This is a genomic window from Photobacterium sp. Alg240-V54 (genome assembly GCF_900537155.1).
Taxonomy (GTDB): domain Bacteria; phylum Pseudomonadota; class Gammaproteobacteria; order Enterobacterales; family Vibrionaceae; genus Photobacterium.
Genome location: NZ_UNRL01000001.1, coordinates 1,211,099 through 1,268,769 on the forward strand (window position 1 = coordinate 1,211,099; position 57,671 = coordinate 1,268,769).

Annotated in this window: 42 protein-coding genes and 5 tRNA genes (2 of these 47 running past the window's edge); 21 read left to right on the plus strand and 26 right to left on the minus strand. The window is 38.5% G+C overall.

The genetic code is table 11. The features are described 5' to 3' along the window. The 3 genes from G6R09_RS05195 to G6R09_RS05205 all read left to right on the plus strand — a co-directional run. Nucleotides 1-145, plus strand: the final stretch of a protein-coding gene (locus tag G6R09_RS05195) for a solute carrier family 23 protein (protein WP_163920929.1). The gene continues 1,190 nt to the left of window position 1, outside the view; only the last 145 of its 1,335 coding nucleotides appear in the window; its start codon lies beyond the left edge, outside the window; the stop codon is at nucleotides 143-145. Continuing rightward, entirely contained in the window at nucleotides 142-1,509 is a 1,368-nt protein-coding gene (locus G6R09_RS05200; protein ID WP_163920932.1) for an amidohydrolase family protein, read from the plus strand. The genes G6R09_RS05195 and G6R09_RS05200 overlap by 4 nt, the downstream gene beginning before the upstream one ends. Nucleotides 1,510-1,792: 283 nt before the next feature. After that, complete coding sequence (locus G6R09_RS05205; RefSeq protein ID WP_240345699.1) at nucleotides 1,793-4,285, plus strand: GH92 family glycosyl hydrolase; 2,493 nt, start codon at nucleotides 1,793-1,795, stop codon at nucleotides 4,283-4,285. A 106-nt stretch (nucleotides 4,286-4,391) separates the two neighbouring features. Here G6R09_RS05205 and G6R09_RS05210 read toward each other — a convergent pair whose 3' ends face one another. From G6R09_RS05210 to G6R09_RS05240, 7 genes are all read right to left on the minus strand, one after another. After that, nucleotides 4,392-5,021, minus strand: a complete 630-nt coding sequence (locus G6R09_RS05210) for a hypothetical protein (protein ID WP_065168681.1) — start codon at nucleotides 5,019-5,021, stop codon at nucleotides 4,392-4,394. A gap of 595 nt (nucleotides 5,022-5,616) precedes the next feature. Next, nucleotides 5,617-6,354 carry a DUF3726 domain-containing protein gene (locus G6R09_RS05215; protein ID WP_107204584.1) on the minus strand — a complete coding sequence of 246 codons (738 nt, stop codon included), beginning with the start codon at nucleotides 6,352-6,354 and terminating at the stop codon, nucleotides 5,617-5,619. Next, the gene (locus tag G6R09_RS05220; protein WP_163920935.1) at nucleotides 6,351-8,048 is read right to left on the minus strand and encodes a hypothetical protein; all 1,698 of its coding nucleotides are present in this window, start codon (nucleotides 8,046-8,048) and stop codon (nucleotides 6,351-6,353) included. Before G6R09_RS05220 ends, G6R09_RS05215 begins: the two co-directional genes overlap by 4 nt. A 78-nt stretch (nucleotides 8,049-8,126) precedes the next feature. Beyond that, nucleotides 8,127-9,683, minus strand: a complete 1,557-nt coding sequence (locus G6R09_RS05225) for a BCCT family transporter (protein WP_065168683.1) — start codon at nucleotides 9,681-9,683, stop codon at nucleotides 8,127-8,129. A gap of 98 nt (nucleotides 9,684-9,781) precedes the next feature. Continuing rightward, on the minus strand, nucleotides 9,782-10,774 hold the full coding sequence (locus tag G6R09_RS05230) for a membrane dipeptidase (RefSeq protein WP_163920939.1): 993 nt from the start codon (nucleotides 10,772-10,774) through the stop codon (nucleotides 9,782-9,784). An 11-nt stretch (nucleotides 10,775-10,785) separates the two neighbouring features. Further along, nucleotides 10,786-12,255, minus strand: a complete 1,470-nt coding sequence (locus G6R09_RS05235; protein ID WP_163920941.1) for an aldehyde dehydrogenase family protein — start codon at nucleotides 12,253-12,255, stop codon at nucleotides 10,786-10,788. 53 nt (nucleotides 12,256-12,308) lie between these two features. After that, nucleotides 12,309-12,701 (minus strand): RidA family protein, encoded by a 393-nt coding sequence (locus tag G6R09_RS05240; protein ID WP_163920944.1) that lies wholly within the window; start codon nucleotides 12,699-12,701, stop codon nucleotides 12,309-12,311. A 162-nt stretch (nucleotides 12,702-12,863) separates the two neighbouring features. Between G6R09_RS05240 and G6R09_RS05245 the strand changes: the two genes are divergently transcribed. Then, a complete protein-coding gene (locus G6R09_RS05245) occupies nucleotides 12,864-13,787 on the plus strand; it encodes a LysR family transcriptional regulator (RefSeq protein WP_163920946.1) in 924 nt (307 codons plus the stop codon). Between the two features lie 219 nt (nucleotides 13,788-14,006). Continuing rightward, on the plus strand, nucleotides 14,007-16,472 hold the full coding sequence (locus G6R09_RS05250; protein WP_373423692.1) for a GH92 family glycosyl hydrolase: 2,466 nt from the start codon (nucleotides 14,007-14,009) through the stop codon (nucleotides 16,470-16,472). A gap of 63 nt (nucleotides 16,473-16,535) precedes the next feature. Here the strand turns inward: G6R09_RS05250 and G6R09_RS05255 are convergent, their stop codons facing one another. Beyond that, nucleotides 16,536-17,366 carry a hypothetical protein gene (locus G6R09_RS05255; protein WP_065168688.1) on the minus strand — a complete coding sequence of 277 codons (831 nt, stop codon included), beginning with the start codon at nucleotides 17,364-17,366 and terminating at the stop codon, nucleotides 16,536-16,538. A gap of 253 nt (nucleotides 17,367-17,619) precedes the next feature. Between G6R09_RS05255 and G6R09_RS05260 the strand changes: the two genes are divergently transcribed. After that, nucleotides 17,620-17,892: a hypothetical protein gene (locus G6R09_RS05260; RefSeq protein WP_065168689.1), complete on the plus strand. Its 273-nt coding sequence runs from the start codon at nucleotides 17,620-17,622 to the stop codon at nucleotides 17,890-17,892. Nucleotides 17,893-17,977: 85 nt separating this feature from the next. Here the strand turns inward: G6R09_RS05260 and G6R09_RS05265 are convergent, their stop codons facing one another. From G6R09_RS05265 to G6R09_RS05310, 10 genes are all read right to left on the minus strand, one after another. Continuing rightward, nucleotides 17,978-18,904: a N(4)-(beta-N-acetylglucosaminyl)-L-asparaginase gene (locus G6R09_RS05265; protein ID WP_163920950.1), complete on the minus strand. Its 927-nt coding sequence runs from the start codon at nucleotides 18,902-18,904 to the stop codon at nucleotides 17,978-17,980. Nucleotides 18,905-18,918: 14 nt separating this feature from the next. Then, nucleotides 18,919-20,313, minus strand: coding sequence for a leucyl aminopeptidase family protein (locus G6R09_RS05270; protein WP_163920951.1), 1,395 nt, complete (start codon nucleotides 20,311-20,313; stop codon nucleotides 18,919-18,921). Continuing rightward, nucleotides 20,313-21,335 (minus strand): ABC transporter permease, encoded by a 1,023-nt coding sequence (locus G6R09_RS05275; protein WP_060996889.1) that lies wholly within the window; start codon nucleotides 21,333-21,335, stop codon nucleotides 20,313-20,315. The genes G6R09_RS05270 and G6R09_RS05275 overlap by 1 nt, the downstream gene beginning before the upstream one ends. 1 nt (nucleotide 21,336) lies before the next feature. Further along, on the minus strand, nucleotides 21,337-22,323 hold the full coding sequence (locus G6R09_RS05280) for an ABC transporter permease (RefSeq protein WP_060996890.1): 987 nt from the start codon (nucleotides 22,321-22,323) through the stop codon (nucleotides 21,337-21,339). A gap of 140 nt (nucleotides 22,324-22,463) precedes the next feature. After that, on the minus strand, nucleotides 22,464-24,128 hold the full coding sequence (locus G6R09_RS05285) for an ABC transporter substrate-binding protein (protein ID WP_163920953.1): 1,665 nt from the start codon (nucleotides 24,126-24,128) through the stop codon (nucleotides 22,464-22,466). Nucleotides 24,129-24,412: 284 nt separating this feature from the next. Then, nucleotides 24,413-26,875, minus strand: a complete 2,463-nt coding sequence (locus G6R09_RS05290; RefSeq protein ID WP_163920955.1) for a glycoside hydrolase family 2 protein — start codon at nucleotides 26,873-26,875, stop codon at nucleotides 24,413-24,415. Between the two features lie 253 nt (nucleotides 26,876-27,128). Next, complete coding sequence (locus tag G6R09_RS05295; protein ID WP_163920957.1) at nucleotides 27,129-27,971, minus strand: helix-turn-helix transcriptional regulator; 843 nt, start codon at nucleotides 27,969-27,971, stop codon at nucleotides 27,129-27,131. A 281-nt stretch (nucleotides 27,972-28,252) separates the two neighbouring features. Next, nucleotides 28,253-28,567, minus strand: coding sequence for a PTS fructose-like transporter subunit IIB (locus G6R09_RS05300; RefSeq protein WP_065168695.1), 315 nt, complete (start codon nucleotides 28,565-28,567; stop codon nucleotides 28,253-28,255). Nucleotides 28,568-28,636: 69 nt separating this feature from the next. Continuing rightward, nucleotides 28,637-29,695: a PTS fructose transporter subunit EIIC gene (locus G6R09_RS05305; protein WP_065168696.1), complete on the minus strand. Its 1,059-nt coding sequence runs from the start codon at nucleotides 29,693-29,695 to the stop codon at nucleotides 28,637-28,639. Between the two features lie 325 nt (nucleotides 29,696-30,020). After that, nucleotides 30,021-30,800, minus strand: a complete 780-nt coding sequence (locus G6R09_RS05310; protein WP_065168697.1) for a helix-turn-helix transcriptional regulator — start codon at nucleotides 30,798-30,800, stop codon at nucleotides 30,021-30,023. A gap of 299 nt (nucleotides 30,801-31,099) precedes the next feature. Here G6R09_RS05310 and G6R09_RS05315 point away from each other — a divergent pair, with 299 nt between their 5' ends. The 3 genes from G6R09_RS05315 to G6R09_RS05325 all read left to right on the plus strand — a co-directional run bounded on the left by G6R09_RS05315 (nucleotide 31,100) and on the right by G6R09_RS05325 (nucleotide 34,796). Next, on the plus strand, nucleotides 31,100-32,989 hold the full coding sequence (locus G6R09_RS05315) for an acyltransferase family protein (protein WP_163920959.1): 1,890 nt from the start codon (nucleotides 31,100-31,102) through the stop codon (nucleotides 32,987-32,989). Nucleotides 32,990-33,098: 109 nt separating this feature from the next. Continuing rightward, complete coding sequence (locus G6R09_RS05320) at nucleotides 33,099-33,659, plus strand: 3'-5' exonuclease (RefSeq protein ID WP_065176669.1); 561 nt, start codon at nucleotides 33,099-33,101, stop codon at nucleotides 33,657-33,659. 246 nt (nucleotides 33,660-33,905) lie between these two features. Continuing rightward, on the plus strand, nucleotides 33,906-34,796 hold the full coding sequence (locus tag G6R09_RS05325) for a DMT family transporter (protein WP_065176670.1): 891 nt from the start codon (nucleotides 33,906-33,908) through the stop codon (nucleotides 34,794-34,796). Between the two features lie 80 nt (nucleotides 34,797-34,876). On the opposite strand, the gene G6R09_RS05330 is transcribed toward G6R09_RS05325, so the two are convergent. After that, entirely contained in the window at nucleotides 34,877-36,202 is a 1,326-nt protein-coding gene (locus tag G6R09_RS05330) for an amino acid permease (RefSeq protein WP_065176683.1), read from the minus strand. A 534-nt stretch (nucleotides 36,203-36,736) separates the two neighbouring features. Further along, nucleotides 36,737-38,038, minus strand: a complete 1,302-nt coding sequence (locus G6R09_RS05335) for a serine dehydratase subunit alpha family protein (protein ID WP_163920962.1) — start codon at nucleotides 38,036-38,038, stop codon at nucleotides 36,737-36,739. 495 nt (nucleotides 38,039-38,533) lie between these two features. Between G6R09_RS05335 and G6R09_RS05340 the strand changes: the two genes are divergently transcribed. Further along, nucleotides 38,534-39,892: an NCS2 family permease gene (locus G6R09_RS05340; RefSeq protein WP_065168702.1), complete on the plus strand. Its 1,359-nt coding sequence runs from the start codon at nucleotides 38,534-38,536 to the stop codon at nucleotides 39,890-39,892. Between the two features lie 135 nt (nucleotides 39,893-40,027). Continuing rightward, on the plus strand, nucleotides 40,028-41,113 hold the full coding sequence (locus G6R09_RS05345; RefSeq protein WP_163920965.1) for a linear amide C-N hydrolase: 1,086 nt from the start codon (nucleotides 40,028-40,030) through the stop codon (nucleotides 41,111-41,113). An 88-nt stretch (nucleotides 41,114-41,201) separates the two neighbouring features. On the opposite strand, the gene G6R09_RS05350 is transcribed toward G6R09_RS05345, so the two are convergent. Continuing rightward, a complete protein-coding gene (locus G6R09_RS05350; RefSeq protein ID WP_162270726.1) occupies nucleotides 41,202-42,365 on the minus strand; it encodes an MFS transporter in 1,164 nt (387 codons plus the stop codon). 628 nt (nucleotides 42,366-42,993) lie between these two features. On the opposite strand from G6R09_RS05350, the gene G6R09_RS05355 reads away from it, so the two are divergent. Beyond that, nucleotides 42,994-43,173: a hypothetical protein gene (locus G6R09_RS05355; RefSeq protein ID WP_065168801.1), complete on the plus strand. Its 180-nt coding sequence runs from the start codon at nucleotides 42,994-42,996 to the stop codon at nucleotides 43,171-43,173. A gap of 128 nt (nucleotides 43,174-43,301) precedes the next feature. Here the strand turns inward: G6R09_RS05355 and G6R09_RS05360 are convergent, their stop codons facing one another. Further along, nucleotides 43,302-43,547 (minus strand): Rho-binding antiterminator, encoded by a 246-nt coding sequence (locus G6R09_RS05360; RefSeq protein WP_163920968.1) that lies wholly within the window; start codon nucleotides 43,545-43,547, stop codon nucleotides 43,302-43,304. Between the two features lie 219 nt (nucleotides 43,548-43,766). Beyond that, on the minus strand, nucleotides 43,767-44,624 hold the full coding sequence (bla, locus tag G6R09_RS05365; RefSeq protein ID WP_065168705.1) for a class A beta-lactamase: 858 nt from the start codon (nucleotides 44,622-44,624) through the stop codon (nucleotides 43,767-43,769). Nucleotides 44,625-44,828: 204 nt separating this feature from the next. Between bla and G6R09_RS05370 the strand changes: the two genes are divergently transcribed. The 5 genes from G6R09_RS05370 (at nucleotide 44,829) to G6R09_RS05390 (ending at nucleotide 45,312) form a co-directional block, all read left to right on the plus strand. Continuing rightward, a tRNA-Ser gene (locus G6R09_RS05370) sits at nucleotides 44,829-44,919 on the plus strand. A 47-nt stretch (nucleotides 44,920-44,966) separates the two neighbouring features. Beyond that, a tRNA-Thr gene (locus G6R09_RS05375) sits at nucleotides 44,967-45,042 on the plus strand. Nucleotides 45,043-45,051: 9 nt separating this feature from the next. Continuing rightward, nucleotides 45,052-45,136, plus strand: a tRNA-Tyr gene (locus G6R09_RS05380). A gap of 19 nt (nucleotides 45,137-45,155) precedes the next feature. Beyond that, nucleotides 45,156-45,230: transfer RNA gene (locus tag G6R09_RS05385), tRNA-Gly, on the plus strand. A gap of 6 nt (nucleotides 45,231-45,236) precedes the next feature. Beyond that, nucleotides 45,237-45,312 (plus strand) — tRNA-Asn (locus tag G6R09_RS05390). A gap of 136 nt (nucleotides 45,313-45,448) precedes the next feature. Here G6R09_RS05390 and G6R09_RS05395 read toward each other — a convergent pair. Genes G6R09_RS05395 through G6R09_RS05405 form a run of 3 tightly spaced genes read right to left on the minus strand, consistent with a single transcriptional unit; the run spans nucleotide 45,449 to nucleotide 50,701 of the window. After that, nucleotides 45,449-46,372, minus strand: a complete 924-nt coding sequence (locus tag G6R09_RS05395) for a phosphoadenosine phosphosulfate reductase family protein (RefSeq protein ID WP_065168706.1) — start codon at nucleotides 46,370-46,372, stop codon at nucleotides 45,449-45,451. A gap of 16 nt (nucleotides 46,373-46,388) precedes the next feature. Further along, complete coding sequence (locus tag G6R09_RS05400) at nucleotides 46,389-49,733, minus strand: hypothetical protein (RefSeq protein WP_163920970.1); 3,345 nt, start codon at nucleotides 49,731-49,733, stop codon at nucleotides 46,389-46,391. Between the two features lie 2 nt (nucleotides 49,734-49,735). Then, complete coding sequence (locus G6R09_RS05405; protein WP_082955764.1) at nucleotides 49,736-50,701, minus strand: DUF4007 family protein; 966 nt, start codon at nucleotides 50,699-50,701, stop codon at nucleotides 49,736-49,738. Between the two features lie 195 nt (nucleotides 50,702-50,896). Here G6R09_RS05405 and G6R09_RS05410 point away from each other — a divergent pair, with 195 nt between their 5' ends. The 4 genes in view from G6R09_RS05410 to G6R09_RS05425 are tightly spaced (at most 3 nt apart) and all read left to right on the plus strand, a layout consistent with a single transcriptional unit that may run on beyond the window. Beyond that, nucleotides 50,897-53,245 carry a DUF262 domain-containing protein gene (locus G6R09_RS05410; protein WP_107272711.1) on the plus strand — a complete coding sequence of 783 codons (2,349 nt, stop codon included), beginning with the start codon at nucleotides 50,897-50,899 and terminating at the stop codon, nucleotides 53,243-53,245. Nucleotides 53,246-53,248: 3 nt separating this feature from the next. Further along, nucleotides 53,249-55,423: a DEAD/DEAH box helicase family protein gene (locus G6R09_RS05415; protein ID WP_065168708.1), complete on the plus strand. Its 2,175-nt coding sequence runs from the start codon at nucleotides 53,249-53,251 to the stop codon at nucleotides 55,421-55,423. Beyond that, nucleotides 55,424-55,648, plus strand: coding sequence for a CxC ATPase DNA modification system associated small protein (locus G6R09_RS05420; RefSeq protein WP_065168709.1), 225 nt, complete (start codon nucleotides 55,424-55,426; stop codon nucleotides 55,646-55,648). Next, nucleotides 55,635-57,671, plus strand: the 5' portion of a protein-coding gene (locus G6R09_RS05425; protein ID WP_163920973.1) for an AAA family ATPase. It continues 24 nt past the right edge of the window; the window shows 2,037 of its 2,061 coding nt (coding positions 1-2,037); it begins with the start codon at nucleotides 55,635-55,637; the stop codon falls past the right edge of the window. Before G6R09_RS05420 ends, G6R09_RS05425 begins: the two co-directional genes overlap by 14 nt.

Here is a 57,671-nt window from a genome sequence, read left to right on the forward strand (position 1 = left end):
CGGTTATTTAGTTAACTCAGGCATTGCGATTGGTGCCTTAGCTGCGGTGATCTTGAATTTCATTTTACCTAATGAAGATCAACCTGTTGCAGCTGAAACTGTTACCCAAATAGATAGTCAAACAAATACAGAGAATAACGCATGATTGATATAACAATGATTAAATTTGCTGTCCTTGCTGATTGCTTTCACTGCCCAGTAAAAGGTGAGTTTGAATTCAATATTGATTGGTTATTATTGATTGATCATCAAGGGGATATTGCAGCAACTTACCCGCCACAGCATCCTGAATATGCTGACTTATTAGCGATTTTTAAGCGTAATAATTGTCTGCAAGTGATCCCTAAAGGCGAATATCTATTACCAGGCTTGGTGGATTTACATTGCCATGCACCGCAATGGCCACAGGCAGGAAAAGGGCTTGATTTACCTTTGTATGATTGGCTCCAAAATTACACTTTTCCACTTGAAAACCGTTATTCAGATAATGATTTTGCAGCAAATGTCTATCAAGATGTCACTAAAACATTATTAGCTAATGGTACTACTAGTGCGGTGTATTTCGCCTCTATTCACCGCCAATCAACGGAGTTACTTGCACAAACATGTTTGAATGTCGGTCAACGTGCTTTTGTTGGTAAAGTGAATATGGACAATAGTGACCAATGTCCGGCTTATTACTGTGAACCAAGTGTGACAGCGGCAATTGATGACACTGAATTGTTTGTCAATAATGTGTTTGAGCTGGCAGGAAATCAATCACGATTAGTACATCCGGTGATCACGCCGCGTTTTGTGCCAAGTTGCACCAGTGAGTTATTACAGCAATTAGGCGGTTTAGTGCAGCGCTATGATCTTCATATGCAAACCCATTGTTCTGAAAGTGATTGGGCACGTGACTACAGCATTCAACATTACGGTGTTAGTGACGTGACGATTTATGCTGATATGGGACTACTGAATAATAAATCGATTCTTGCTCACTCTATTTTTCTTAATCAAGCAGATATTGAAAAAATTAACCAGTTTAAAGCGGGTATTGGTCACTGCCCATTATCAAATATGTACTTTGCTAACGCTGCGATGCCAGCACGTGAATTATTGGATCACGGCGTACAAATCGGTTTAGGTAGTGATATTGCGGGAGCGCCATCACCGTCTATTTTCCGCGCCTGTTTTGATGCCGTCAGTCATTCCCGTGTTCGTGAAGAAGGGGTGGATATTTACTTACCTGCGTCTAAGCGTGGTACTGCTAATGCACGTATTAGTTTTGTAGAAGCGTTTTGGATGGCAACGGTCGGCGGTGGGCAAGTGTTTAATGCTAAAGTAGGCTTATTTGAACAAGGGTATCATTTTGATGCGATAGTAATTAAAGCTAATTCTGCTATCGGAAATTTACGTATTTGGCCTCAATTTGATAGTGCAAAAGATATTTTAGAGAAAATCATTACGCTTGCTCAACCTGAAAACGTGGCCAAAGTATGGGTACAAGGTAAGGCTGTTATTTAATCATCGCTGTCTATAGTGTGATATTGAAAAAACCGTTACGGTAATAAAAGTAACGGTTTTTTTTATAATAAGTATAATTAAAACTGTGATATTGAGTCCAAAATAACGGTTTAAAGAATATGCGGTATATCACAGCGTATAATTGCTGTTACAAAAAGCCAGTGAATGCGTAATTAATCCTATATCTCCTACAATTAACTTTATTGATAATCCTGCCACAAACTTTTCACTGTAGTTCTAAATATAACAATCTACAGTCAACGTGATGAGCTAGGGAATGGATATGTCGACAATGAAAATATTGCCTTTGGCACTAATGGTCGCAGCAGCACTGACAGGGTGTAATGACGAAACCATCTATAACAATACCACGGTTGTGCCCGATAAAACGGCACCTGAGATAGTGCTAACGGGCAATACTAAATTTGTCGATCCATTTATTGGTACTGGCTTTAATGGTCATACCTTTCCTGGTGCAGTGGTGCCTGAAGGCATGATTCAGTTGTCGCCGGATACTGAGCTAATCGGCTGGCATTCTTCATCAGGTTATCATTACGATAAAGATACTTTATTTGGTTTTTCGCATACCCATTTAAGTGGTACTGGTATGGGCGGCTTAGGTGATATTCTATTTTTACCGTTTACCGAAGATAATCAACACTACATTGAAGATAGCGATGATTATAGTAAAGCGATTGCGGTTAAAATGGATAAAACCTCCGAGCAGGCAGAAGTGGGCTATTACAGCGTTGAAATTGCCGGTAATAATATTAAAGCAGAATTAACCGCATCTGAGCGGGTTGGTTTTCATCGCTATACTTATCCTCAAGACGCTGATCAGAAATTAAAAATTGATTTAAATTCGATTTTAAACAGTGACTGGGGTTCGACCTCATTACGTAATCAATTAACGGTCAGTGAAGATGGTTATACCATCACAGGTGAAAGAGACGCGGCGCATTTTTCTGGTTGGGCGAAAAATCAGAAAATATTCTTCCATGCGACCTTTGATAAAAAAATCAAAAATGTGGTTATCCTCGCTAACGGTAAACCAGTAGCAGGCTTAACCGCCGAGCATGTTTCAGAATTACTGCGTGATGATGCGGGTAAGCCAGTTAAGCGCATTAAAGCTGACGTTACTGCCTATGTTGAGTTTGAAGGCGGTGATACTCAGGTTGTTAATGCTGCCGTCGCAATCTCTGCGGTAAGTGCTGATGGCGCTAAAGCTAATCATGATGCTGAAGGGCAGCAATCGTTTGATGAAGCACGGATGGCTGCGGTGAAGAAATGGCAACGAGCATTAAATTTTGATGTTAAAGGCGGCACACCAGAGCAAAAAGAAATCTTTTATACTGCGCTTTACCATACAAAAATAGCGCCGCAAGTACACCAAGACGTCACTGGTGAATTTAGAGGTATGGGGAAAGGTTCGATTCGTAATGGTGAAGGCAACTACTCGATTGCCTATGGTCAAGCGACACCTGAACAGCCTAATTTTTCAGTGTATTCACTGTGGGATACCTTTCGCGCGTTACATCCATTAAAAACCATCACCGAGCCAGAGCGTGCAGTACAGTATGCTAAGAATATGGTTCAAAAATGGCAGGAGAGCGGCTTATTACCGAAGTGGGAACACTTAGGGGATGAGACCGGCACCATGATTGGTTATCCAGCGGTGGCGGTGATTGCCGATGCGATCACCAAATTCCCCAATGAATTTACCTTACAAGAAAAACAACAAGCACTGCAAGCCGCGGTTGAATCGTCGACTTATGACAACCATGCAACATTAGCTCAAGAGTGGGATCTCGATGTTTTAAAACGTGTGTTACCCGATGCGGTGAAGTTTTCTCAACAGCACGGTTTTGTGCCTGTTGCTAATGAAAATGCTGAACATATTAAAGAATCAGTGTCTTATGGCTTAGAAAATGCGTTTTATGATTGGGCGATTGCGCAAATAGCTGCAGCGGCAGGTAATACAGAGCTAGAGCAACAATATCTAGTGCGCTCACAAGCATTTAAGCGTTACTTTGATAACAATTCAATTGAGTATGCAGAGCATGGGGTGTCTGGATTTATGCGGCCGTTAACCATTGACGGTGATTTTATTACTCCGTTTGATCCGTATAAAACCGCGCATGAGTCAGGTCCTTATGCTGAAGGTAATGCGTGGCAGTGGACATGGTTTGTGCCACACGATATCAAGGGACTGCAAGATCAAATGGGCGGGCAAGCAGCGTTTGCTAAAAACTTGGATGCTACCTTTACCGCGGGCAGTAAAGGTACTGAAACTGCTGATATGTCAGGCATGATTGGTCAGGTTGCGTTTGGTAATGAGCCTTCACACCATATTCCATACCTTTATAATTGGACTGCTGAACCTTGGAAAACCCAAGAAGTGGTCGATCATATTTTAGATGAAATGTACTTTGCAGCGCCTGCTGGCATTATTGGTAATGAAGATGTTGGTTCAATGTCGGCCTGGTATGTAATGTCGGCGATGGGTTTTTATCAAGTCAATGCCGCTGAGCCTGTTTATACCGTTGGTCGTCCACTATTTGATGAAGTGCGATTACCCGTAAAAGATGGTTTCTTTACTGTGAAAGCATTAAATAACGGCGATGATAATATGTACATAAAATCGGTTTCAATTAATGGTAAACCGTTAGATAACGGATTGTTCTTTAATCACGCTGAATTTAAAGTCGGTGGTGAACTAAAATTTGTGATGACAGCTGATAAATCACAAGCCATGCAAGTACCGATGATTAACTAGTTAACACATTAAATAAGTTAAGTAACAAGGGGGCTATCAGCCACCTTGTTGTTTTAATTATTATTTTTTTACTATTTAAACCATAACAGGCGTCGTATTATTTCTTTTAATAGTGGTCATCATGGTCATGCTTAAGGTAACAGATAACGTAATTTATGGTGGCATAAAACATTAAGCAATAACCCAATAATTCAGAGCTTTCTTCAGCAATATTTTTTACGATACGATGATAATCATTACCTAAAATCATCTGCCACATTTCACCCATGCCAAATAATCGAGAGTAGATTAACGCTATACCTAAGCCTAAACATAAAATAGGGAAGTAACTATTACTCATAAATTCGGCTAAAGCTGACAGGGTTTTTTTAGGTTGTTGACCCGCATATATTAATGCCATGATAGCAATAGCCGCAGCTGGATATAACCAAAAGCCATGAAAAACGAATTGATCAAAAAACAGATCTAACTCCCTTATCAGCATACAGGTAAAAAATCCCGCAATGAGAAAAGCACAGCGCTGGTAAATTATTTTCGTTAATCCTAAATAGAAAAATATCATTGTACAAATAAACAATAATAATTCTTGTGTATATTCGGTTAATGAATGCTCTGGAACGTTATCTTTTAAATAAAGAACATCATAATCAATAACAGCAATAGGTATAGTTAGTATTAGTGCTAGAATAATAAAATTAATAAGTTTTGAAATAATTATATTAATATCTGAACGCATATTTTTACCATTGTTATCAATAGGAAGTTATTTTTTGATTGTTTATTGTGACTTAGCATAAAGAAAAATACCCCCTCATTGCAATCTTGATTTTTTAGTATTTAATATGTATTTGCAGCGTGAATGGATGTTTATCTTTATATTTACACTAAATTATATGCCGAAAATTAATATGATACATGTTGGCTACTGTGGCTTGGTTTTTAGCTTAATATGATGATAAAATTAGTTTTTATTGGAAGTTGTATTGTATGGCTATAAAAAAACAATAAAGAGATTATTACCTGTCGGTAACGATGATTTTATAATAAGATTATAATTGATAATCTGGGGCTATTTATTTTTTGAGTTAAAATTAACTCGCAAAGTCTGTTTTTTTATAAAAATAGAAAATATGCGTTTTATTTTACTGTTAACAACAATGAATATTATATGTTTATTGTTGTTTTATTTATGCAAACAGTGTTCTATTGTATTTTAAAATAGTGCGTTTTAATTTATTTTTAGAGATTTAAAATCAACGGGTAATAATTATTTAATCTCGTGTGAGTTAAGCCGTTATTTTTTATAACGGCTTTTTTGTAGTTAATGTTTATTAGCTTTCACTTAATGGTGAGATTTCATTTGATTCTACTAATATTGCACTGGCCGCATGTTTAATGATTTGCCAGTGTTCAACGGCTATCGACATACCATGTTTCCAAGCATGTTGTTTTGCAGCTTGTAAATCGAAGGATGAAAGATGTTGGTAATCTTCTTTTATAAAAGGAAATGTTAATGTTTTTTTACTGATCTCTATCGATAGTGACTGTAAATCCAGTATGGACGATAACTCACTTGGCGTGGCTTTATGATTGGCAATATAGAGTTCAGGTAATAATTCACCCGCATTTAATATATAGATGACTTGTTTATAATCACTGCTATTAAGCCACTGTGCTTTAACGGAGAGCCCTTTACCTGCGAGTTTAATTAATTCACTAAAGGCGAGCCAGCGATGATGGCATTGAGTGATATTGAGCACGATAGACGATCGATTGGCTAAGTTATCTAAAGTGAAATCAAGTAAATTAGGTAAGTGGCATAAGATACTACAGCCTAATAAATTTGCTGTGAGTTGCTGGTCGATAACAGGTTCGACATAAACCGCTTCATCTTGTTCAAGGGCTAAAAAATGCAGCGCATTAACAAAGTGAGAAACACCGTTTAATCCCACCATTTCTAAATCAACCACCATATTCGCGATCATATCAGATTCACCACATTGACGGTGTAACCCTTCAAAGGCTTTAGTGCATTGGGTGATTAATTCATTATGAGAAACATTAATCATGGGAACTCCTTGATATCTGTAGCTGTGGTTGGCAAGAGTGGAAATAACCATTCATCAGGGTGTAACTCATCAGAAAGTGGCGCACCTTGAAAAAAGGTTACACGTAACCAGCGGTCAGAGCGTGGATCAAATTTTGTGGCGCCAAATATGGCTAATTTACATCGAAGCAAATGTATTGGCTGTGTGTGCTTATCAAGAATATTTATTTGAATATCCCCCATAGCACAGTGCCCAAGCGTCCATGTTCGACGTGCAATCGCGCGGTATTGTGGTTGCTTTAATAAAAAAGTCGCGAGGCTTTCTTGTGGTGATACACGTTGTAATTCTTGGTATAAAAAGAAAACTTGTCGAGCAATATCAAGTGCTAATTCTTTTTCTTCTCCTGCTTCTTGGCCTCTTACTCCTATACGAGGTTCTTCTTTATCTTTTGAGCGATACCAAAACCAGAAATTATTAAGTGGTTGGTAAAAATCAATATCTAACGCCCATTGATAGCGTTGTTGTAATAGTAAGATGAGATCGCCAACGCAGATACCAGTGCTTAACGATAAGGTTTCATCAGCATTGAAATTATTTTCCAGCATATCTATTTGTTCTGGGTATAGCTCAAGGATGCATGAGGTCAAAATTTCTTGTGTTTCTTGGCTCATGGTATGGTATTTAGCTAACAGATGTTGCCAATTGCCATCATCGGTCGTGGTAAATATGAGTTGATCCAAAATAGCTTGTAGTTCGGTGATTGCGACAGCATTTAATTGACGTTGCTCAACATCAATTGTTGTTGTCTGTTGTAAATGATCAATGGCACGTTGTATAAATGGGGCTAATTGTAAGCGGCTAGTGGGTGTTATTGGGTTTGCCATCGCAATTGCAATCGCGGTTTCACGAGTGGCCATCCATTGATCAATAATACGCGGGTGGCGAATTAAATAAGGTGCCATGCCGAGCCCTGTGGCGTTACCAATACCAAGATAACGTTGTAATGGACGTGCTAATGTTGCCGCGTTGCCATTTGCTTGTTGCTGGGCGAGAAAGTGGACCCAGTCGAGGCTAAATTGGCGCAGAATATATACCGCACACATCTGAGCACTAAAAGAGAGACTTAAATCAGGGTTATCTTCTAAGAGTTCAAAGTCAGCAATACCAAATTTACCATTACCATAAACGGCAGTGGTACGTAGAATGTAGCCCACATCAGCAAGTAATTGAGTATCTGGCTGTTGTCCTTGCGCTAATTTTTCTATGAGGTGATTGAAGATTCTGACACTTTTGTTGGCGCGCGCAAGCACTAATACCTGACTTGATAAGCGCCCTGCTTCTTGAAGGGGAACATTATTATGAAGCTGATCAAACAACACATCGTCGACATCACCGACAACCAAGGCAAATGTCACATCCCACTTTTCAGCGATAACACGATCATTGCGATCTTCATCATTAATCGCATTTGAAAATACCACTAAATGATAATGCTGGTTGGGGGTATCTAAGCGATATTGGGCAATGCCATATCCTTGCGAAGAAATATTCCACACTGTTGGCGTGATTTTCCATTGCTGATTGGCCATACGACGAATAAGGATCCGTACAAAGCTAAGGCGATTTTGGTGCATTGCGCCGAGCTTTTTAGGTTGCATGACAACAGCAGGGTTGCGTAGGGACATGTTGGTTGCGTTGCAACTGTGTGTTTTCATGTTGTTCACCCTTTTATTGTTATTTAGGCTTATTGTTATTTAGCTTTGATGACCTGTTATGTAATGAATCCTTTAAGATTAGAGTCCTTGTTGTTTTGCCATTTGTGCTGCAAGCCGAGGTGCGTCCCACAGTGAAGGCAGTAAAATCAGTGATACGGGGACGGCAGTAATCACGATAAATGACTGTAGAGCCGATATTCCGCCAGCACCTAAAGAGATCAAAATGATTGCTGTAAGTCCCATCATTATTCCCCAAAACGTTCTTATAAACGCGTTAGGCTCTGTATCGCCACTGATCACAACACTGATGGTATAAGTCATGGAATCGCCAGTCGTTACAATAAAGACGGTAGTTAAAATTAAAAATAGAATTGAAATAAGGGTTGGAAATGGCAGATGCTGGGTTATCGCCAGTAGTGCCCCTGGTAAATTGAACCCTGCAAACGCCTCGCTCACTAGGCCTGGAGTTGTCATTTCAAAAGCAATACCTGTACCACCGACGATAGTGAACCAAAAACAGGTGATCAGTGGCGCGCAGATATTTAGCATCAAGATTAATTGGCGTATGGTTCTGCCGCGGGAGACTCGCGAGATAAAAATCGCCATCATTGGACCATAACCAAGAAACCAGCCCCAGAAAAAAACAGTCCACCAACTAAGCCAAGCTTCATCACCACGGTAGGTTGCCATAGGAATAAAGTTATCGATCATGGTGCCAACACCTTGCAGGTAACCATTAATAATGAACCCTGTTGGCCCAACAATTAAAATATATGTCATTAGCCCTAATGCGAGGATCACATTCCAGCGGCTGAGAAGTTGAATACCCCGATTTAAGCCACTTAACGCTGAAATGGTATAAATAACGATAGCTAATAGCACAATAATGAGCTGAGTCGTAAAGCCGTTAGGAATATCAAATAAGCTATTTAAAGCAAAACTTATTTGTAATCCTAAAAAGCCTATTGGACCAATAGTGCCGGCAGCGACAGCAACAATACAACAAGCATCAATTAATGAGCCAGTCGCGCCAGTGAGTGCTCGCTTACCTAACAATGGGTAGAGCAATGTTCGTGGTTGTAAGGGCAAGCCTTTATCGTAATGAAGGTGCATTAATACAATCGAGGTTAAACTGCCTGTTATTGCCCAAGCGAGAAATCCCCAATGCATAAATGATTGTGCTAGAGCATTAACGGCTCTTTGCCATGTATTATCAGGATCGCCATAAAGGGGCGGAACAGTAATATAATGTGCAATCGGTTCTGCCGCAGCCCAAAACACCCCACCTCCTGCGAGTAAAGTGCACAGCAAAATAGCGACCCAACGAAAGCTATCAATTTCAGGTTTAGCGAGATTACCTAATACGACCCCACCCGTTTTGCCTATGGCAAGAGCAATCCCAATTAAAAATGTTAGTAATAGTAATACCTGCCAGTAAGGGCCAAAGAATGTAATAGCCCAAGCAAAGCCGCTGTTAACGATGGTTGTTAGCAATGTTTTATCATAGAGAGCCGTGACGATAAAAAGGCCAATGAAGCCACCACTCAACCACATCACAGGGTTTAATAACTCCAGTTTTTCGATGGCTGTGCGTGGTATAGGATCGGGGGTTATCGTATTGGGTTTTTCTGACATGCTCTATCTCCCGTATTGCTAAGGTAGTAAATCGCTCTTTCCTCAGACCAGAAACAACGCCTAATCGATTAGATTTGTTTTTTGTCGTTATTTCGTTGCTAAGACGCAGTTGGAACTAAGCCTTGTTGCAAGAAATCGAACCAATTCCCCCCCAATATTTGTGCGGTTTCGGTATCATTAAAACCATGTTTAATTAGCCCTTGATAAATATTTTCCATTCCATGTTGGTCATTAAACCAAGCAAGGCTTTCCGGCCAACCCGCATTATTAGAATTGCCTTCTCCATAATCCATGGTTTTTGACCAGCGGCCATTACGCATCCACTCTAAGACTGATTGTGGTTGGTTTAAGCATAGATCACTACCAATGCCAAGGTGTTCGACTCCAACCATTTCTGCCGTAGTTGCGATCATGCGACAAAAATCATCTAGACGACATTGGCTACCGTTAGGTAAATGAAAGGGGTACAAACTAAAGCCAATTAAGCCATTACGTTGAGCAAGTGATCGAATAACTTGATTGGATTTGTTACGTCGTGCTGAATGAGCAAATGAGGGATTAGCATGACTGATACAAATTGGTCGTGATGACACATCAATCGCTTCTAAGGTTGAGCGTTCTGCGCTGTGTGACATGTCGATGATCATACCAACGCGATTCATCTCTGCGATAGCTTGTTTACCAAATCGAGTAATACCATTATCTTCTTGTTCATAACACCCGGTCGCAAGCAAACTTTGATTATTGTAAGTAAGCTGCATAATCAACAGCCCTTGTTGGCGCATGACTGAAATTAAATCAATCTCATCATCAATCGGGGAACAGTTCTGTGCCCCTAAAAAAATCCCAACTTTATGCGTTGCTTTGGCCGTTTTAATATCGTCAGCACTGTGTACTGGCATAATAAGATCAGCATGTTGCTCAAATAATCGATTCCATTCGCCAAATCGGGTTAGGGTTTGTCGTGCATCTTCGTGATAAACCATGGTTGCGTGTACCGCCGTGATGCCACTGGCTTGTAAGCGCTTAAAGTAGGGGCGATCCCAATGGCAATATTGCAACCCATCAATAATAATATGATCGTTATACATACAACCGCTCCTTAGTATGGACGTTGATAAGCCGTTTTAACTATGGTGTAGAACTCTTTCGCATATTGACCTTGTTCGCGAGGACCAAAACTGGATTGTTTGCGGCCGCCAAAAGGAACGTGGTAATCCGTGCCCGCAGTAGGAAGGTTAACCATCACACAGCCTGTTTGTGCTTGCTGTTTAAATAAAGCACTAGTACGTAAACGTTGAGTAACAATGCCGCCAGTTAAGCCAAAACGGGTATCATTAACGGTGGCGATGGCGTGCTCAATATCGGTGACGCGAATAACACAAGCTAATGGCGCAAAGACTTCTTCTTGGTTAATGCTCCAATGGTTTTCGGTATTTAAGAACAATGTTGGTGCCATATAAAAACCGTCATGAGCGCGGGTTAGTTGTTCGCCACCACAGCCTAATTCAGCGCCTTGCTGTTGGGCTTTTTCAATCCAATTCATATTAGATTTTAATTGGTTACCATCAACAACGGGCCCCATAAAAACGCCATCTTCAAGTGCATGGCCGATTTTTAGTGTATGAATACGGTCGATCAGGGCTTCGACATAAGCATCATGAATGTTGTCCATTACCACTAAGCGCGAAGAGGCGGTACATTTTTGTCCTGCGCCTGAAAACGATCCCATAATGGTCGCTTCGACAGCGATATCAATGTCTGCATCATCGGCAATCACTAATGCATTTTTGCTGCCCATCTCAAGCTGACAGCGTACAAAGTTAGGTGCAGTTGCTGTGGCGACTTTACGACCGGTATCGACTGAACCTGTAAAACTTACCGCATTAATTTGATCTGAATGGATAAGAGCGTCACCAACATCACTGCCGCTACCTAAAATAAGATTAAAGGTGCCTGGTGGTAGGCCTTGGCGATCAATAATTTCAGTAAGGGCGACGGCACTGGCGGGGGTGAGATTGGCTGGTTTCCAAATAACACTATTACCAAATGCCAATGCTGGCGCTATTTTCCATGCCGCAGTGGCTGTTGGGAAATTCCACGGTGAGATAATGGCGACAACCCCAACCGCTTCACGGCTAACTTCAACAGAAACACCTGGACGGGTTGAAGTAGCAAGATCGCCCATTTGGCGTAGTACTTCAGCAGCAAAGTACTGAAAAAATTGCCCTGCGCGATAGATTTCACCACGTCCTTCAGCAAACGGTTTGCCTTCCTCACGCGAGAGTAATGTCCCTAATTCATCACAGCGTGCAATCAGTTCATCACCGATGGCTTGGAGGATACGTTGTTTGTGTTCTAACGGGGTTTTTTCCCATGTTGGTTGAGCTGTTCTAGCAGCATCAATAGCATGTTGTAGTTGTTGCGAGCTAGCTTGAGAAAAATGACCAAGACTGTCAGAGGTATCGGAAGGATTAATATTGTTGATCGTCGTGGTGCCATTGTGCCACTGACCATCAATATACAGTGCATTTTCAGCTTGTGAGCGGAGACTATGTTTAGAGTATGACATCGACATATCCTTGTTCGGTTCAGTAAAGGGATAACTATGCAAAATGGAGAGTGCTATTGACTGACCGCAGCATAAACAACAAATTCAACCAGCATTTCTTCACGAGCGAGGCCTGCGACAACAATCGCGGCACGGTTTGGATAAGGTGCTGAGAAATAATCAGCATAAATAGCATTGACCGTATTGAGATAACGGCGATCTGTAACATAAATAATGACTTGCAGTACTGCATCAGTATCGATGTTGGCACATTCAAGGGTATGGATTAAATTAGTGAAGACCTGATGAGTTTGGGCTTCAATACCTCCGCCGACGACAGTGCCACTGCTATCGATTGGGATCTGCGCTGTGTATAACGTTCCATTATTAACAATAGCCCATTCAAGCGGAGCTTTAGAGCTAAATAGCTCAGTTTTTATCGACTTTTTGATGGAGGTATCAGACATAACTCACCTTTTTATGTAACGATAATGTTTTTATTTGGTTAAATTGTGCTGAATAATTGATGATAAATCGAATGGTTTATTTTTCACTTTTGATAAATTTATTTTATCGGTTGTGAATTTAAGAATGCTATTTACTGATAATTAGACAGAGTGATTGTTGCTATGGATATAAAGTTACAGCAATTGAAGTATTTTTTGCTGGTGGTTGAGCATGGTGGTTTTCGAGCTGCATCAGTACGTGCTAATCGTTCACAAGCGGCATTATCTACCTCAGTAAAAGAATTGGATAAAATTTTGGGTCAACGGTTGTTTGAGGCTGGACATAAAGTGAAATTAACCCCGTTTGGTGAGGCATGTTTACCTAAAATTCAGCATTTTATGAAACAGTATCAAGATCTTGAAAGTGATTTGTGGGCGACAGCTATTGGTCAGAGAGGAAAAATACGTATCGCCAGCGTGCCATCGGTAGCGGCAAAATTAATTCCGCAGGTAATGGCGAGTTTTACTGAAAGTCACCCCAATGTTGAAGTCTCTTTAATTGATGATAATGCGGTAGGAATTGAAGCTCGATTATTAGCTGGAGAAGTTGATTTAGCTGTCGGTCATTGCCTTCATATTAATGATAATACGATTGAGTTTACGCCATTATTATCCGATCCGCTGGGGGTGGTTTGTGTGACTGAGCACCCTTTGGCATGTTGTACACAAGGGCTATCATGGCAGCAATTATGTGCCTTTCCATTTATTATTAATGGTACATGCCAATTATTAGACAATACTCCGGCACGAGTGTTATTTGATCACGCATTGTATTCTGTTGAAAATATCACCTCACTATTTTCAATATTAGAATTAGGGATCGGGATTACCACATTGCCTAAATTAGCGTTTTCATCTCATCATCAAAAATTGACGTGGATCCCGTTAAACGATCCAAGTATTGAGCGAATAATTGGTATATTACGCTTCAAAGACAGACAAATATCACCTCAAGCAGAGGCTTTTTATCAGTTATGTTTACAGGAATTAAATAAGATTAATGTGAACTCACTTAACCATTCATCGTTTAATCAAGAGACGCTTTAATCGTATTCCACAAGCTAATTGATGATTATTTATAATAGACGGAGCAATAATAATAATGAGATTGAAGCAATATCACTAAAAAGGGATTTAGCGATAAAAGTCCAGCGAATGTATTATTTTGCTACTACTTTATGGTGATGTTTATTTTTATTATCGACAAATAGCAAGTTGACGGAATATTTATTTTCGTCGCTTCCCCATAATAAATAATATAGGTCGATGATAATGATAAATAAGCTGAGTCCAGTGGCACTCTCTATTGCATTAGCGATGGGATTAAGTGGCTGTAATTCTGATAATTCAACAGTATCTACAGATAAGGCAACTCAAGTTTCAGACGTATATTTACAATATGTAAATCCTTTTATTGGTACTGGTGCTGATGGCCATACTTTCCCTGGGGCGGTGTTCCCATCGGGAATGGTGCAATTAAGTCCAGATACTGAAATGGATGGCTGGGGATCAGCGGCGGGTTATTTTGATCATGGGCAACAACAAGACATTCCTGTTTATGGTTTTTCTCATACCCATTTAAGTGGAACCGGTATTACTGATCTTGGTGATATTTTAGTATTACCGTTTACTGAAAAAAATAATGCAACTTACAATACCTTTGATAAAGCCAATGAAACGGCAGAGGCTGGTTATTATGCGGTTGAGTTAAATCGTGGTGAGATTAAAGCTGAACTGACGACAACTGCGCGTGTGGGTTATCATAAATATACTTTTGCTAAAGGTAGCACACCATTTATTAAATTTGATTTAGACCATACGTTAAATAAGAGCTGGGGTAACCGTACCACTGTTGGAAACCTTGAAATTATTGATGAATATACTGTTCGCGGTCAGCGTAGTTCTGATGGTTGGGCAAATAACCAACATATTTATTTTTATGCTAAATTTAATCAGCCAATTGTAAAAGCAACCGCATTAATTGACGGTGTTGAAACCAGCGTTAAATTAAATAATGATAATATTGCAGCGGTTAAAACCATTGCTTATTTAGAGTTTGCGCCAACAGATCAGCCTCTAGAATTAAAAGTAGGCCTTTCTCCTACAGGTATTGAAGGCGCAGAAAATAACCTTAATACCGAAGTTCCTGATTGGGGCTTTGAGAGCGTGTTAGCGCAATCTCAACAGGCATGGCATAACGAGTTAGCCAAGGTTGAAGTTGAGGGCGGGACTGAAGATCAAAAGCAGATTTTCTATACCGCGATGTACCATGCTTCGATAGCCCCGATGATTTTCCAAGATGTTGATGGTAAATATCGCGCTATGCGTACTCAAGAAATAAAAGATGCGGGTGATACACCGAATTATTCAGTGTATTCAATGTGGGACACTTTCCGTGCTTTCCATCCGTTACAAACGATTATTAATCCGCAACGTGCAACAGAATATGCTAATGACTTGATTCGTAAGTATAAAGATGGTGGTATTTTACCTAAATGGGAGCTGCAAGGCCATTATACGGGGACGATGATTGGCTTCCCGGCTATTTCTATTATTGCTGATGCAATGGCAAAAGATTTAAATGTTGACGCTCAAGATGCGTTAGAAGCGGCTGAATTTACCGCGCGTTATCATGAAGAAAGTGAATTTCCTGATTGGACAAAAGATCAAAATATTGGTGCCGCAAATGTGGTGCAAGTAAAAGTCTATGAAGAAAATGGCTTTGTTCACCATGGTTACTGGAACTCAGCATCTTATACTTTAGAGTTTGCTTATGGCGATTGGGCGGTATCTGAAATTGCTCGTATGGCAGGTGATACCAAACTGCAGGATGAGTTTTTAGTGCGTGCTGATAATTGGTTGCATCACTGGGATAAAGAAACGAGCTTTTTACGACCAAAGAACCACCCTGCAAGCTCTTCACCAAACAAGCCACCACTAGAGTTTAATCGCCCAGTAGATGAAACGAAGATGGATCAATGTAAGCAAGTTGAGTGGCCTGCTGGCTCGGGGACGATGAAAGAGCAATGCCCATTATTGCCATTTGACCCATATTTTGTTGATGAATTTGCCTTTACTGAAGGTAATGCATGGCAGTGGAAGTTCCAGCCTATGCATGATTTTGAGCGCCTAAAACAAGAAATCTATGCTGCAGATATGGCTCAAAATAAACCTGATATGACGCCAGAAAAATCATTCCGTGAAGATTTAGACGAGTTGTTTACTGCTCGTTCTTCAAATACTGGTGAAGAGTTGCCCGATCTAACCGGTTATATTGGTCAATATATGCATGGTAATGAGCCTTCGCATCATATTCCATACTTATACAACTTGACCGATGAGCCATGGAAAGCACAAGAGTATTTAGATCAGATCATGAATCAGTTTTACACCACTGAGCCAACAGGTTTGATTGGTAATGAAGATGTAGGACAAATGTCAGCATGGTACATCATGAGTGCTTTGGGCTTTTATCAAGTAACACCTGCGGATCCGACTTATTCAATCGGGCGTCCATTGTTTGATAAGGTGTCAATTGATGTCAAAGGCGGTGAATTTACTATTGTGGCTGATAATAATAGCCCGGTGAATAAGTATGTCCAGTCAGTCACCATCAATGGCCAAGAGTTAGGTGCTAACTTAACTTTCAAACACAGCGATATTAAAGCGGGTGGCGAATTACGGTTTGTGATGACAGGTGATAAGAAGCAAGCACTGCAGGCAAGTTTTTAATTAGTTACCGCGATATGTATTAACCAAAGCGTGCTCTGAGTAAGAGCACGCTTTTTTTGTTATTTATTGGTCTGCTGAACGGTCTAATCCAAAATGATCATCACAAGTAGTTTGGCTAGGTTGATTAGCATTATCGTAACCGCAGTAATCGGTTTCAAGTATGTTGTATTCAGCTCGTGCTGCGTCGAGTAATTGAAAAAACTCTGCTTCGGTGACTTTTCGTTCACGATAATAACTGGCATAAGTTGGAGCACCATTGAAAAACCCTTGGGCGGTGCGAACGCGAGTGTCGTTTGGCGGTAAAGTTGTTAATTGGTTTTGCATGATACCGCCATCAGGCATTCGTACTTGGTAAAGTACGGTATCATCGCCAATCAGGGTGGTATTAGTATCTAACGTCATACCAAAAGATTCAAACGGGCCAGCAAGGTTACCATTACAATCAGTGGCTTGTTGATCGGCACTAAAGATCTTCTCATTACCATTAATACCACAGATACCATTGCCTAATGCCATGGTTGTCTCATCACATAACTCTGCCTTTTTAGGCGGGTATAAAAACACATTGCGCTGTTTGATGGTATTTCCAATCACTTCTAAATGAATAAATCCTTGATAATTATCATATTGATATGGCCAGCGACTAGAAACTTGAGGTGTACCATCTGCGCCAAGTAGCGTGTAATCTCCGACCCAGTAACCGTTCTCTCGTTGCCACGGGGTAAAATCCAGTAATTGTACGTTATCAAGATCACAGTCATCGTTCGTGACGGCTAACACGGGATCTGATTCATCTGTCGTTGTTGTGCTATTAGTATTATCGTCATTACAGCCACTGAGTAGCGATACACTGACGCATAGAAATGTTGGTAACAGATACTGAGATATAGGCATAAGCTGATCTTTGTTGTAGGAATAATATAAAACCTAGCCAATTTAGAAAGTTATCAATGACTTATTTTTAAGAATTTATTGTTGATTATTGTTTTACGGCTCACTTTGTTACAACTTCTTATCTTTCATACAAATTGAAACATATTGCTGATATTTAAAAGAAACCAGAGCGAGTATATTTTATTACAGTACCTTTTTTCTATTCCCATTTTCACGGTTGTTGATGTTTTCAATCGTTTCAAGGACAGCAACAATGACAACGTTTACGTTAACTATTACTCATGGTTTATCTCATCATCCTGATATAGAACGCAAGACAACCAATCCTCGCCAAGCGCTGCGTTTTTTAGATCGCGAAGTGTCACCGTATACGCGTAGTTTTACGAAAATGATTACCGTTAATAATAAGCAGTATGTAAAGAGTGTTGCAGAGGATGATAGCCAAGCCTTTCGTGATGATTATATGGCGGATAATCAGTTTGCTCTTTGGTGGCAAAGAGTGCGGGGAGTTATGCTTAATAAATGAAAGTTACGAGTGTAACAACCGCTATATAATAACACCCTGTGAGTGAGTTCCCGCAGGGTGTTATTGGTTTTGGAGTACGCTATTATTATTTAGTCATGATCACTTCAGCTTGGCGCTCTTCTGGTTTATCCATGCCTGTTTGCCATAGCCAGTAAGTAATATTGCCCGGACAATTTAAGCTCACCACTTTGTGATTACCGTGGCAATCTATCGCATGAATCGTAACACCTTCGGTATAACCATCTTTGAGGTAATCGAGATCACGAATCGCTTCATAGACGGCTTCATCCAAGGTCATTCCCATCTTCATGTACAACACTACCGCATGAGCTGTTGAACAACGAATACTCATTTCTCCGGTGTGAGTACAAGCGCACGCGCCATAACGACTATCAGCATACGATCCGGCACCAATAATTGGACTATCACCTAAACGACCAGGGTATTTCCATGCCCAACCCGAAGTAGAGGTTGCTACGGTAATTTTGCGGTTAATATCACTGCTTAAAAAAACCGTCGTATCGCGCACACGTTCAGGATCGGTAGCATTGTTAGACAGTGGCGCGAGTGGTACATTAGGAAATGCTGCTTGTTGGTCAGGTGTCATCGCTTGTTCTAGCTTCTCCCACCATACTTGCTTTGAATCTTCGATAAGGTTATTACCTGCAACCGCATCGATTTCATTGGCAAAAATAGCTGCGCCTTCACCGACTAATATCTCATGATTGAGATCTGTCATGACTTTATAGGCGACTTCAATCGGGTGGATGTAGCCTTTTAATGCGCCAACGGCACCTGTACGTAAACTATCCCCATCCATTACTGAGGCGTCGAGTTCCATTTCACCGAGTACATTTGGCCAGCCGCCGTAACCGACAGTGCGTACGCGTGGATCCAACTCAACCAACTTAATACCTTCAACTAATGCGCGTAAGCCTTCTTCACCTGCTTGTAAACGACGTGCTGATGCTTCAATCCCTGGGTAGGCTTCTGAATTTGCTAATAAGATCATGGTTAACTTCCTTGTTATTTATGCAACTGATCTTGCAAGATCAACTGTTGGCAGAGTTCGGTTAATAACAGCGTACCGTAGCCTGTGGTGGCTTTGGTGTAAATTTTACGGTGGGTCATAAATGACATTGCTGCTGAATCAATGTGGATCCATTTTTGATTGGGCTCGATAAAGTGCGATAAGAAGGTCGCTGCCACACATGGACTGCCATCAGGCTCTTCACTACCATGGCGCAGATCAGCAAAATCGCTGTCTAACGCTGTGCTAAACATGTCACCGCTAGGCATTGGCCATAATGGCTCTGAGCACGCTTGACCTGCTGCTTTTGCATGGGCAATCAAATCATCGTTATTACCCATTAATGAGGCAAAAGCTTTGCCTAACGCAATTCCTGTGCCACCGGTTAAGGTCGCAATATCAACTAAATAGTCAGGTTGATAGTGCTGCTGGGCATAGTGGAGCACATCAGCTAATACCATCCGTCCTTCGGCATCAGTGCTAATGATTTCGACACTGGTTTTATTGAGCATGGTGACCACATCACCAGGTTTAATCGCTTTGCCTGATGGCATGTTTTCCACTAAGCCACACAATCCAATCACACGAATTGGTAATTGCAATTGGGCGATAGCGTTTAATGCGCCGACAACGGCTGCTGCGCCGCCCATATCCACTTTCATGGTGCTCATATAGCGTGGTTGTTTAATACTAATGCCGCCGGAATCAAAGGTGACGCCTTTACCGACTAAAGCTACGGTAAACTTGGGATCTTGAGGATGATAGTCGAGGCACAACAGGCGTGCTTCGCGATCACTGCCTTGGGCGATACTCATTAAGCCGCCAAAGCCTTGTTCAAGCATCATCGCATCATCAAGGTAAGATAATTCAATGTTATTGATCGCTAATGTTTCTATCGCTTCGACAAAAGATTGTGGATAAATAACATTGCCAGGTTTGTTGATTAACTCACGTGCGATAAGCTGGCTCTGTGCCAGAATTTTACCGTTCTCAAATGCGCTAATTTCGTCGATTGTGGCGTTAAGTAGCGTAAAATCAGCGATTATTGGAGCTAACAGCGGGCTGTCGCTATGGTGATAACGATAGTTGGATAACGCCAGACCAAAAGATAACCATTTGAGCCACTGCTGGTGGCTATATTGGTTTGCAATCGTGTCATCAATACACAGTTGTAACGTTGTCGCTTGAGTAAATGTGGTTGCGATTAAATAGCCAATATCTTGAATATCTGCCACGCTAAATGTCGATTTACTGATCTCGGCATTAAAATCACTCACATCTTGGTTGAGCGTTAATTGTTTATTCGTTTTTGATGTTAGGTAAATAGTACGGGTTAATTGATCGCAGTGTTGAGTGCGAGCAAAAGTAAAGGTTAATAAGCTGCTATTCATTATCTTGTTCCGCCATCAGTAACAGGGTGAGGCATTTCAGTTTGAGTGGCTATTAGGGTTTCATCACTACGTTGTTGCCAGCGGCGCATGCCTTTGTGTGAACGTAATTGTGGGTTGGCAATTTCATCAACGGCAAAGTTTAATAACGATAACCCGATGGCAATAAAGATTAATGCTAGACATGGCGCGAGAATTTCCCACCATGCGCCAATCAACATCGACGAAGAGGTTTGAACGTTATATAGCATCACGCCCCAACTGATTGCATTAGGATCGCCAAGACCAAGGAACGATAAACTCGCTTCGGTCATGATTGCCAACAGGACACAGCCAATAAAGCTGGCACCGACAATCGACATGAGGTTAGGCAAGATCTCTACTGCAATGATTCGCCAAGGTGATTCACCTAACACTTCTGCCGCACGAATAAACTCTTTTTCGCGGAGGGATAAGGTTTGAGATCGTACCACTCGCGCGCCCCATGCCCATGAGGTGATGGCTATAACAATCGCTATCGTAAATGGCCCTGCTTGACCGATAAACGCCGCAATAATAAACAGCAACGGTAATTGAGGGATCACCAGCATGATGTTCATGGCCGCAGTTAGAATTTCATCGACTTTGCCGCCAAAATAACCCGCAGAAACACCAATTAAGGTTGCCAGAAAACACACTAAAACTCCGGCACCTAAACCAACCGCAAGCGATGTGCGGGCACCGTAGATTAATTGTGACCATACATCACGTCCCATACGAGTTGTGCCGAGAATATGGTCAGCTTTTTTGGACATTAGTAGGGTGCGTTTATTGGTGGCTAAGTTTTTCGCGATCCAACCATCAGGATTATTTTGGGCAGCTTTTACCACAAATGCAGGGTATTCATGTGGGTTGCCAGTACCTCTATCAGGTGCATGGTTAGTGATCATTGGCGCAAACAGAGCCGCTAACACAAACACCACTAAAATACATAATCCTGTTAATGACTTAGGATTTCGAATTAATAATTGAATAATGCCTTTCATGTTATCGATCTCCCTTACGTAGACGGGGGTCTAACAGCACAATTAACAGATCGGCCATAAAGTTAAAGAACAACATAAATAAGGTCATCAGTAATAATTGTCCTTGAAGTACTTGGTAATCACGGGCGTGAATGGCGTTTAGTAACACCGTACCAAGACCTGGATAGTTAAAGATCATTTCAACAATTAACTGACCACTGATAGCAGTACCTAAAGCCATTGATAATGCAGTGACACTAGGCAGCATCGCATTACGAGCAGCGTAGTTAAAAATAACCCGATGTTCACTTAATCCTTTGGCTTTGGCCATGGTAATAAAGTCTTCGTTAAGCAAGTTGATCATGTTGTTACGCATGCTAATTAAAAATCCACCGATTTGGCTGACAGTGGCACATAACAAAGGCAATGCAGCGTGATACATCACATCTTTATAAAACGCCCAACTAGACCAATCTGGCGTCGTGCCTGAGGTGTACGCATTGCCAATCGGAAACCACTCTAAGCCAATCGCAAAGGTGAACATCACCAGCATCGCAATAACCACCGAAGGGATAGATTGCACCACTAGTGTACTTGGCGAAATAAAGGTGTCGTAATAACTGCCACGACGCCAAGCGGCAAAAATGCCCATCACAGAACCTATGCAAAATGATAAAACGACCGCTGTTCCGGTTAAAAATAATGACCAGCCAATCGCACTGCCGAGGAGATCATTTACCGATAATGGGTAGAATTTAATTGATGTTCCCCATTGACCGGTAAATATATTGGCAAGATAAGAAAAATATTGCTCGTATAATGGGCCGTCAACAAAACCAAGCAGTTTTTTCATTGCTTCAATACGTTCAGGGCTAACATGTGAGGTTGCATTGGCAAACATCATTGTCACAGGATCACCTGGCATAGCTCTGGGTAATATAAAGTTTAATGTTGCTGCAAATATTAGTGCGATAAAATAAAATGATAATCGCCGAAAGAAAAAGCCCATCGTATTTATTCCTAATAAAAATTTGTTAGAGGAATAACAATTAAAATACTGCGGTTAAATAACAGCAGTATTAATAAAGTTATGTATTTATCGCCACTAAATAAATACCGCCATCGCAAAGATGACGGCATTATTTGGTATTAGGCTTTTGGTTTTAAATCTAACACGTGTAATAAACGCTCAGGTACACCAGCCCATGCTAATGGACGCCCTTTAGGGTTTTCAGTGCTCCACCAACCGGTAAAACGGCTTTCATTAAATTGATAAACATCAACCCCTGACATCACAGGAATAGTGATTTGATTTTCAGCAATAATCTTTTGAATTTTATGTGCAATTTCTTTTTGTTGATCTTGGTTGGCTGTTTTATAGAAATTATCTAACAATTGATCAAGTTCAGCATTTTTAAAGAAGTGCATTGCAAAGCGCGGCATGTTCGCACCTTCTTGATAACGTGAATGATAAGCACTGTTCCAGTAACGGTATGGATCGGCACCGTTAAAGTAGTTGGTATAAGCCATATCATAAGTACCGTTAGTCATCGCTTGGTTATAAACCGCAAAGTCAGAGGTTTTGGCTTTAACATCGATACCCGCCATTTGTAACTGTTCAACCCCAAGTTGAACGGTATTATTAAAGTCAGTCCAACCTGTTGGTGATTGGATTGATATTTCTATTTTTTTACCCGTTGGTGTTTCGACATAACCATCACCATCGATATCTTTAAAGCCGGCTTTTGCGAGTAATGCTTTGGCATTATCAATATTGTAAGTATTAAAGCCTTTGTATTTATTATAAATATCTTGATCTGCCCAGAATTCTAAGCCTTTGCCTAAGCCTGATGCATAATCATTAACGATGCCGTTACCGTAAAAAGCGACATCAATGATTTTTTGACGATCAATCGCCATTGATAGCGCACGACGGAAATCAAGGGTGTTAATTGCTTCATTATTACCTGGGTGTGGGGTTTTAAAGTTCATCATAAATGCTTGCGTACTTGCAGCTGGGTACCAGTATTTATGATTAGGATTACGCGCAGCATACAGTGCATCAACATCAGGAATAAAAGCACTGGTCCAGTCGAGCTCTGACTTGATGATTTTATTTAACAGCTGATCGTTATTGGCAATTTGTGGTACCCGCAAACAATCGACTTCAAGGTTATCGTTATCCCAGTAATTAGGGTTACGACACTGAACGTATAATTGTGGCGTAAAGGTGTCTATTTCAGTGAAAGGACCAGATCCAACAGGGTTTTCATTGGTAAATAACTCTGGTTTTTCAATGTCTTTCCAAATGTGTTTCGGCACGATAGGAATAGAAGAGATTTCAAAAGGAAGGTTAGAGTTCGCTTCAGTTAACTCAAAAATAACTTTGTTATCTTGTTGGCGAACGCTTTTGATCCAGCGATCCATACTTTTTGGATCTAGCTCTGGTTTGTCATGAATCAACTGGAATGAATACACCACATCCTCAGCGGTAAATGGCGTACCATCAGACCATTTTACACCGTCACGAATCTCAAACGTGACTTGCATTAGATCGTCTGACATATAGTAATTTTTGGCTAATCGCATTACTGGCTTATTGCCATGCATTTGATTAAATACCACTAGCGGCTCATAAATAAAGTCAGTTGTGGTACGTAAATTGGTTGCGAGGTAAGGGTTAAAGTTACGTATCATGGTGGGATAAAAATCAGCCACAATCGTCAGTTGATTTTTTTCCGTAGCAAAAGTGGTTGGAGAACATAATGCCGCCACTATTGCTAACGCGAGCGTATGCGCTTTATTTATGATCATGAAGATTCCTTGTTATAAATATAGGGTATCAATTCCGTATAAACATGATGAAACTGGAGCGTTTGTATTAATTACTATTATTTCTTTTTACGATAATTAACTTGAACATTGTCGCAAATGTTATTTTTTACTTTTATTATTTATTTAATCGAATATGGATCTCATTTTTATATTTAATGAGTCAATAGGAATAAAAAAATAATAAATAACAGCTGTAACAAGATACGCATATAAGAATATGCGTATAGGTATTATTTAAAATAGCCGTTAGCTTAATTTATAAATTAATAACTGCCACGAAGATGATATAAGGTTAAACTTTGTTTTAATGTCTCAAGGTTACATTCACCTTTATAATCAATGCGCTGTTTATAGCCACTAATATGGCTTGGTAATAGGGTAAAGCTACTATCACTAAAGCGACCTTGGCACTCAAGTTGTGGTTCAACAAATAATGCCGGATAGTCACAGTCTAACTCTAACCAAATGGCATCGTTATCTTGGTGCCATTCAATCGTGATTGCTGGTTGTTGCAATTGTGCGTGTTTAAATAAACATGGGTAATGGTCATTTTCAGTCACGCTACCATCGGCACAGGTTAAGCGTACGTGGTAAAAGACCTGTTTAGCAGCTGTGGTTGTTAACTGTTGATCAGATTGCCATAAAACGGTACTGCTATCAGGGGCTAATTGAGTTTCTAGATCCCAAGTTTCAAGCACATTGCCTTGCCAATCTAGCTTGATCACCTTTCCGGTAATTGGCATTGGCTGATGATGGTCATTGACCACATGTAAGCATAATGGCTGTTGTGGCTGTTGAATAAATGTTGCCATCACAGGTGCAAAGAAGCGTTTAGCATGGTGATGCAGTTGTTTCCAGCGTCCGGTATATTCGATACTTGACCATGAACTCACCGGCCAACAATCATTAAGTTGCCAGTAGAGAATGCCACGACAATGTTGTTTATGTGCTCGCCAAAACTCAGACGCCGTTTTAATTGCTATTGCTTGTTGTACTTGGCTTAAATAGAGCATATTGGCAAAGCCAACGGGAAAGCGGAAATAGCGGGTAAACATTTCAGTGATAATGCTATTACCGCGACCGTTCTTTTGATGTTGTTCAAATGTTGGTGAAGTAACGTTCCAATCTTCATCGTCAGCAAATGTTTTTACCGTTGGTAAAGACGGCCATGATTGGTAACCAAACTCTGAACAAAAACGTGGTTTTACACTGTGATAAGCGTCAAATGATTTACCCGAGTGCCACACATCCCAAAAATGCATATCGCCACGGTTATCATCGTGCCACGCATCACCAAAATCTAATTCACCATTGCACGGCGAGCTGGCCCAAAAACGGCGGCTAGGATCGTACTTTTCAACCACTTGTTGTAGCATGCGATTTAAACGATCGTAGTTGACCACGTACTTTTCACGGTTGTGTTTAGATTCGTCATACCAACCAATTGCGCCAATGACTTCGTTATCACCACACCATAAAGCGAGGGCAGGGTGATCGGCTAAGCGTTTAACTTGGTCAACAATTTCTAATTCAACATCGGCTAGAAATTCAGGTGTCGATGGGTATAACGCGCAGGCAAACATCAGATCCTGCCACACTAATAAACCAAGCTCATCGCACAATTCATAAAAAATATCGTGCTCATACATGCCACCACCCCAAACACGGATCATATTCATGTTGGCCGCGACCGCATCTTCTAATAATTGTCGGTAACGTTCAGGTGTTTGGCGGCTCGGCAGGGCATCAAGAGGGATCCAATTAGCCCCTTTAGCGGTAATTGGATTGCCGTTAACCACAAACGTCATCGCACTGCCAATGGCATCGACTTGGGTATCTAAGCGTAATTCACGTAAACCGAGTTTTTTAGTGATGGTGTGATTATTAAGGGTGACGGTTAATGGATATAGCGGTTGGTCACCATAACCTGCTGGCCACCAACGCTGTGGATCAGTAACAACAACAGCAATAGTGACGGTTTGAGGCCCTTTAACTGCGGTATCAATTGCAATAGTGTGCACTTGCTTATCAAAGTTAATTTCAAGTGTTTGCGTGGTTTGTTCAACTAAGATGTCACAATCAATCGTCACTGTGACTTCACAATCACCATTGGCTAACCATGCTTGTTGGGTGCGCACATGCTGCAAACGGCTCTCATAAACTGGAGTTAAGGCTAGTGAGTTATATATTCCGGTTGATAATAAACAAATGCCCCAATCCCAACCTGCATGACATTGCGTTTTACGAAGAGTATTTAGGTGTGGGATCTGATTATTGCCAACCGCCCATGGTACAGCAAAAGGTAATTTTTCGGCGCGGCGCTGAGCTTCAATATCATTACGGGCTAATGCAATGCTAATGTGGTTGGTCCCTAATTGGAGATAGGGCAGAATATCAACGTGATAGCAGCGAAACATATTACTGCAACTTAATACTTGGGTACCGTTAATGCAGATGCTCGCCATGGTATCGACAAACGATAAATTCAAATCCACCGCTGTTGCATCCAGCAGATGGCTATCAACTGTAAACTCACGAGTAAGTAACCATTCACTTTCTCCTACCCACTGAATTAAGGTTTCATTGCAGCCATAATAAGGCTGAGGTAATAACTCTGCGGCAATCAGGGCAGAGTGAACATCACCAGGTAAAGTGCACGTCGTATGAATATGAGAATGCTGCGGTGAAGTGAGCGTCCACTGACCATCTAATGAAATATGAGACACGTAATAATCCTTATTATTGTGTGTAAATGAAACGAGACGAAACACAATGAAATAGAAGTCTATTACGATATAAGACTAATTAGCAGTGGATTAAGCATGCAATCACTGGACTTTTGTATCAGTTTGAATGAATTGTGACCGCCGTTGATCACTTTTGTCGCCTGCTGATATTGTTACAATTAATACTAATGATGGTTTGATATTGAGGTAATACGAATAAAAAAAGCAGTAGCGAAACTACTGCTTTACAGGCTTAATGGACACGGTATTCGGTGGGCGTTTTGCCTGTTTTGCGTTTAAATACGCGACAAAAATAGTTGGAGTCGTGATAACCACAGCGATTAGCGACTTCTTCTAAACGGAAGTTGTAGCGCTTTAACATAAACTTTGCCCGCTCTAATCGTACCCAAGCGATATAGTCGGCAAAACGCATATGGCCTTCTTGACGAAATAAACGTGATAAATGGTTCGGTGAAATATTAAATCGTTCTGCAACAGTATTACGGTTAATGTTGCGATGGAAATTTTCTTGAACGTAAATACAAATGCCTTTAAATAAATCTTGGCTACGGCGAGTACAATCGCTGGTCGGCATTTCAAGCATATCTTTGCAATAGCACAGTAATGCCATTAACAAAAATTTGTCAGCAGGCTGTTTTTTCTTTTCATGAGTTAAGCTTGATAGTGCATTGAGAATATGATCAATTGCATGGCTACTGCGCTGCGGTACACTGTATTTTTGTACGTCATAAAAACCATCTTCATTGGCTCGTTTACTCACAAGACTAAAACCAAGTTGGCTTTTACCAAATAATAAACTGAGTACCGAGCACTCATGTTGCCACTCAGGTTTGTTCCAAGCATTGGCTGGAATAAATAACGCTTCACCCACCCCTAGAGTAATATTGGTGGCATCAGGTTGCTGATTATCAAAAGTATTGGCGTAATGGCCTTTAAAAACTAATTCTAAGCGAGGAAAGTTAACTTGATAGCTCGATTCCAGCGGTGGTAATGAATCACCAGCAAACCAGATGTCATTTAAGGATTCAAAATCAGTAATGGCACTATCGAGTAAATCGATAAAAATATTATGCATCTCTTGCGTCTACTTATTGTTATTTTTCATGGACGTGGACTAACCAATCAATCTAGCTAACGTACCTTATGTGTGAATATGCGTATTATTAGTTAGCTAGCCACTGAATGCGATATATTGCTCTTGAAATTGTTATCTTGATGCCAGTTTATTTGGTTAAGAATACGGTTATGCGCATTTTTCAGCTGCTATAGAAAAAGCCACCTTAAATAACGTGATCTAAGGTGGCTTTATGTTGGGGGAATAAAGACCCTGCGAATAAACAGTGCCTTTAAGGGTGATTACGCTTGAGCGAGGTGCGCTTCAATTTTATCCATGATTTGCGGTGCTTTCTTTACCGCATCTGCTACACCAACTCGAACAATCTTCTTACCAGCGAAACGCTCTTCATTTTTGATCGCGATATCTTTTGTTAGAATCACGATATCAGCATCAGCAACGTCACTCATGGTGATTTCGTTTTCAATACCGATAGAGCCTTGGGTTTCAACTTTAACATCCCAACCTTTTGCTTTTGCAGCAACTTCTAATGCTTCAGCAGCCATGTACGTATGTGCAACACCAGATGGGCAAGATGTGATAGCTAATACTTTCATGTGAATCTCCAAATTTGTTATTTAATGCGTTTAACGCGTTTAACGCGTTGATAAGTGAATGCGATGTTATTAATCAAAACTTAGGTCAAGGTCGTCAGAAGCAGCTGTAGGTGCTTGTTCTTCTTGGCGATCTGCAATCGGTTTTTTAAGGAAGTTAACCATTAAGGCTGTTGTTACTGAGCCTGCAATGATAGCCACGACATAGAAGATACGGCCATCAACAACGGGTAGTACAATTAGACCGCCCCATGGTGCATGGTTTAGAACACCAAATAAGAAGGCTGTTACGTTACCAACGATACCGCCAACAACGATTGAAGGGATTACACGTACTGGATCAGAGGCTGCGAATGGGATTGCGCCTTCAGTGATACCGATACAGCCCATGATACCTGCCGCTTTACCTGCTTCACGCTCTTCATCAGAGTAACGCTTAGGTGATAGAAGCGTAGCAAGGAACATACCTAGAGGTGGCACACAGATTGCGACACCAACACCACCCATTAACCATGGTTGAGTACCGACTTGTGTTTGAGCAAATAGGGTTGCAACTTTGTTGATTGGACCACCCATATCAAAGGCTGTCATACCACCAAGAATCACACCTAAGAATGCTTTAGATGTACCCGCCATGCCTTGTAGCCATGCGTTCATGCCTTCCATAGCCATTGCAATCGGTGCACCGATAACCCAGATAACTAGACCTGAAACAATGAACGTGCCACCAATAGGAAGAATAAAATAGGTTGAGATGGCTTTGAGCTTGTTTGATAGCGGAATACGTTTTAGTTGGAGAACCACGTAACCGGCAATGAAACCGACAATGATAGCGCCAATGAAGCCGGCGTTAACTTGGTTAGCAAGGTAAGCGCCAATCATGCCTGGAGCAAGTGCCGGACGGTCAGCGATAGAATAAGCAATGTAGCCACCTAACACTGGTACGAATAGAGTGAAACCTGCAATACCCATGTCCCATAAACCTTCAAGGAATACACCTTGAGGGACAGCACCTTTACCACCTAACATTACTGATAAAGCAAGTAGTACACCACCTGCAACAACGAACGGTAACATGTGACTGGTACCTGTTAAAAGGTGCCGTTTTAATTGCGACAATTGGTTTTTCATAAGAATCACTCCATTTCGTTATGAAACATTGGCCACGGATAAGGACAACAACATAACAGGTTTAAGATGGCAAAAAGCCGTTTTGTTGGAGTCATTATGTGCGGCTAAAACAATTATCGGTATGGGATAAAACGTGCATTTGCTGGACATTTGTAACCAGCCAAATGAGTTGTGATTTAACTCTCAGGTTTGAGGTTGTGAGAAAGAGATCTAGCGCACAGAACATGCGCCAATGGTGTTTATTTTTGATTGCAGCAATAAAAATAGAGGATTACACGGCTCGATGCCGCTGTGATTTCTATCACCGTTAGTAGAGTCAGGTGGATTAATCTAACCGTAAACGGTATTGATCAGGGGTTGCGCCAGTGTATTTTTTAAATAAGGTAATAAACGGCGATGCTTGATGATAGCCTAAGGTTAATGCGGTTTCGTTAACCGACATACCTTGGCGTAATAGATGTAATGAATAAATAAATTTACGTCGTTGTCGCCACTCAGTAAAACTGATGCCTAATTTATTTTTATAATGGCGCGCTAAGGTACGCTCTGTGGTATGCAGCTGCTGGGACCATTGTGCTAGAGAGAGGTTGTTAATTGGATTATGCTCTAATTCAATTAAAATCGGCTGTAATAATTTATCTTCGCTGGTGGGTAAAAACTGGTCATGTTGTTCGCATAATAACAGTTGATCAAATAACACTGTAACCAAATGCTTATCTTGTTCGGTAGTCGCGACCATGATTTGACGTTGACGAAGATCTTCAATAATTGCAGTCATAATGGCGCTCACTTCCAATAAACAAGGATAAGCAGGTAGTTTATCGGATAGCGGTGGGCAAATATTCATTGAACAATAATTAAGGCTACGGCGAATATAGCTTTTATGCTCCATCATTGGTGGCATCCACAACGCATAACGTGGAGGGGCTAAAAAACGATTGTTTGCTGTACTCAGTTCAATAATACCATTGCTTACCAGGTGTAATTGTCCCCAGTAATGGCTATGGCTAAGGGTACTCGTATCTGGCTCAAATACTTCATGAACAAAAAAAACATCATTAGGTGGATTATTATTATCAATAATTGGGTTGTAAATAGTCGCCATGATTCGATCCAAACACTATTGCCAATTTATAAGTATATCAGCCATCAAGAACGAGATGAAAGAAGCATTTCTTCCTTTTCGGCTGTATAAATTAAATCGTCAAACCTAATCGTAATGAAATGACAAATATCATCAGTAATAATATTAAAACGGCCACTTATAGATATTTTTTATCAAAACTAATTAATTGTTAATAAATGCTATTATTGTTTTTTTTATGACATTAGCTCAGTAGTGATCGTTTATTTTCGGTTTATTTTTTTGCTTATCCCTAAAGATGTGATCTATATAGGAATGTTATGAAATTTAGAACTGATATTAACGGCTTACGTGCCTTAGCTGTTATTGCAGTAGTACTGTTCCATTTTAATCCAGCTTGGATTCGTATTCCTGGTGGTTTTGCTGGGGTAGATGTTTTTTTTGTTATCTCTGGTTTTTTAATGACCAGTATTATATTTAGAGGATTAGCCAATAATCAATTCTCTATTATTAAATTTTATATCGCTCGTGCTAATCGTATTATTCCGCCATTGATGGCAATGTGCAGTGTATTATTAATTTTAGGTTGGTTTTACTTAACTCCAGTCGATTATCGAACTTTAGGTAAGCACATTGCTGGCAGTAGCGGCTTTATCTCTAATATTTTTTATTTTAAAGAATCGGGTTATTTTGACGCTGGATCACATGAAAAATGGCTATTACATACGTGGTCGCTGTCTGTTGAATGGCAGTTCTATATTATTTACCCTGTAGTATTAGTGATTCTGAATAAAATTTTCAAATTAGCAACGATTAAAAAAATACTGTTGGTGATTACTGGGTGTGGCTTTCTTTTTAATCTCTACGTGAGTCATCAAAATCCAACTTATGCTTATTTTCTACTTCCTGTTCGAGGATGGGAGATGATGTTAGGTGGATTAGTATATCTATACCCAGTCCAACTTAATAAAAACAATAAAAAATATTGTCAGTGGCTTGGGGTACTATTAATTATTGCCTCTTATAGCACCATGGGTGAAAAAGACATGTGGCCGGGGTATTTAGCATTAATGCCTGTGGAAGGCGCATTTTTGATTATTTTAGCAAATCGTCAGCAAGGCTTTTTTAATGCCGTTATTCTACAGCGCATAGGCTTATGGTCATATTCAATTTATTTATGGCACTGGCCGCTGGTGGTGATTGGCTACTACCTGTCTATTCCATATTTTGAATTTATCGGTATTCCACTGTCGGTATTATTAGGTGCTTTAAGTTATCACTATATTGAAAATCGTAAAACGTCAGCTCAATCGGTATCAATACCTCGTCAATTAATGACCTCTCTACCTGTATGGTTAATTATTATTGTTGGTGGGCTTGCTGCGGTGGTATTTAAAAATAATGGCTTTGCCGTTGATAGGTTTCCTGCGAGTGTTAATAATATCGTCAAAGACATTAAGCCGACGCCGAACCGTGTCAATTGCCATGTTTATGATTACCAAGATCCAGCAAAAGCGTGTGAGTACTACGGTAATAATATTGATTGGGCGGTATTGGGTGATAGCCATGCGATCAGCATTAGTTATGCTTTAGCTAATCGCTTAAAAGCAACAGATCAAGGGCTAAAACATTTTAGCTTTGCGGGCTGTATTCCTTCTTATGGTCAACAGAATAACTTTAGCCCTTGTTCTCGATGGTATAACGAGGCGGCTAATTATATTTTGCAAGATAAACATATTCAAAATGTCGTATTGATAAACCGATATTCAGCGGGGTTATACGGTGAAAATGAAGGGGTTTATCCACGATTATCCCATCGAAAGACAGCCCAATATGCTGATATTCTAACGTCATTTGATCGGCTGGTTTTACAATTAGCAAAAACGAAAAAAAATGTTTATGTGATTGAACCTGTTCCTGAAATGGGACGTAGTATTAGTAAGTTATTTTATGAACATTATTGGGTCGGTAAGCCTGTTGAAAATATCGTATCAATGTCTAAGTCTTATTATAACCAGCGCAATCACGATATTTTGCATCATTTTAAACACGCTAACTATCCAGCGAATGTTCATTTTATCAATACTCAACAAGCACTTTGTGATAGCAGTTATTGTTATGCGGTACAAGACTCACAGCCTTTATATCATGATGCGCATCACACTTCGCAACAAGGGGCAGAGAAAGTTGTATCGCAGATAGTCATTTAGTTTTGTTGTCGATAAAAGAGCAACAATAATCTGGCGTACAAGGATGAACCCATGGTGACAAAATGGTATTATCTGCGCCCGTTTTACGCCGTGACTCTTGGATAACTTAATGAATTTTGATCGTATTGTCTGTTTTGACCTCGAAATGTGCTGCTGGAATGATGGCCGCACATCGCGAACTGGTGAAATCATCGAAATTGGAGTGGCGGAGCTGGATTTAAATACAGGCCGTATTGTACGACGCGCTCAGCATTATGTACGCCCTGAACATGATGAAATTTCGCCTTTTTGCACTGAATTAACAGGAATTAAGCCTGATTTGATTGAAAAAAATGGTAAGCCACTGGCAACTATTTTACGTTCGATTGAACAAAAGTTTGGTGGCCGCCATAAAATCTATGCGGCTTGGGGTCATGATGATCGCATTTTACACAAAGAGTGTGCAGCCAAAGAGCTAAAAATGCCGTTTCGTGAGTATTTAAATTTAGCGACATTATTTAAATTACAGCGTCACGTCTCTAATAAGCGTTTAGGGCAACGGGCTGCAATGGACATTGCTGGGGTGGAATGGGAAGGACGTCAGCATTCAGGTTATGTTGATGCTTATAACTTGGCGCGATTAGCTGCGACGATGTTTTGTGAAAAAGAGCCATTAACTGACGATAAATAGTGATGGCTTGATACATATTCGCTTTTCTTTGAAGCCCTAAATTTCTTATGCTGATATAGACAGTAAGAAATTTAGGGTTTTGTCGTTTGAATTGTTGCTGATCATTTAACCAAGCGATATAAATGTCCGACTAAGCATTTTCTATGTCCGATCACGAATATATGTTTCTCATAGGAAGTGACAAAATAGTGTTGTTATTTATTTCAATGTCCTTTATTGAAATGACTGTTTTATCTAAGGCTGACAATGTTCTATTTATTACCTTTTTTTACTGTTGCGATCTGGGCAGGGAATGCCATTGTCAATAAGATGGCATTTAGTGTTATTGATCCTGGGGCGATTTCTTTTTATCGCTGGTTTTTTGCGTTAGTTGCGTTAACCCCTTTTTTAGCTAAGTCTGTGTGGCGCGAACGAGCTGTTATTAAACCGTATCTTACTAAGTTAGCTTTTTTAGGCTTACTCGGAATGGTGCTTAACCAATCATTAGGCTATTTTGCTGCGGCAACCACCAGTGCGACCAATATTGCCTTGATTATTTCATTAGTACCTTTGGTGAGTATGTTCTTAAGTGTGCCATTATTAGGCCAACGCTTATCACCTTTTGCACTAGTAGGGGCAGTTTTATCGTTAAGTGGTTTAGTATTAATGCTAAGCCATGGCCATATTAGTAACTTGGTGAGCCAAGGGATTAAACAGGGCGATGGCTTAATGTTGATAGCCGCTGTTGTATACGCACTATATTGTGTATTGATCAAACGCTGGAAAATGCCGATTTCAAATTGGCATTCAGTGTATGTGCAATGTCTCTTTGCCGTGGTGATGTTAACGCCATTATTGTTAACCAGTCATCGTATGGCGATTACTGCAGCAGCAGCGCCTTTGATCATGTATGCCGCATTATTAGCCTCAGTATTAGCACCATGGTTATGGATGCAAAGTATTGAGCGTTTAGGTGCAGATAGAACAGCAATGTTTATGAATTTGTTACCTATTATGGCTGCTGGTATTGCGAGTGTGATGCTAGGTGAGCAGTTACATAGCTACCATTATGTTGGTGGTCTTATGGTACTTACTGGGGTTGCGATGGCACAAAAACGTGCGAAAGCGAAGAAACAAGTTGATGCCGTTACCGCTTAATGTTGGTCTATTTTTTATTTATACAAAAACGCCGCAATCATCATGATTACGGCGTTTTTTTAATTAAAAGATGTAAAGACCTAAACAAAAGCTAACAAGGGTGAAATACACAATAAAACCCCAGTGACAATAATTAGGTTGGTCGCTGGACCTTTATATTTATGTAAGCTCGGCACTTGATAGACTAAATATGCCGGAATTAAGCAGCCAACAATACCAAAGATAGGTGAACAGATAGAAGTAAAAGAGAGAATTGGTAGGTTTAAGGTAATCGCTCCCCATGCTAGTAAAATAATAAAGATCGTCGTAAATTTATCGACTAGCTGAGTATTAATGTTTTTGGCTTCAAATTTACGCTCTAATACGTTCATTGCAAGGCCACGACAAGCTTCTTTGAAGGCAAGGAATACACCAAAAAAAGATGTCACAACCGCAAAGATATTGATCACAATACCGACAATCGTTGCCCAGCTACCAGGGAAATAATGTGCAATCATTGCCAGTGCTGAAATATTCAAATTCATAGCATGCTTAGCTTCGGTTTGATTTATCGCGAAAGTAAACGATACGGCAAAGAAAAACACGATAATAAATAAAATAGTAAACGCTATTCTCATCGCTCGAGTGGCTTTATAACGTGCTACTTCAATCGATTTCTCATGTGAGCGGTAAGAGATAACCATCGGGCTCAATGATTGAATGAACAGAATCGATGTAAGGGTAAATGGTAATGTAATAATGGCATTTTTAAGCATTAATCCCCAGTCTTGAACCGGTGTGATATTAGCAAAGCTCCATTGAGGAACTAATAACATTCCCATCACTGCAACCAACAACAATACCGTAACGGCCATAAAGCCCGAGATCTTAAATAGGAATTTTTCACTTTTAGAACCGATATAGCTTAGTAAGCTGATTAACGCTAATCCATAGTAAATATTATTGTTTAGTGGTGTTTCGGTAACGCCAAAAGAGTGTAGGTAAGAAGCACTATCATTGGTAACAGTTAATGAATAGACCAGCACCCAGATCACTAGCATTAAAAAATACAGGATCCCGAGTCCAATACCCCAGTTTTTTCCGAGATAGCCTGAAATGACACCCGGATAGTCAGTGCACTTTTTCGATTCCGCTAATGTATTAATGAATAATTTTTGGAATAAATACATGGCAGGGTAACCAATCACTGCTGATAGTAAAAAAACCCATAACCCCATTACACCCACTTGTACGGGTAAGAATACAATACCAGCACCTACAGCCATACCAATGCTCATTACGATCCAGCCGATGTCGACATTGTCGAACTTGATCGCTTGCTGCCATTGTTGTTGAGTCATGTTTGCTTGAACATGTAGCGGTGTATTGGTTGCTGCTGCTAGAGGTAAATTGACTGTTTGATTCATATTAATTTCAGCCTGAATAGTTAACCAAGTCACAATCTTTGGTTTATTATTTTTTACGGCAAATGCCGGCCTTTTTTGCGTATTATTAGAAATATAAAGCAGTCAAATTATAACGAAAGAGCAGTAGCAATGAGTGTGTATAGCTCATGGAACTTACTTTAAGTATATGTTATTTAAAAATTTTAGAGCCACTTATCAAAACTAAGCATTATATATAAAAGCATAAAATGGCGTAACATAGAAAGGCAGAATAGTGCAATTATTTTTAGATTAGATGGTGGTTATTTCTAATAGCGTTTGTGTTGTTTATGGCTGATTATTACGCTAATGGAGTGTTTTTTAAATAACTAGAAGTTATTTGATATGACTAAAAAGAATATAAAGAAGGGGGGAAATGCGGTTTTTACTGTTTTTTGCTGATAACTGTACAATTGGTGCAATATAATCCTCTAGATAAAGCTAAAAAAGTAAATCAGTTATCTTACCTTTTATATATATCTAGAGGAGTTAGCTACTATATTGGTGAATGTATGGTTATTTATTAATCATAATATCAAGGATCTGCACATCGGTTTGTGTCATTGAGCCATTGGCGAGCATTGATAAATTACGAATAGTACTGTCTACATCGTGAGCAACAATACCTTCATTGCCCGTTACGCCGATGCCATCTAATGCCATTAATGCTGATTTTACAGCAGAGCCAGCTGATGATGATACTTTCATAGCACAACTGGTTTTTGCACCATCACAGATCATGCCTGCAATATCACCAATCATACTGTTAATCGCTGCGCTGATTTGTTTAATATCACCACCAAGTAACCATGTCATACCCGCTACAGCGCCCATTGATGCTGTCGTTGCGCCGCATAATGCTGATAATTTATTTTGATAGCTTTTAATGTAAATCGCCATCAAGTGCGACAACATTAATGCACGAATAAGTTGTTCATCATCGGCATTGATAAATTCAGCCACCACCACAACAGGCATGGTTGCAGCTATTCCTTGGTTGCCAGAGCCTGAATTACTCATGGCTGGTTTCATTGCGCCGCCCATGCGTGCATCGGAAGCGGCAGCAGTACGAAGTAATACATCAGTTAATAAGCCTCCAGCAAGTAAACCGCGCTCCATACTGCGTTTAAATGTCGCGCCAACTTGGAGACCATAATTGCCTTCTAAGCCTTCAATTGAAAGGTCGTTGTTAAGTTGATAAGCCTGCTTAATAAACGCAATATCAGCTAATGGTGCCTGAGTTGCAAAATCAAAAATATCTTGTGCAGAGGCATCAATAAAAGGATTACTTGTAATAGATTTTGTTGCTGTTGATGTCGGTTGTGGATCGGCAATATAAGTTGTGATCCCGTCTTCTTCAATGGCTAACACATGGGTATGGCTATCTGCAATCGTCACGCTAGCAGAACGATCGGCGCTAAAGATGGTGACTTTGGAATAAAGAATATTACTGACATTGGCAACGCTAACGGTCACCATTTTTTGATCTAACATGTTTTTTGCGATAGCAACATCGTTAGCGGTAAGGTTTTTAAGCACTTCTAATTGTGCATTGCTATCACCAGCCACAGCGCCAGCCGCTGCTGCAATTTCAAGTCCAACCATACCAGTACCAGGAACCGTTACTCCCATACCATTTTTCATTAAATTGGCTGAAACCTGCACATTAATTGCAGTAATATTTTGATAATTTATATTGAGTTTATTCACAGCCATTGCTGAGGCGAGTGCAACGGATACAGGCTCAGTACAACCTAATGCAGGAACAACATCGCGTTTTACAACATCAATAAATGCCGGCCAAAATGTGTGTTTCATTGCAACCACCTAACGATTTATATAAAAAATCAAAAATTACGGATTTAAAGCAAATTCAAGCATTTGCCAAATCAATATGTAGCTAACGTTACATGTTAGTTATTGATTTTGAGTATACATTTAGTTGTATAGAAAAAAATCGTATATTCCCTACTTATAAAAAGGTAAAATAGAATTATTTTCTATATAAATTCCAGTAAGTGAAATAATGTTACATTGATCACGTTTTTTTTGGGATTATTTTTTATTTGTAATGTGATTAATTTTTATGGTGAGGATAAAAAATTTATTGTTATTAGGCCTAAATATCAGTTTATGGTGGCAGGGAGAGTGACTTTCTAGGTATCATTATAAGGTGACAGGGGATCTAAAGGCTGAGGCGTAATAACGTCAGCCTTTTATTTTCTCTAATAAAGTAAACGTTTGCGTTGGTAGTAAATGAGGATTAGCGACCAATGATAGCGGATTGAAACCAGACAATTATAGGAAGACATCATGTCTGTTGACAGTACACATAACACTCCAAATGAATCAACACGTGGTTTAGACCGTTATTTTCAAATATCAGCACGTGGTAGCAGCGTTAAACAAGAAATTATCGCAGGGTTAACCACTTTTTTAGCTATGGTTTATTCGGTGATTGTGGTACCCAGTATGTTGGGCGCTGCAGGGTTTGATCAAAGTGCAGTATTTATTGCTACCTGTTTAGTGGCGGCTTTTGGTTCATTGTTGATGGGGCTATGGGCACGTTTGCCAATGGCTATTGGTTGTGCGATATCATTAACGGCTTTTACTGCATTTAGTTTAGTGCTCGGACAAGGCGTCAGTATTCCGGTTGCATTAGGTGCGGTGTTCTTGATGGGCGTGGTGTTTACTTTTATTACGGTTACCGGTATTCGTGGTTGGATCATGAGAAACATGCCAACCGGGATTGCACACGGCACAGGTATCGGTATTGGTCTGTTTTTATTGTTGATTGCTGCCAATGGTGTCGGTCTGGTTATTAAAAATCCGCAAGCGGGTTTGCCCGTTGCTTTTGGTGATTTTGTGTCACTGCCAGTGATTATGTCGTTGGTGGGTTTAGCGGCTATTCTTGGGCTTGAAAAGCGTCGTGTGCCTGGTGGTATTTTACTGGTAATTATTGCGATTTCTGTGTTTGGATTGATTTTTGATCCCAATGTGAAATACCACGGTTTGTTTGCATTACCAACATTTGGCGGTGACGGCTCATTATTAGGCTCTCTTGATATTATGGGCGCGCTTAATCCGGTGATTTTACCGACAGTATTAGCGTTAGTGATGACGGCTATTTTTGATGCAACGGGTACCATTCGTGCGGTTGCAGGCCAAGCGAATTTATTGACAGAGCGCGGTAATATTATTAGTGGTGGTAAAGCATTAACCGCCGATTCAGTTAGCAGCATTTTTGCCGGCTTTGTGGGTGGCTCACCAGCTGCGGTTTATATTGAATCAGCAGCAGGCACGGCAGCGGGTGGTAAAACTGGTTTGACGGCAACAACGGTTGGTCTGTTATTTGTATTGATGCTGTTTTTAGCACCGTTAAGTTATTTAGTACCGTCTTATGCGACCGCGCCTGCATTAATGTATGTTGGTTTATTGATGCTTAGTAATGTTAGTAAGCTAGATATGAACGACTCTGTTGATGCGTTATCAGGGTTGTTATGTGCGGTTTTCATCGTTCTTACAGGTAATATTGTTACTGGTATCATGCTTGGCTTTGTGAGTTTAGTGATTGGACGTGTGGTATCGGGTGATTTTAAACGCCTCAATATAGGTACTGTTATTATTGCGATAGCACTTGTGGTCTTTTATGCTGGTGGCTGGGCTATTTAAACACCACAGATCTGTATTGATGATTAACCCGCGATCTTTCGCGGGTTTTTTTGTTTCGAAAATTCTAACCAGTGTTTTTTATCTATACTCAAGGTAAAATAACGCCATATATCTTTAATGATGGAATTTTTAGCAATGAAAAAAACCTTATTAGCGTTGGTTGTTGCGATCGGATTTAGCCAGGCTGCCAATGCCTGTACTGGAATTACATTAGCGACAACAGGTAATGATCATATTCAAGCGCGTACTATTGAGTGGGGACACAGTGATCTCAATAGTAAACTTATTATTGCACCGCGTAATTATTCGTATACTTCAACCATGCCTGATCAGAAATCGGGACTAACGTGGAAGAGTAAGTATGGTTTTGCTGGCATATCTGTTAGTGATGATAAGTTCATTGCTGAAGGGCTTAATGAAAAGGGCCTAACAGCAGGGTTATTTTATTTCCGTGGTTATGGCTCATTAGCAACTTATGATCCAAAAGATACCGCCAATAATATTACTGATATGGATTTTGTGCGTTGGATGTTAAGCCAATACTCAACGGTTGCTGAGGTTGAAGCGGCATTGAGTAAGATTAAGATTGTTACTGTTTATTTTGATGACAAAGGACAACCATCGCCTACTGCACATTGGCGAGTGTCTGATAAGCAGGGCAACAGTATTGTGATTGAAATTATGGATCACGGTAAGATTAATATTTATAAAAATACCGCTAAAGTGCTAACTAACTCGCCTGACTATAATTGGCAAGTGACTAACCTCAATAACTATATCAATTTGCATCCTGGTATTAGTAAGCCACAGCAGATTAATGGTGTCGAAGCACAGTCTTTTGGTGTCGGCTCTAATTTTGTTGGTTTACCAGGTGATATCTCACCACCATCACGATTTGTTCGTGCTGCATTTTACGTTAATAGTGCACCCGCTTTAAAAACAGCACAGCAGGCAGTATCACAAGCATTTCATATTCTGAATAATTTTGATATTCCAATTGGGAGTGAGTTTAACGATAAAGCCCATATTCCTGATCTACCGAGTGCGACTCAATGGACCTCTGTTATTGATCAGAATAACGGCGAGTTGTACTACAAAACGATGTATGACAGCACCATTCGCCGAGTTGACTTAGCAACACTTAACTTCAACGCTAAACAAGAACATATTCAAGCGCTAGATAATGGTAAATTTAGCTATCAGAATGTAGCTGTTAAATAACCAAAAGCTATCATTATCGTAATCAAAAAGACTCTCACTCATGAATATTAATGAGTGAGAGTCAGTTTACACGCTAGCTTTTTTGCAATTAAGCGAGTTGCACTTTTGGTTCAGGCGGCGCTTTATGAATTAATAGATAAGCAGAAATAGCAGCAAATATCATAATAAAATAATCCAGAAGACCATGTGGAACAGACATAAACGGATGAGCAAATAAAGGACTGAGTACTGCCCCAATACTAAAGGCAAAAAACATAATTTGAGCATTAGCAAATAACAGCTCATCATTCAGAGATTGTGTTGATTGTGCTATAGCTATTGGGTATAAGGCGAAAATAGCGCTACCAAATAGGGTACTGCAAATAAACAGTATGATTGTATTTTCAGTGAATTGAAAACCTAGCATTGCAGCAATACCTACTGCGCTAAATACAATAATGGATTGTGGTTTAGTTAATTTGGTTTGAATAACTTTTGCTATTGGCTTAGCCAATATACCACCGATGATAATACTCACCATAAAGTAGCTGGTTTTGTGCTGATCATAACCACAATTATGGAGCTCTAATGGCATTAATCCATATAAAGAACCTAAAATCAGTCCAGAAGCTAAACAGCCAAATAAGCCTTGAATATTAATTTTACCAATAATTTCTAAATTTATTTTAGTGGCTTTGGTTATTATTGGCGCTGTTTTACACATCACCATTAATGGCAAGAGTGAACAAAGAATCATAATAGAAATAGCAATAAAAGGCGTATAACCTTCGGTTCCTGTGATGCTAATTCCCGTTTGGCCAAGGGCGCGGCCTATACACAATACCGCGGTATTAGTTGCTAATCGTGCTGCTTGTTGCGATTTTGGTGTAACTAATAATAGCCAGGATTCACATGAAATATAAATACCTGCGACAGCGATACCTGCAAAAAAACGACAGGCCAACCAAATAGAAATATAAGGATAGCTAGCTAAAATAGTTACTGTTATTAAATATAAGCAGATAAAAAATAAAATTCCCCACTTATATTGCAACTTATTGATGATGGGTTTTGTTACGAATACACCTAATAAGACACCTAAATAATAAATGCTGGTGAGATCGCGTACAAATGATTTATCAAATCCAAAATGCTTAAAAGTAAACGGTAAAATACTCATTAAAAAGGCTGTACCGATTGAAAACAGCCCTAGAGAAAATAAGACCCCATTATAACTTGTATATTTGAGGTGATTCTCTGTAATCCTTGTCATTAACCCTTCCATATATAGAAAAAACTTATTTATTCTAGGTCTTTGTTGGGTTGATTTTCTACTTTTAACGTAATAAATGTAATATATGTGAGACATTGGTTACATAAAGTGGTTTTTTAATATAACTATTTTTTATATTTAATTGGGGCAGGTTATGTTCGGTTGCAGACAAATACCCATGAGCTATATAAGGCTTTTTACTGATAATAATGAGAATGGTGGTGATTAATTCATCTATTTAGGCCATTTTGGTGTGTTGAAGTGATCAAAAATGGAAACTTGCTTTGCGAGAACTTCTTTTTGTCTAAATTTATCTATTAAATTAAAAATTATCGAAATATAGACAAAATAGCAAAATACTGTCATTTAATTACTAAAAACTGACGTTTACATTTAATTTTATTTAAAAACAATGCGTTGTCATTTTTCTTTGCTGTGAAAGTCATGATCTTAATGTGAGAAGAGATTTCAATAAGCATTTTTCGTGATAGTGATTTTTCATGCACTCGATTTGTGTATCTAACGTTGCAATTTAAGTAGGATGACAATTAATTTAATGCTGGTAAATTCGATTGTAAGGCAAATAGGCTTATGTTTTTGCCATTATTAATTAATGTTGGGGTTTATTATGAAAGTAGTTATTGAAATCTTAGAATCAGGCACATACCGAGATCAAGCATGGGAAGGTAGTTTTTTATCAACGAAAGGCGAATTACGTGCTGTTACACCTTCTTATGCAGCACAATTGATTGGTGAAGCAAAAGCTACACTTTCTTTAGATGAGCAAGGAGAGATAAGGTTTGCATAATTACCTATACGGTACCAATAATTAAAAATGGCGTTTCTATTAGGAAAAATAGAAACGCCATTTTTAATTATTGTAAATAGAGAACAAGTGATCGTATTTACAATGTAAATTATTTTTTAATCAATGCGTTATTTGAAATTTATTGTCGAAAAATGCGGGTTTTTTGTCATCGCTATCATCGATACAAGATTATCTAATATGACAGGTTGTTGATGTTGCTCAACTAATAACATCATACACTCCTCTCGATTTTGATTATAAAAAGTATCGTGAGCAATACCTACAATCTGACTACCATCGCTCAGGGTGAGTTTTATCGTCAAATGATGCATACATGCTATTTCAATATAATCATGTTGGTGGCAACTTAGCATTGTATTATCCTCGCAGTATTAATAATCAGCTAAAATCTCAAAGTAAGATATTATCTAAATAGCTCTAAAATATTATGGATAAAGGTGAGTAACATACCTAAAAAATCCATTATTCCCGCAATCAGTAAACGCATCATCATATCTAATTTGTAATAAATAATATAAACAATAGCAAAAGAGGACACTAAATAGATCCTCTCTGCATTCTTTTATCGTCTTTTATTTTAAATGCTGAAAAATTAGTTGGCCAATGTTGGCGATGGTGGTATTGAGTTCCGCCATTGGTTTTCCCGTTTGGGCTAAATAAATACTGATCATGATTGGCTGCTTACCTTGCTGCCAAACAGCTGCAGTAATGCCGCGTGAACCATATGTACTGTCATACCCTGAACGATCTGCAATGTGCCAGCCAGCGGGTAGAACAGCACGAAGTAAGGGATCAGAGACTTTATTGTCCATCATCCATTGCTTTAACTGCTTGCGAGCACTTGTTGATAACGCATCTGTATATAGAAGATGATATAAGGTTGAATTTATTGCGATAGGGGTAGTGGTATCGCGCAGTTCCGCAGTACTGACATTATTAACATTAGGCTCGATTCTATCAAGACGTGTGATTTTGTCATCAAGGGTACGAATAAATTGCGTGACACTCTTAGGCCCACCAATATTATTAAGCACAAGGTTAGCAGCAGTGTTATCACTGGTTAACATGGTTGCATTACATAATTGAGCCAATGTCATGCTGGTACCAACACGATCAGTTGTGACTGGCGCATAGCTTAAAATATCACTTTGTTTAATTGTGATAGCCTGGTTTAAGTCAATACGTTGAGTATCAGCCTGATGTAATAGGTCGGCACAGGCTAAGGTTTTAAAAGTACTCATCATTGGCACACGCTGTTCGCCATGGTAGTTCCAACTTGTATTGGTATTGGCGTTATATACAGCGACAGCGACTGTGCCTCCTAGTTGGTGCTCGATTTTCGCTAGCTCGGGGCTAATCTGGCTTATTTGTGCTGATGCTAACTGGCTAAAAGAGAGTAGCAGCGTGCTAGTGATAATGCGCAGCTTCATAAACAATGCTCTGATGTTAATAATTGGAGCTGAATTGTACTTAATAATTCGATGATGCGAACCAAGATAGATGACAATAGTGTAATAATAGGTAAGGAATGTATTTGTTATGAACTTTTTGCTTAAAAAATGGCTAGTTAGAACTTTTTTGTGTTTTTTTGCTTTACAGTTGCGGCTGAGAACTATAATATTCACCGCAATTACGGAGAGATGGCTGAGTGGTTGAAAGCACCGGTCTTGAAAACCGGCATACGTTTATAGCGTATCTAGGGTTCAAATCCCTATCTCTCCGCCAAATTTAATTGTTGAGCTTAGGCTTTACAATAAAAAAGAAATTAGTGTGCCGACTTAGCTCAGTAGGTAGAGCAACTGACTTGTAATCAGTAGGTCACCAGTTCGACTCCGGTAGTCGGCACCATTAAATTTCGGTGGGATTCCCGAGTGGCCAAAGGGAGCAGATTGTAAATCTGCCGGCACTGCCTTCGAAGGTTCGAATCCTTCTCCCACCACCATAATTTGAAAAGATACATCGCAGGTATCGTATAATGGCTATTACTCCAGCCTTCCAAGCTTGAGATGCGGGTTCGATTCCCGCTACCTGCTCCAAACAATTCCCTCTTAGTTCAGTTGGTAGAACGGCGGACTGTTAATCCGTATGTCACTGGTTCAAGTCCAGTAGAGGGAGCCAAATAGAGAAGCCCGCAAGCAATTGCGGGCTTTTTTACGTCTGGAGAAAATAGCCTGCAAATCGTGTTGTGTCCAAACGGTGACCAAAATGGTGACCACCGTTTGTAAATGGAGCTAATGGAGCTTAAGTTAAGTTTTTATTTATAACACGTTATACAAGCACCGCCGCCTTCAACATCATCATAAATCTCATCCATGCTTAATGTCTCGATAAGTTGCTCTTCATCAACCATTGCATGCATACCAAGTTTTCTATTTCGTTCTCTTAGTTTTTTCTTTTCAAAACGCTTAAGTGATTTCTCATGATTTTCTTTGATTTGTGCAATACGAGCAGGATCTTCTAGCGTTGTTAATGGCTCGTTAGGTCCCATCCAATAGAATGTTTCACCATTAGCACTGGTATCTGCCTGTTTTTCAAATGCCTTTGCTTCTTCAAAAGCATCTGGGTAACGTTCCATTAAGCGTATCCATTCAATTTTTCGCTGGAAGAAACAGAATGTACAGCCAGAACGAGATCGCCATTCATAATACTTAGGTAAACCTATTCCAGCACTTTCAAGAATAGAAAGTACACCTGCTTTTTTTATGCCATCTTCCGCAAAAGGCATTTTTATAGTTAGGCTCTTTTGTGATTCATTTGGTTTATAGCCATCACGCCAAGGCTCATCTGCTCGTATACCAACATATGAAATGACCTCATAGCCATCATCAAGAAAAGGCTTAATCCAGCGCTCGAAGGGCTCCAGTTTCATACGAATCGTACACCAACGCTGTCGTCCAGAGGGTAAGAAATTGTTGTGTTCCACTAGAAGCTTATCAAAAACTTTTACGTCGTTATTAACAAATCGTTCTGTATGATTAATATGTAGAACATTTTTTCCTAAAAGGCTTTCTAGTTCTTCAATGAATTCATAGACCTCTGGAAGCTCATAACCTGTATCGGTAAAAAAGTAGTCGATATCAATTTCAGGGTATTCTCTCGCCATATAAATTGCGAGTGCTGCACTGTCTTTACCACCAGATAGGCCTAAAACATGTTTAACTTTTTTGTTTGTGCTCATGACTAATGCCTATATCTTAGCTTTGTGCCACTAATGCTTCTTTTAGTAACCGATGTAGAACATCAATTCTTTCAAACTCAGAAAGTGTTGCTAGTTCTACTTGAATAGCATTCTTTGTTTCTTCTGTAAGAGGGTTGTTTGTTAACTTAATTTCTTTTGTATAGTTTATAAGTCCATTTGTTTCTTCTAAAACAAGAGAAATGTTTTTGGTTTCAATTTTGTTTTGCACTTCTGTAGTTCGGGTTACCTGACTTGCTTTTACAATGCGTAAAAAGTCTTGTGCATAATCACTAATTTTTTGCTCTGCAGTCAGTAAGTTGGTCTCATTCCAGTTTTGAATGCCACGACCAACGACAACAGCAATAAGAGACTCTAGCCATTTAAGACCAAATTCCTGGCTCTTACCGAGCTCTCGAGCAAAGGATTTTAATCGTAAATCTCCGGATTTTTCTTCTACAACTTGGCACATGTTGATTAATTTATCCCCAGTTTCTGGAAATAATTGTTTAATCTTTGAATTCATGTGGCTAAGCATTTTTTCATGCGCTGCTTTTAAAATAGTCACACATTTTTCAATTTCATCAACACGTTCAATAAATGTCATTTTATTATCAGGGTCAATGACTTGAACTATTTTCTTAATAAGAAGCTCATGAGGGTCATTTGCTTGTAAAAAGGCATCACGTAAACGTAATACTTTTTTATTCAATGCGCTATCATCGTGAACTAGGTTATTTGCATTTTTAACCCAATAGGATAAGCCGTGCATCGTTGTTACGAATGGAGTAGCTACTGATAATAAATTAGTAGTAACAGAACGTGTTGTTAGTGTTGCCGCATAAGATGCAAGTAATTGCAACCATTCCTTATCTTGGTCTTCTAATTTAATGAATTTAACAGCAAGCTCTTTGGGCGATTTTTGTAACTTATGGACGTAGTCGATATCAGGCTCTGAAATGAATTCAAAATCACCTGACATAACTTTTTCATAAAAGGCAATATCTTGTCCCAGTGTTTGTAAGTAGGCAAATACTAGAATAGGAAATACACCACTGCTTAAACCGTAAGGCGCACTTGACCATATTGATTCAATATCACCGAGATTGATTTTGCTGCCTGCATTATCACTTAAATAATCAGTGGTTGTTTCAAATAAACCTTTGAGCTTAGATGGCATTTTTTCTGTAGACCACTGCCATTCGCCATCCTTTTCAATATGTAGGTTTGTGCTTTTTAAACAACTTATATACATTGACATTTCTGGTGGGAAACCAGTAATACCTAAGTGTTTTTCATCACTATAGTCAAGCATCGCTTCTAGTAACTTTTTACGAGCTGAGACTGCTGTGCCGGAGAGCTTATTGCGGTTTACTAGTTCATTCAAGATACTTGGACTTTTAAAATAAATGTCGTCAGCTAGATCACTTGCTATTTCACTAAGGGGCAATAATTTTTGCTTTGAGCCTCTCGTGAACCAAAAGGAATAGGTAAACCCTTCATCAATTGCTGCCCAAAGCATTTTATTTGCATCAGAAAGACGACTTTCATATTCTTTTTGAGCAACTTTGTCGTGGACTAACGTTGACCCAATATCTTTGTCAGCTTTAATTAGCTCTAATGCATACACTTCTTTTGCATAAGTTTGGATTTCAGATGCGTTAAATGCATTCGCTAATGCTATTGTTGAGTTGTTTTTTGTAAATACGCTTAATTTATCGTCATCAATAGGAGAGGTTAATAAGATAAAGTTAGCAAATTCACCTTTTTGCAGGAAGTTGATTTTACCTAGATCTATGCCATCTAAATGTTGAAGTAATGATTGTTCTGCCCAACGTAAACTACCAAAAGTATGATAATGACCTTTAGCAATGATTTGTTTAGAGAATTTAATATTCTCTATAGCTTCATTACTATTGGTTAATTGCTCTATCTTGTCTTCAAGGAGTGCTGGAATATCTAAATCACTACCTTCAAAAATAACCCATGATGATTGGTATTTACGATAAATAATGGCAGAAATATTTTGTAAGCTAGAAAGGTGCTCTCTCAACTCTAAAGCGTCGTTAATCCCTACAGCTGCTTGTAATGTTAATTCTGTCGGGTATAACTTAGCGGCCTTACCGAACAGAGAAATTAGCGCTATTGATTTTAATATATTTAGTGTTGTTTCTGGCACATCAATACGATTGATCACTTCAGAGGCTTCAGCCCAACCACGTCCATCAGGGGAGCCTAAGATGGCATGCTCTAAGTTGGTTTCTAAGTAATCCCATAAATGATGTAAACTATAGCGTTCATTACAATCACTATGGTTTTTTAAAAACATTTGGAAGCTATACTGTTCATGTGAATTTAAGAATCCAAATGTACTACGTTCATTTTGGCTGAATCGACGCTTAGATATAGGTCCAAGAATAAGTGCAACTAATGGATGCAATGGTGCTACATTATGTAAACGTGCTGATAATTGCTCTATGCGATTTTTATTATTGTCTAAAGAGGCGATAGCATTCAAAGTCATATCGATATAGGCAGTAGTATCTTTACTTACCGCTTCCGAAGGAACGATTGATTGTGCAATTAGTGCGATAGTTTCGTCAGTAGAAACATTGTATGGGATGTCAGCGTATCGACCTTGAATTTTCCCCCATTCTTCCTGAAGTTTTGTTCCGCGATCTTTCGCATATTCGCTAAATGCTTGGTGTAGTAAACCAAGGAAGATAACAGGTGTGTTAACACGTCCTAATACTTCTGCTAAATCTTGGAATAAGTGTAGCTCTCCTTTGCTTTTATTTATGTATTCAAGTGTTTTTCCCATTTCATCAGCAAGAATTAGCACACCATCAACAAATGGTTTTACTTCTTCAAACAATGATTCCCAATGGGAGATAAGCTCAGCTTCATTTTTTGGTGTTATCTTTTGGTATTTATTTGTTAGATCTGCCGTATTAGGGTGATCTTTTAGTGCATTGAGAGTAGCATCCCAAAAAACATCTATAGGAGTATTTACTCCTCCAACTGAACAAATTTGCAGCCATCCTTTATTGTAAGGAATGCTTTTATTGAGTAGTTTTTGAGTTTGGTTATTAATCGTTTGACGAGCAGCATCGTAAATAGCTTTGTCTGCATTAAGTAGACCTGTAAGTAATAAAGCTATTGTAGATTTACCTGACCCATAAGGGCCTGTTAGTGTATAAGCACTTTGGTCTGTTTGTTCAAATTGACGTAATAAAGTTTCTAATGCTGTTTGTGCTGTACCGTGATATACAAGACCCGAGAAAAACTCTACCGATAAGTCACTATCAATACGTGTTGAACGTTGATGTCTAACTGCAATTGAATATTGTTCCGCTAAAGTCATAATTATCTCTGGTAGTAACTATCTAAGTATATGCTTGGTTCTACTTTATGTAGATTTTCAAAATGGTGTTGGATTTGCTTCAAACCTTGAGTATCAGTCCAAGCGATCTTTCCTTGAGTGAGAACTTCTACTTGATCTAACTTTTCGCTAAGGCCGTTAGATGTTAACCGGAAAATTTTGCCCGGTGAACCAACATCATTTAGTAAGCTATCAAAGGAAAGTGTAGTTTCATCACTCTTGATTTCACCTGAACTGTTTTTTTGCTTTTTCTGAAAAAAATCAATTAATGCAAATGTAAACACTTCAATAGGAAGTGATTTTCTTTCTGCTAATTCAGCTAAGTAATGTTTTGAGTCAACCTGAACTAGCAGACCTAACTCGGTAAAAGGTGAAGTGAAACTATCCTCATTTACTTTCATACTTGAAGTGTATTTAGATGCGTAAGTTTGAAAAAAACAATCAATATCTTTTTTTAATGTAGCTTCAGTTAACTCTTTATTATGATGTACTAACGACAGGTTAATATCTTTAGCTAGTTGCATTTTGTCACTGCGAATACCATTAAAATAATTGAAAAACCAGCGAGCAGTGTTGAGTTCTGCATTTTCTGTAGGAATACTTTGCGTCAGCCAATGAAGTAGCCATACAGTTCCAATCTTATCTATATACTCGTCATAAGCCGACTGTTTGTTATTATTAACAAACAGTCGCTGTGCTAAATCGGTTAATTCATAAGTTTGATTTTTTTTGTCTGTACAAGTGACCAAGTTTAGTATGCGAATCCAATGCCTTATAGAAAGAACCATGTTCTTACCCATCCCCATTTCTAGCATTTGCTTTTCTAATTTATCAGTACTAGAAATAGAGGAGCCATTATTAACTTGTTGAATTATTTTATAAATCCAGCCATATCGGATAGGAAATGTTTGATGCCCTGAGAATTTTAGGGTGCTCGATTCGATAGTCAATGTACTTACCTTAGTCGTTTGGAGATTTTATCCAAGCGCGATTCTAACAAAGTGCTTAAGTGCATAGTAGAATTTAATAGCTAAATGTTAAATAACATAATAGTGCTCACAGATATGCAATAAATTGATATGCATGGTTTGTAGTGTGTGCTAAAAAGACTGCATTTAAATTGTGGTTATTTAGGGTAGCTTTCTATGCAAAAGTCATTGGATATTTTTAAAGCAGAGCCTCAATCTGTTTTTGACGTGCTTTGTGATAAAAAAAATACAGGCTTTTATATGCCGGCATATCAACGACCATATTCATGGGAAGAGACGCATATTAGAGATCTTTTTTCTGATTGCGAAAATGTATTTAGAAATCTTCTAGAATCACCTGACGCAATAATATTTTTAGGTTCAATCCTTAGCGTTGATGATAGCGGCGCAACAACTATTTTTCCTATTGCTAAAAGACAGATACCTACTCATATTAAGTTGATAATTGATGGTCAACAACGTTTATCGACGTTGATGTTAATTATTTTATGTTTGAATGAAAGGCTACGTGTGCTTTTACCAAATTTAAAAAAAAGCATTGAAACTGAAGATAATGATGATGCTTTAGATACTCTTGAGAGTTTAAGAGAGATTGTTTCTCAGCTCATAATTGATACTTCTAATTTTTCTATTGAAACAACAGCTGAACATACTGTGTATAAATATTTTCCTAAAATTATACGTTCTCAAGTTGATTGTTGGGGAAAAGATGAGAATAAAGCTGTATATGAAAGTCCTATATCACAGCTTTTGATTACGTATCAACGACATGTGATAGAACAGTCTGAGAGTGTAACTTTCAAACCCTTAGATTTATCTTTAATGAGTGATTCTGATTCAGCTAAACGAGTAGTAAATAATATTAAAGAAATAAGAAAACAGCTTAATTGTGTTCAAGATGGCTTTGAGTTTAAGTTGCCTGACGGAGATATTGAAGAGAAGTTAACAATTAATGATTTTCTTGATAAGGAAACATTGGATTTATGTCTAGATTTTCCTATTGATGCTGATTTATTAAGTGTAGCTGAGAAAAATAAAAAAATTGAGCAAATAGTATATATTGTTGCTTTCACAAAGTTCCTTTTACATAGAGTTTGCTTGACTTACGTTGAAGTCAATAATGAATCATATGCTTTTGATATGTTTGAAGCACTTAATACTACAGGCGAACCTTTAACGGCAATTGAAACATTTGTACCAAAAGTAATTGAGTATATAGGGATTAAGCGCAAGGATGGGGAACTGGAAGAAAATCTTAAGTTATCTTTAGCTACTTTGAATTCAATTACAGATAGGTTTGAGAATATCATAAAAAGCAAAGAAAAAAATGATAAGACAAAGGCCTTAATTCTAGCTTTCGTTCGCGCTTACCAAGGAAAAGTAAAAGTTACAAGTTTACGTGACCAGCGAGACGCAATGTTAAAAAGCTATGAGAACTGTAGTTATGGAAATAAAGATGATTATTTAAATTATTTGGCTGTTACATCTGAGTTTTTATTTGATCATTGGCAAGCTGAAATACCCGATGTAAAGAAATTAGTTGTTGATAAAGAGCGTGATATATCGAATGTATGTTTACGTTATTTGGTTGATATGAAGCATGATATTGTCCTTAGCTTATTAGTTCAATTTATCTTACAAGATAAGAAATACGAAAATACAGGCACGGAGTATTCAAGTTTTGAGGCAGTGTTAAAAGCTGTAACTGCGTTCAGTATTCTTTGGCGAGCAATGAGTGGTGGTGCTGACGGTATTGATGGGGTTTATAAAAAACTTCATGAAAAAGGTATTGATGGCTATAAAGCTTATAAATTAAGTAATGGAACTTTAGATTCAGAGCAATTTAGTGTTGATGCAATAAAGACCTTCTTTAAGAAAGAACTTGCCGATAAAATTGATAGTAAAGGTTCACTTAAAGATAAAGTGCTTGATAAGTGGATTGATATTTGTTCTAAACAACAAATGTTGACTAAATCAAAAAGTATTAAATTGTTGGTTTTAGCTGCTTTTAATAACTTAGAGTTGAAAAGTACAGGTTTTGAGCGCGTAGATAGGATTGATACACAATACATGACCCCTTTGATGTGGGAGCTTATTTCTAATAAAGACCGCATTAAGAGAGTTTATAGCGGTTCAAAAGAGGCCTTGAGAAAATGGAATAATTCAGATATTTCAGATCCTCAAGTGTACAATAAGTTAGGGAATATTCTTGTTGATGCTCGAAATAGTGTTTCTCAAAAATCACAAGAGTCTTGGTATGATCTTAAGCAGCATATGCTTGAAGCTCTCAATAATGAATCTATAAAAGAAATTAATACTATCTTACGTAATGAAGGTGACTTATCTGAAAGCGCTAGAAAGAATGTATCAATTCTTATGCTTGAAAAGAAATATTCTGAAATAACCTGGGCTGATAATTGGGATAAAACTGCTATTGATGAACGTACAGAAGTACTGTTAATGAACGCATGGTTAAATTTAAGTCAATGGTTAGATTGGGAGTAAACTATGCTGTTTTCGTGCATAGGTCTCAAAGAAAAGTACGATTCAGACGAAGATGATATTTTATCTAGTTTTCATATACCTTTATTAGGTGTAGCAGCGCGATATGATCGCGCTGTTGGTTATTTTTCATCTGAAGTTTTATCTGCTGCAGCTGAGGGGGTAGAGAGATTTATTTCTTCGGGTGCAAAAATGCGTCTGATTATTGGTGACCCTTTATCTGATTGTGAATATGAAGCCGTAATGGATGGGATAAAAAACCCTATAAATTTTCGAACTGATGAATTGACTAATATTTTATTAGAATCTAATGATCGAAACTTAAAACTGTTGAGGTATCTCGTTGCGAAAGAACAGTTAGAAATAAAGTTTGCATTTACTCATCAAGGTATGTTTCATAAAAAAGTAGGGATTTTCTATCAAGATGACGAAACAGTGGTATTTAGTGGCTCTGCTAATGAAACATTACGTGGCCTTTCAAAATATAATTCTGAAGAAATTGTTGTCTTCTTTAGTTGGGATCAAGATAGTTTTCATAAATATGCTCAAATTGAAATAGATAATTTTAACGCATTATGGAGCAATAATAAAAAGAGAACGAAAGTAGTAGAACTTGATTCATTTTTTTATAAAAATATTCAGTCCAACATAGATTTAGAACTTTTGAGTAAAGAACTTTTTTCTAGAGATTTATATTTAGATCTACAGAAAAAAGAAAATAATGTTGAACCAATTTTTAAATATAGCTTTTCTAAATCGATTCAAAAGTTAATAACAGTTGATATTGATTCGAAGCTTCCAAGTAAACCTATAATAGTAAAAGGACGATCTTTTCAGTTGTTTCCTCATCAAATAGAAGCAATTGATAATTGGAAACGTGCCAAACACAAAGGATTGTTTAAATTAGCTACTGGTTCAGGAAAAACGTTTACATCTATTTCAGCACTTGTAGAACTTTATGAAGAAAGAAGGAAAGCTGGATTTGGGACCTTTGTTGTTATCAGTGTTCCTTATATAGAATTAGCTAATCAGTGGGTTAAAGAGTTATCTCCATTTAATATATCGCCAATAAAATGTTATGAGAATACAAATAACTGGATTTCGTTATTAGACAAGAAAATTTTACGTTTTCGCTGCGGTGGAATTCCATTTGTATGCGTTGTTGTTGTTAATAAGACGATGTCAGATATTCACTTTCAGTCTCGTATTTGTAAAGTAAATAATGATGATATTTTATTTATTGGTGATGAGTGTCATCATTTAGGAACCCTTGGCTATTTTGAATCTTTGCCTAATGCAAAGTACCGTATAGGTCTCTCGGCTACTCCTTTTAGAAGTGAAGATGATGAGATAGAGGGCTCTCTATTCCCTGATATTGTGAAAGATAATTTGATGTCATATTTCAAAGGTGTAGTTAGTGAGTACACTCTTAGTGATGCAATAAGAGATGGCATATTAGCGCCTTATCGATATGAGTTAGTACCAGTATACTTTAATGATGAAGAACAAGAACTTTATGAAGATTACTCGTTAAAAATTCAGAGACTAATACTTAAAGCTAAAAGTAGTGGGTTAAATAATGAAGAGCAACAAACACTTACAAAGTGGTGTGGATTTAGATCGAGGTTGCTAGCAACATGTGAAGGTAAACTTCCAGCATTGTTAGCCTATTTTAAAAAAAATAATCAGTTGTCTCTAGCGCATTCGCTTATTTACGTGGGGGAAGGTAAAGCATCTAGTGACGATCAGACATATATTACTAAAGTTACTAATTCATTACATGAATTCGGATGTAGGGTTGCGAAGTTTACATCACAAGAGACGAGTAATGAGCGTAAGAGAATCATGGAAAGTTTTAGAAATAAGACTATTGAATCTCTTGTTGCTATGAAAGTATTGGATGAAGGGATAGATGTCCCTGTATGCAAAAGTGCTTTTATATTAGCAAGTACACGAAATCCTCGACAATATGTCCAACGACGAGGACGTGTATTAAGAAAGTCTGAAGGTAAAAGTGAAGCTTTGATAGTTGATTTTATTGTATTACCGATGCCTGGTAGTTGGAGTTCATTTAGTAATAATTTACGAAAAGCTGAGCTTGATAGAATTAATGATTTTAAGTTAACGGCTTTGAATTCAAAGGAAGTTGAAGAAAGGGCTATTCAGTTAGAGGTATATTAAATGGATTTGAAAGCATTTAAAGCTTTGTTACAGGAAGCAGATAGAGAAACTCAGACTGCTCATCATGATTATTCTAAAAAGTCAAATGTACATAAAGCAGCGTTGCAAATTATGACATTAGAAAAAGAAATTTATTATGGTGATGTAGCACATGGTCGTCATATTCAAAAAATTAAAGAAATCGTAGAAATTAATGCGGAAGATATTGTAAATGAAGCTAATTAGACTTGAAATTAATAATTTTCGCCAATTCTATGAAAAACAAATAATCAATTTTGCTATCGGATCTGAAAAAAGTGTAACACTTATTCATGGTGAAAATAATGGAGGAAAAACTGCGCTACTTAATGCTTTACGTTGGTGCCTTTATGAGGAAACAACAGAGAACTTACTTGATGCTAATAATTTATTAAATAAACATGCAGCAAGCAAAGGCGTTAATACTTTTAGTGTTTTCTTACAGCTTGAACATGATGGTCGTCTTCTTGAAGTCCGAAGAATTCAATCACGGACAAGTGCTAAAAGTAACTTACAAGTATATGAAATTGAAGACGGTTGCTATGTTGAACAGCCTGAAAACAACCCAAATTCATTAATTAATACTTTTTTACCTATAGAAATGTCTCAATATTTCTTTTATCAAGGAGAAGGAACAGGAACTTTAAATAGTCAAAATAATTTTTCTCATATAAAAGATGCTATTGATAAAGTATTAGGTTTAACTGTAGCAAATATGACAGTTAAACATTTAAATAAAATAAAAACAGGCTATCAAAAAGAATTAAAACAATATGATACAAGCAATGAAATAGATACATTGTTATCGAATAAGGATGTTATAGAAAACAGTTTAAAAAGAGACGAAGTTGAACTTATACGGAAGAAAGAAGAGCTAGATGTTTCTGAAAAAGAATATGAAAATCAGATAGCTAAATTTTCACGTTTTGATAAAACAGTGATTGAAGAAAAAATAAAAACCCGAAGTCAATTAGAAACTTTAAAAGTAAGCCATCAGAGAAATCTAAATAAATTACAGGATAATAAATTAAAACAAACGGTTAATTGGGCATTGTCAACATATTCTGATAAATTATCAAAGTTTGAACCAAGTTCTATAAATACTGAAGAGTTAAATAAATCTCTTAAATATTCAGTGGATAAGCAATTATTAAGTGAAATACTAAATAATCAAGAATGTATTTGTGGTTCAAGCATTCATGTAGATAGTGCGGCATCAAAAATTATAGAGGAGTTAGGAAAATATGCAGTAGATCCCGATTTAAAGAGGCGTTGGTCAACAATTATTAAGTTGAAAGAGAAGATGAAAAATAGTAAATCTCCTCGTGATTTAATGAAAAAAATGCTTGATGATATCGATGATACAGAGGATCATATTTATGATCTTGATTCTAAAATTAACGAATTGAGTTTAGTTATAGTTGACTCTGACCTTGATGATATAAAATCCATTGAGAGAGAGAAAGAGTCGGTGAAGGCTAAATGTGATATCCTAAATCGTCAAATACCTCTGTTAGAACAACAGATTAAAAAAAAGAAAATAGATATAAAAGATATTGATATCCGAGTGTCACGAGCATCTTTTAGTCAACCTAAAGCTGTTAAGGTAAGAAACTTAATTCTAGCGACGGATAAGATTGCGGAATTATATGAGGATGCGATTAAATCTTCTAAAAAAGACGTTGATGGTGTTATTTTAAATAAAATGCAAACTTTATTTAATGAAGTCGCATTTAATGGTTATACCGTAGCAAAAAATACTAATGTAAAAAATAATAGTTTCACATGGGTAATTGTTGATACGTATGGTAAAAAAGTTGCTGCTGGGAATGGATATCAAGCAATGTTATCTATTTCTTTTATTGTTGCTTTAATCCAATTTTCAAAAGATAGAGTAAATAACAAACAGCATCTATTAACACCAGGGACAATAGCTCCATTTATTGCTGATTCCATTTTGGCATTTATTGGTCCAGATAATGGACGTGAATTAGTTCGTTATATAGCTGAGAACGTTGAACAGTCTGTATTTATGTTTTCGCAAGCACAATGGACAGAAAGTCATACGGATAAAGGTATTCGGAAAAAAATCGGGAAAGAATATAATTTAGTACAACATACTGTTTTGACAAAGGATGAATTTAAAGGTCAATACCCAACCAATTTATCTGTTCAAGGTAAAATGTATGACGTCGTGCGCTTTGGAAGTGATTTTGATATGGTTACTATA

What these genes read in the sequence shown, in the direction of transcription:
- G6R09_RS05210 (WP_065168681.1), bottom strand. Translation starts at nt 5,021, where the DNA reads ATGCGTTCAGATATTAATATAATTATTTCAAAACTTATTAATTTTATT.
- G6R09_RS05420 (WP_065168709.1), top strand. Translation starts at nt 55,424, where the DNA reads ATGGATTTGAAAGCATTTAAAGCTTTGTTACAGGAAGCAGATAGAGAA.
- G6R09_RS05315 (WP_163920959.1), top strand. Translation starts at nt 31,100, where the DNA reads ATGAAATTTAGAACTGATATTAACGGCTTACGTGCCTTAGCTGTTATT.
- G6R09_RS05325 (WP_065176670.1), top strand. Translation starts at nt 33,906, where the DNA reads ATGTTCTATTTATTACCTTTTTTTACTGTTGCGATCTGGGCAGGGAAT.
- G6R09_RS05295 (WP_163920957.1), bottom strand. Translation starts at nt 27,971, where the DNA reads ATGCATAATATTTTTATCGATTTACTCGATAGTGCCATTACTGATTTT.
- G6R09_RS05415 (WP_065168708.1), top strand. Translation starts at nt 53,249, where the DNA reads ATGCTGTTTTCGTGCATAGGTCTCAAAGAAAAGTACGATTCAGACGAA.
- G6R09_RS05205 (WP_240345699.1), top strand. Translation starts at nt 1,793, where the DNA reads ATGTCGACAATGAAAATATTGCCTTTGGCACTAATGGTCGCAGCAGCA.
- G6R09_RS05330 (WP_065176683.1), bottom strand. Translation starts at nt 36,202, where the DNA reads ATGAATCAAACAGTCAATTTACCTCTAGCAGCAGCAACCAATACACCG.
- G6R09_RS05355 (WP_065168801.1), top strand. Translation starts at nt 42,994, where the DNA reads ATGAAAGTAGTTATTGAAATCTTAGAATCAGGCACATACCGAGATCAA.
- G6R09_RS05285 (WP_163920953.1), bottom strand. Translation starts at nt 24,128, where the DNA reads ATGATCATAAATAAAGCGCATACGCTCGCGTTAGCAATAGTGGCGGCA.
- G6R09_RS05245 (WP_163920946.1), top strand. Translation starts at nt 12,864, where the DNA reads ATGGATATAAAGTTACAGCAATTGAAGTATTTTTTGCTGGTGGTTGAG.
- G6R09_RS05250 (WP_373423692.1), top strand. Translation starts at nt 14,007, where the DNA reads ATGATAATGATAAATAAGCTGAGTCCAGTGGCACTCTCTATTGCATTA.
- G6R09_RS05230 (WP_163920939.1), bottom strand. Translation starts at nt 10,774, where the DNA reads ATGTATAACGATCATATTATTATTGATGGGTTGCAATATTGCCATTGG.
- G6R09_RS05270 (WP_163920951.1), bottom strand. Translation starts at nt 20,313, where the DNA reads ATGAATAGCAGCTTATTAACCTTTACTTTTGCTCGCACTCAACACTGC.
- G6R09_RS05410 (WP_107272711.1), top strand. Translation starts at nt 50,897, where the DNA reads ATGCAAAAGTCATTGGATATTTTTAAAGCAGAGCCTCAATCTGTTTTT.
- G6R09_RS05215 (WP_107204584.1), bottom strand. Translation starts at nt 6,354, where the DNA reads ATGATTAATGTTTCTCATAATGAATTAATCACCCAATGCACTAAAGCC.
- G6R09_RS05320 (WP_065176669.1), top strand. Translation starts at nt 33,099, where the DNA reads ATGAATTTTGATCGTATTGTCTGTTTTGACCTCGAAATGTGCTGCTGG.
- G6R09_RS05235 (WP_163920941.1), bottom strand. Translation starts at nt 12,255, where the DNA reads ATGTCATACTCTAAACATAGTCTCCGCTCACAAGCTGAAAATGCACTG.
- G6R09_RS05255 (WP_065168688.1), bottom strand. Translation starts at nt 17,366, where the DNA reads ATGCCTATATCTCAGTATCTGTTACCAACATTTCTATGCGTCAGTGTA.
- G6R09_RS05360 (WP_163920968.1), bottom strand. Translation starts at nt 43,547, where the DNA reads ATGCTAAGTTGCCACCAACATGATTATATTGAAATAGCATGTATGCAT.
- G6R09_RS05395 (WP_065168706.1), bottom strand. Translation starts at nt 46,372, where the DNA reads ATGAGCACAAACAAAAAAGTTAAACATGTTTTAGGCCTATCTGGTGGT.
- G6R09_RS05240 (WP_163920944.1), bottom strand. Translation starts at nt 12,701, where the DNA reads ATGTCTGATACCTCCATCAAAAAGTCGATAAAAACTGAGCTATTTAGC.
- G6R09_RS05265 (WP_163920950.1), bottom strand. Translation starts at nt 18,904, where the DNA reads ATGATCTTATTAGCAAATTCAGAAGCCTACCCAGGGATTGAAGCATCA.
- bla (WP_065168705.1), bottom strand. Translation starts at nt 44,624, where the DNA reads ATGAAGCTGCGCATTATCACTAGCACGCTGCTACTCTCTTTTAGCCAG.
- G6R09_RS05335 (WP_163920962.1), bottom strand. Translation starts at nt 38,038, where the DNA reads ATGAAACACACATTTTGGCCGGCATTTATTGATGTTGTAAAACGCGAT.
- G6R09_RS05280 (WP_060996890.1), bottom strand. Translation starts at nt 22,323, where the DNA reads ATGGGCTTTTTCTTTCGGCGATTATCATTTTATTTTATCGCACTAATA.
- G6R09_RS05200 (WP_163920932.1), top strand. Translation starts at nt 142, where the DNA reads ATGATTGATATAACAATGATTAAATTTGCTGTCCTTGCTGATTGCTTT.
- G6R09_RS05275 (WP_060996889.1), bottom strand. Translation starts at nt 21,335, where the DNA reads ATGAAAGGCATTATTCAATTATTAATTCGAAATCCTAAGTCATTAACA.
- G6R09_RS05260 (WP_065168689.1), top strand. Translation starts at nt 17,620, where the DNA reads ATGACAACGTTTACGTTAACTATTACTCATGGTTTATCTCATCATCCT.
- G6R09_RS05220 (WP_163920935.1), bottom strand. Translation starts at nt 8,048, where the DNA reads ATGAAAACACACAGTTGCAACGCAACCAACATGTCCCTACGCAACCCT.
- G6R09_RS05350 (WP_162270726.1), bottom strand. Translation starts at nt 42,365, where the DNA reads ATGACAAGGATTACAGAGAATCACCTCAAATATACAAGTTATAATGGG.
- G6R09_RS05300 (WP_065168695.1), bottom strand. Translation starts at nt 28,567, where the DNA reads ATGAAAGTATTAGCTATCACATCTTGCCCATCTGGTGTTGCACATACG.
- G6R09_RS05310 (WP_065168697.1), bottom strand. Translation starts at nt 30,800, where the DNA reads ATGGCGACTATTTACAACCCAATTATTGATAATAATAATCCACCTAAT.
- G6R09_RS05400 (WP_163920970.1), bottom strand. Translation starts at nt 49,733, where the DNA reads ATGACTTTAGCGGAACAATATTCAATTGCAGTTAGACATCAACGTTCA.
- G6R09_RS05225 (WP_065168683.1), bottom strand. Translation starts at nt 9,683, where the DNA reads ATGTCAGAAAAACCCAATACGATAACCCCCGATCCTATACCACGCACA.
- G6R09_RS05305 (WP_065168696.1), bottom strand. Translation starts at nt 29,695, where the DNA reads ATGAAAAACCAATTGTCGCAATTAAAACGGCACCTTTTAACAGGTACC.
- G6R09_RS05345 (WP_163920965.1), top strand. Translation starts at nt 40,028, where the DNA reads ATGAAAAAAACCTTATTAGCGTTGGTTGTTGCGATCGGATTTAGCCAG.
- G6R09_RS05340 (WP_065168702.1), top strand. Translation starts at nt 38,534, where the DNA reads ATGTCTGTTGACAGTACACATAACACTCCAAATGAATCAACACGTGGT.